General features: G+C 39.1%; 72 protein-coding genes, 1 rRNA gene and 2 other annotated features (1 of these 75 cut by a window edge). Of the genes, 72 read left to right on the forward strand and 1 reads right to left on the reverse strand.

The window, feature by feature from the left end:
• The first annotated feature begins 92 nt into the window (after positions 1-92).
• The 71 genes from rrf (at position 93) to CQ058_RS25525 (ending at position 55,586) form a co-directional block, all read left to right on the forward strand.
• Positions 93-208, forward strand: a 5S ribosomal RNA gene (gene rrf, locus CQ058_RS25175).
• Positions 209-421: 213 nt separating this feature from the next.
• Complete coding sequence (ctsR, locus tag CQ058_RS25180; RefSeq protein WP_002029353.1) at positions 422-883, forward strand: transcriptional regulator CtsR; 462 nt, start codon at positions 422-424, stop codon at positions 881-883.
• Positions 884-1,052: 169 nt separating this feature from the next.
• The gene (gene mcsA / locus CQ058_RS25185; RefSeq protein WP_002009823.1) at positions 1,053-1,601 is read left to right on the forward strand and encodes a protein-arginine kinase activator protein McsA; all 549 of its coding nucleotides are present in this window, start codon (positions 1,053-1,055) and stop codon (positions 1,599-1,601) included.
• A gap of 4 nt (positions 1,602-1,605) precedes the next feature.
• Positions 1,606-2,670 (forward strand): protein-arginine kinase McsB, encoded by a 1,065-nt coding sequence (gene mcsB / locus CQ058_RS25190; RefSeq protein ID WP_002169332.1) that lies wholly within the window; start codon positions 1,606-1,608, stop codon positions 2,668-2,670.
• Between the two features lie 22 nt (positions 2,671-2,692).
• On the forward strand, positions 2,693-5,128 hold the full coding sequence (gene clpC / locus CQ058_RS25195; RefSeq protein WP_002009819.1) for an ATP-dependent protease ATP-binding subunit ClpC: 2,436 nt from the start codon (positions 2,693-2,695) through the stop codon (positions 5,126-5,128).
• A 94-nt stretch (positions 5,129-5,222) separates the two neighbouring features.
• Positions 5,223-6,599: a DNA repair protein RadA gene (radA, locus tag CQ058_RS25200; RefSeq protein WP_002009817.1), complete on the forward strand. Its 1,377-nt coding sequence runs from the start codon at positions 5,223-5,225 to the stop codon at positions 6,597-6,599.
• Positions 6,600-6,602: 3 nt separating this feature from the next.
• Entirely contained in the window at positions 6,603-7,676 is a 1,074-nt protein-coding gene (disA, locus tag CQ058_RS25205; RefSeq protein WP_000392162.1) for a DNA integrity scanning diadenylate cyclase DisA, read from the forward strand.
• A gap of 160 nt (positions 7,677-7,836) precedes the next feature.
• Positions 7,837-8,940 (forward strand): PIN/TRAM domain-containing protein, encoded by a 1,104-nt coding sequence (locus tag CQ058_RS25210; RefSeq protein WP_002063406.1) that lies wholly within the window; start codon positions 7,837-7,839, stop codon positions 8,938-8,940.
• Between the two features lie 16 nt (positions 8,941-8,956).
• A complete protein-coding gene (ispD, locus tag CQ058_RS25215; protein ID WP_002009811.1) occupies positions 8,957-9,637 on the forward strand; it encodes a 2-C-methyl-D-erythritol 4-phosphate cytidylyltransferase in 681 nt (226 codons plus the stop codon).
• 113 nt (positions 9,638-9,750) lie between these two features.
• A complete protein-coding gene (ispF, locus tag CQ058_RS25220; RefSeq protein WP_000488386.1) occupies positions 9,751-10,227 on the forward strand; it encodes a 2-C-methyl-D-erythritol 2,4-cyclodiphosphate synthase in 477 nt (158 codons plus the stop codon).
• Between the two features lie 89 nt (positions 10,228-10,316).
• On the forward strand, positions 10,317-11,774 hold the full coding sequence (gene gltX / locus CQ058_RS25225) for a glutamate--tRNA ligase (RefSeq protein WP_002191704.1): 1,458 nt from the start codon (positions 10,317-10,319) through the stop codon (positions 11,772-11,774).
• A 47-nt stretch (positions 11,775-11,821) separates the two neighbouring features.
• Positions 11,822-12,067: a binding site (T-box leader), on the forward strand.
• Between the two features lie 137 nt (positions 12,068-12,204).
• Complete coding sequence (gene cysE / locus CQ058_RS25230; RefSeq protein ID WP_002091498.1) at positions 12,205-12,870, forward strand: serine O-acetyltransferase; 666 nt, start codon at positions 12,205-12,207, stop codon at positions 12,868-12,870.
• Positions 12,851-14,248: a cysteine--tRNA ligase gene (gene cysS / locus CQ058_RS25235; RefSeq protein ID WP_002091500.1), complete on the forward strand. Its 1,398-nt coding sequence runs from the start codon at positions 12,851-12,853 to the stop codon at positions 14,246-14,248. The genes cysE and cysS overlap by 20 nt, the downstream gene beginning before the upstream one ends.
• A gap of 2 nt (positions 14,249-14,250) precedes the next feature.
• Positions 14,251-14,658, forward strand: a complete 408-nt coding sequence (locus CQ058_RS25240) for a Mini-ribonuclease 3 (RefSeq protein WP_002009804.1) — start codon at positions 14,251-14,253, stop codon at positions 14,656-14,658.
• Positions 14,655-15,398 (forward strand): 23S rRNA (guanosine(2251)-2'-O)-methyltransferase RlmB, encoded by a 744-nt coding sequence (gene rlmB, locus CQ058_RS25245; RefSeq protein WP_002091503.1) that lies wholly within the window; start codon positions 14,655-14,657, stop codon positions 15,396-15,398. Before CQ058_RS25240 ends, rlmB begins: the two co-directional genes overlap by 4 nt.
• A gap of 3 nt (positions 15,399-15,401) precedes the next feature.
• Positions 15,402-15,914: an NYN domain-containing protein gene (locus CQ058_RS25250; protein WP_002009801.1), complete on the forward strand. Its 513-nt coding sequence runs from the start codon at positions 15,402-15,404 to the stop codon at positions 15,912-15,914.
• A 67-nt stretch (positions 15,915-15,981) separates the two neighbouring features.
• Positions 15,982-16,641, forward strand: coding sequence for an RNA polymerase factor sigma-70 (locus CQ058_RS25255; RefSeq protein ID WP_002009799.1), 660 nt, complete (start codon positions 15,982-15,984; stop codon positions 16,639-16,641).
• A gap of 128 nt (positions 16,642-16,769) precedes the next feature.
• Positions 16,770-16,916, forward strand: coding sequence for a 50S ribosomal protein L33 (gene rpmG / locus CQ058_RS25260; RefSeq protein ID WP_012260172.1), 147 nt, complete (start codon positions 16,770-16,772; stop codon positions 16,914-16,916).
• 32 nt (positions 16,917-16,948) lie between these two features.
• Positions 16,949-17,128, forward strand: a complete 180-nt coding sequence (gene secE / locus CQ058_RS25265) for a preprotein translocase subunit SecE (protein ID WP_002009797.1) — start codon at positions 16,949-16,951, stop codon at positions 17,126-17,128.
• 131 nt (positions 17,129-17,259) lie between these two features.
• On the forward strand, positions 17,260-17,793 hold the full coding sequence (gene nusG / locus CQ058_RS25270) for a transcription termination/antitermination protein NusG (protein ID WP_002009795.1): 534 nt from the start codon (positions 17,260-17,262) through the stop codon (positions 17,791-17,793).
• 168 nt (positions 17,794-17,961) lie between these two features.
• Entirely contained in the window at positions 17,962-18,387 is a 426-nt protein-coding gene (gene rplK, locus CQ058_RS25275; protein ID WP_001085872.1) for a 50S ribosomal protein L11, read from the forward strand.
• Positions 18,388-18,567: 180 nt separating this feature from the next.
• Positions 18,568-19,260, forward strand: a complete 693-nt coding sequence (rplA, locus tag CQ058_RS25280) for a 50S ribosomal protein L1 (protein ID WP_002009792.1) — start codon at positions 18,568-18,570, stop codon at positions 19,258-19,260.
• A gap of 49 nt (positions 19,261-19,309) precedes the next feature.
• Positions 19,310-19,455, forward strand: a sequence feature (ribosomal protein L10 leader region).
• Positions 19,456-19,494: 39 nt separating this feature from the next.
• Entirely contained in the window at positions 19,495-19,995 is a 501-nt protein-coding gene (rplJ, locus tag CQ058_RS25285; RefSeq protein WP_002009790.1) for a 50S ribosomal protein L10, read from the forward strand.
• Between the two features lie 67 nt (positions 19,996-20,062).
• The gene (rplL, locus tag CQ058_RS25290; protein ID WP_002009788.1) at positions 20,063-20,422 is read left to right on the forward strand and encodes a 50S ribosomal protein L7/L12; all 360 of its coding nucleotides are present in this window, start codon (positions 20,063-20,065) and stop codon (positions 20,420-20,422) included.
• 76 nt (positions 20,423-20,498) lie between these two features.
• Positions 20,499-21,098, forward strand: coding sequence for a class I SAM-dependent methyltransferase (locus tag CQ058_RS25295; protein ID WP_105590036.1), 600 nt, complete (start codon positions 20,499-20,501; stop codon positions 21,096-21,098).
• Positions 21,099-21,389: 291 nt separating this feature from the next.
• The gene (gene rpoB / locus CQ058_RS25300; RefSeq protein WP_002113316.1) at positions 21,390-24,923 is read left to right on the forward strand and encodes a DNA-directed RNA polymerase subunit beta; all 3,534 of its coding nucleotides are present in this window, start codon (positions 21,390-21,392) and stop codon (positions 24,921-24,923) included.
• A 37-nt stretch (positions 24,924-24,960) separates the two neighbouring features.
• Complete coding sequence (gene rpoC / locus CQ058_RS25305; RefSeq protein WP_002009783.1) at positions 24,961-28,572, forward strand: DNA-directed RNA polymerase subunit beta'; 3,612 nt, start codon at positions 24,961-24,963, stop codon at positions 28,570-28,572.
• A gap of 113 nt (positions 28,573-28,685) precedes the next feature.
• Positions 28,686-28,934 carry a 50S ribosomal protein L7ae-like protein gene (locus CQ058_RS25310; RefSeq protein ID WP_000121833.1) on the forward strand — a complete coding sequence of 83 codons (249 nt, stop codon included), beginning with the start codon at positions 28,686-28,688 and terminating at the stop codon, positions 28,932-28,934.
• A 114-nt stretch (positions 28,935-29,048) separates the two neighbouring features.
• Positions 29,049-29,471 carry a 30S ribosomal protein S12 gene (rpsL, locus tag CQ058_RS25315; protein WP_001142341.1) on the forward strand — a complete coding sequence of 141 codons (423 nt, stop codon included), beginning with the start codon at positions 29,049-29,051 and terminating at the stop codon, positions 29,469-29,471.
• Between the two features lie 29 nt (positions 29,472-29,500).
• Positions 29,501-29,971, forward strand: coding sequence for a 30S ribosomal protein S7 (rpsG, locus tag CQ058_RS25320; RefSeq protein WP_001137492.1), 471 nt, complete (start codon positions 29,501-29,503; stop codon positions 29,969-29,971).
• Positions 29,972-30,177: 206 nt separating this feature from the next.
• Positions 30,178-32,256 carry an elongation factor G gene (fusA, locus tag CQ058_RS25325; RefSeq protein WP_002113318.1) on the forward strand — a complete coding sequence of 693 codons (2,079 nt, stop codon included), beginning with the start codon at positions 30,178-30,180 and terminating at the stop codon, positions 32,254-32,256.
• 117 nt (positions 32,257-32,373) lie between these two features.
• Positions 32,374-33,564 carry an elongation factor Tu gene (gene tuf, locus CQ058_RS25330; protein WP_002009778.1) on the forward strand — a complete coding sequence of 397 codons (1,191 nt, stop codon included), beginning with the start codon at positions 32,374-32,376 and terminating at the stop codon, positions 33,562-33,564.
• A gap of 401 nt (positions 33,565-33,965) precedes the next feature.
• Entirely contained in the window at positions 33,966-34,274 is a 309-nt protein-coding gene (gene rpsJ / locus CQ058_RS25335) for a 30S ribosomal protein S10 (protein WP_001040595.1), read from the forward strand.
• A 34-nt stretch (positions 34,275-34,308) separates the two neighbouring features.
• The gene (gene rplC / locus CQ058_RS25340; protein ID WP_000160209.1) at positions 34,309-34,941 is read left to right on the forward strand and encodes a 50S ribosomal protein L3; all 633 of its coding nucleotides are present in this window, start codon (positions 34,309-34,311) and stop codon (positions 34,939-34,941) included.
• Between the two features lie 25 nt (positions 34,942-34,966).
• Positions 34,967-35,590: a 50S ribosomal protein L4 gene (gene rplD / locus CQ058_RS25345; protein ID WP_001127261.1), complete on the forward strand. Its 624-nt coding sequence runs from the start codon at positions 34,967-34,969 to the stop codon at positions 35,588-35,590.
• Entirely contained in the window at positions 35,590-35,880 is a 291-nt protein-coding gene (gene rplW, locus CQ058_RS25350; RefSeq protein WP_001205557.1) for a 50S ribosomal protein L23, read from the forward strand. Before rplD ends, rplW begins: the two co-directional genes overlap by 1 nt.
• Positions 35,881-35,908: 28 nt before the next feature.
• The gene (gene rplB, locus CQ058_RS25355; protein WP_000511584.1) at positions 35,909-36,739 is read left to right on the forward strand and encodes a 50S ribosomal protein L2; all 831 of its coding nucleotides are present in this window, start codon (positions 35,909-35,911) and stop codon (positions 36,737-36,739) included.
• A 60-nt stretch (positions 36,740-36,799) separates the two neighbouring features.
• Entirely contained in the window at positions 36,800-37,078 is a 279-nt protein-coding gene (gene rpsS / locus CQ058_RS25360) for a 30S ribosomal protein S19 (protein WP_000124452.1), read from the forward strand.
• 17 nt (positions 37,079-37,095) lie between these two features.
• Complete coding sequence (gene rplV / locus CQ058_RS25365) at positions 37,096-37,437, forward strand: 50S ribosomal protein L22 (protein ID WP_002009773.1); 342 nt, start codon at positions 37,096-37,098, stop codon at positions 37,435-37,437.
• 3 nt (positions 37,438-37,440) lie between these two features.
• Positions 37,441-38,100: a 30S ribosomal protein S3 gene (gene rpsC / locus CQ058_RS25370; RefSeq protein ID WP_002009771.1), complete on the forward strand. Its 660-nt coding sequence runs from the start codon at positions 37,441-37,443 to the stop codon at positions 38,098-38,100.
• 1 nt (position 38,101) lies between these two features.
• Positions 38,102-38,536 (forward strand): 50S ribosomal protein L16, encoded by a 435-nt coding sequence (gene rplP, locus CQ058_RS25375; protein ID WP_000928969.1) that lies wholly within the window; start codon positions 38,102-38,104, stop codon positions 38,534-38,536.
• Positions 38,526-38,726 (forward strand): 50S ribosomal protein L29, encoded by a 201-nt coding sequence (rpmC, locus tag CQ058_RS25380; RefSeq protein ID WP_002091523.1) that lies wholly within the window; start codon positions 38,526-38,528, stop codon positions 38,724-38,726. Before rplP ends, rpmC begins: the two co-directional genes overlap by 11 nt.
• Positions 38,727-38,746: 20 nt before the next feature.
• Positions 38,747-39,010, forward strand: a complete 264-nt coding sequence (gene rpsQ / locus CQ058_RS25385) for a 30S ribosomal protein S17 (RefSeq protein ID WP_002091526.1) — start codon at positions 38,747-38,749, stop codon at positions 39,008-39,010.
• Between the two features lie 43 nt (positions 39,011-39,053).
• Positions 39,054-39,422: a 50S ribosomal protein L14 gene (gene rplN / locus CQ058_RS25390; RefSeq protein ID WP_000615912.1), complete on the forward strand. Its 369-nt coding sequence runs from the start codon at positions 39,054-39,056 to the stop codon at positions 39,420-39,422.
• A gap of 38 nt (positions 39,423-39,460) precedes the next feature.
• Positions 39,461-39,772 carry a 50S ribosomal protein L24 gene (gene rplX / locus CQ058_RS25395; protein WP_000558201.1) on the forward strand — a complete coding sequence of 104 codons (312 nt, stop codon included), beginning with the start codon at positions 39,461-39,463 and terminating at the stop codon, positions 39,770-39,772.
• Between the two features lie 26 nt (positions 39,773-39,798).
• The gene (gene rplE, locus CQ058_RS25400; RefSeq protein ID WP_002091528.1) at positions 39,799-40,338 is read left to right on the forward strand and encodes a 50S ribosomal protein L5; all 540 of its coding nucleotides are present in this window, start codon (positions 39,799-39,801) and stop codon (positions 40,336-40,338) included.
• Between the two features lie 33 nt (positions 40,339-40,371).
• Positions 40,372-40,557, forward strand: coding sequence for a 30S ribosomal protein S14 (rpsN, locus tag CQ058_RS25405; protein ID WP_001085700.1), 186 nt, complete (start codon positions 40,372-40,374; stop codon positions 40,555-40,557).
• Between the two features lie 29 nt (positions 40,558-40,586).
• The gene (gene rpsH / locus CQ058_RS25410; protein ID WP_002009764.1) at positions 40,587-40,985 is read left to right on the forward strand and encodes a 30S ribosomal protein S8; all 399 of its coding nucleotides are present in this window, start codon (positions 40,587-40,589) and stop codon (positions 40,983-40,985) included.
• A 32-nt stretch (positions 40,986-41,017) separates the two neighbouring features.
• On the forward strand, positions 41,018-41,557 hold the full coding sequence (rplF, locus tag CQ058_RS25415; RefSeq protein ID WP_002009762.1) for a 50S ribosomal protein L6: 540 nt from the start codon (positions 41,018-41,020) through the stop codon (positions 41,555-41,557).
• Positions 41,558-41,588: 31 nt separating this feature from the next.
• Positions 41,589-41,951 (forward strand): 50S ribosomal protein L18, encoded by a 363-nt coding sequence (gene rplR, locus CQ058_RS25420; RefSeq protein WP_002009761.1) that lies wholly within the window; start codon positions 41,589-41,591, stop codon positions 41,949-41,951.
• A 21-nt stretch (positions 41,952-41,972) separates the two neighbouring features.
• Positions 41,973-42,473: a 30S ribosomal protein S5 gene (gene rpsE / locus CQ058_RS25425; protein ID WP_002009759.1), complete on the forward strand. Its 501-nt coding sequence runs from the start codon at positions 41,973-41,975 to the stop codon at positions 42,471-42,473.
• A gap of 13 nt (positions 42,474-42,486) precedes the next feature.
• On the forward strand, positions 42,487-42,669 hold the full coding sequence (rpmD, locus tag CQ058_RS25430; protein WP_002009757.1) for a 50S ribosomal protein L30: 183 nt from the start codon (positions 42,487-42,489) through the stop codon (positions 42,667-42,669).
• Positions 42,670-42,702: 33 nt separating this feature from the next.
• On the forward strand, positions 42,703-43,143 hold the full coding sequence (rplO, locus tag CQ058_RS25435; protein ID WP_002009754.1) for a 50S ribosomal protein L15: 441 nt from the start codon (positions 42,703-42,705) through the stop codon (positions 43,141-43,143).
• Positions 43,143-44,444, forward strand: a complete 1,302-nt coding sequence (secY, locus tag CQ058_RS25440) for a preprotein translocase subunit SecY (RefSeq protein ID WP_002124688.1) — start codon at positions 43,143-43,145, stop codon at positions 44,442-44,444. The genes rplO and secY overlap by 1 nt, the downstream gene beginning before the upstream one ends.
• A 54-nt stretch (positions 44,445-44,498) precedes the next feature.
• Entirely contained in the window at positions 44,499-45,149 is a 651-nt protein-coding gene (locus CQ058_RS25445) for an adenylate kinase (RefSeq protein ID WP_002124689.1), read from the forward strand.
• A complete protein-coding gene (gene map, locus CQ058_RS25450; RefSeq protein ID WP_000582542.1) occupies positions 45,149-45,895 on the forward strand; it encodes a type I methionyl aminopeptidase in 747 nt (248 codons plus the stop codon). Before CQ058_RS25445 ends, map begins: the two co-directional genes overlap by 1 nt.
• Positions 45,896-45,963: 68 nt before the next feature.
• Positions 45,964-46,182 carry a translation initiation factor IF-1 gene (gene infA, locus CQ058_RS25455; protein ID WP_001029884.1) on the forward strand — a complete coding sequence of 73 codons (219 nt, stop codon included), beginning with the start codon at positions 45,964-45,966 and terminating at the stop codon, positions 46,180-46,182.
• Positions 46,183-46,217: 35 nt separating this feature from the next.
• Positions 46,218-46,331, forward strand: a complete 114-nt coding sequence (gene rpmJ, locus CQ058_RS25460; RefSeq protein ID WP_000868344.1) for a 50S ribosomal protein L36 — start codon at positions 46,218-46,220, stop codon at positions 46,329-46,331.
• A 21-nt stretch (positions 46,332-46,352) separates the two neighbouring features.
• Positions 46,353-46,718 carry a 30S ribosomal protein S13 gene (gene rpsM, locus CQ058_RS25465; protein ID WP_002009746.1) on the forward strand — a complete coding sequence of 122 codons (366 nt, stop codon included), beginning with the start codon at positions 46,353-46,355 and terminating at the stop codon, positions 46,716-46,718.
• Positions 46,719-46,742: 24 nt separating this feature from the next.
• Complete coding sequence (rpsK, locus tag CQ058_RS25470) at positions 46,743-47,132, forward strand: 30S ribosomal protein S11 (protein ID WP_002009745.1); 390 nt, start codon at positions 46,743-46,745, stop codon at positions 47,130-47,132.
• A gap of 180 nt (positions 47,133-47,312) precedes the next feature.
• Positions 47,313-48,257, forward strand: coding sequence for a DNA-directed RNA polymerase subunit alpha (locus tag CQ058_RS25475; RefSeq protein WP_002009743.1), 945 nt, complete (start codon positions 47,313-47,315; stop codon positions 48,255-48,257).
• 35 nt (positions 48,258-48,292) lie between these two features.
• Positions 48,293-48,655: a 50S ribosomal protein L17 gene (rplQ, locus tag CQ058_RS25480; protein WP_000331490.1), complete on the forward strand. Its 363-nt coding sequence runs from the start codon at positions 48,293-48,295 to the stop codon at positions 48,653-48,655.
• Positions 48,656-48,759: 104 nt separating this feature from the next.
• Positions 48,760-49,602 carry an energy-coupling factor ABC transporter ATP-binding protein gene (locus CQ058_RS25485; protein WP_002191708.1) on the forward strand — a complete coding sequence of 281 codons (843 nt, stop codon included), beginning with the start codon at positions 48,760-48,762 and terminating at the stop codon, positions 49,600-49,602.
• Positions 49,578-50,459, forward strand: a complete 882-nt coding sequence (locus tag CQ058_RS25490) for an energy-coupling factor ABC transporter ATP-binding protein (RefSeq protein ID WP_002191709.1) — start codon at positions 49,578-49,580, stop codon at positions 50,457-50,459. The genes CQ058_RS25485 and CQ058_RS25490 overlap by 25 nt, the downstream gene beginning before the upstream one ends.
• The gene (locus CQ058_RS25495) at positions 50,447-51,241 is read left to right on the forward strand and encodes an energy-coupling factor transporter transmembrane component T family protein (RefSeq protein WP_002191710.1); all 795 of its coding nucleotides are present in this window, start codon (positions 50,447-50,449) and stop codon (positions 51,239-51,241) included. Before CQ058_RS25490 ends, CQ058_RS25495 begins: the two co-directional genes overlap by 13 nt.
• Before the next feature lie 14 nt (positions 51,242-51,255).
• Positions 51,256-51,999, forward strand: coding sequence for a tRNA pseudouridine(38-40) synthase TruA (truA, locus tag CQ058_RS25500; protein ID WP_002124694.1), 744 nt, complete (start codon positions 51,256-51,258; stop codon positions 51,997-51,999).
• A 152-nt stretch (positions 52,000-52,151) separates the two neighbouring features.
• The gene (rplM, locus tag CQ058_RS25505; protein ID WP_002029337.1) at positions 52,152-52,589 is read left to right on the forward strand and encodes a 50S ribosomal protein L13; all 438 of its coding nucleotides are present in this window, start codon (positions 52,152-52,154) and stop codon (positions 52,587-52,589) included.
• Positions 52,590-52,610: 21 nt separating this feature from the next.
• Positions 52,611-53,003 (forward strand): 30S ribosomal protein S9, encoded by a 393-nt coding sequence (gene rpsI / locus CQ058_RS25510; RefSeq protein ID WP_002009728.1) that lies wholly within the window; start codon positions 52,611-52,613, stop codon positions 53,001-53,003.
• 162 nt (positions 53,004-53,165) lie between these two features.
• Entirely contained in the window at positions 53,166-53,594 is a 429-nt protein-coding gene (locus CQ058_RS25515; RefSeq protein ID WP_002029335.1) for a DUF2521 family protein, read from the forward strand.
• A gap of 66 nt (positions 53,595-53,660) precedes the next feature.
• The gene (cwlD, locus tag CQ058_RS25520) at positions 53,661-54,374 is read left to right on the forward strand and encodes an N-acetylmuramoyl-L-alanine amidase CwlD (RefSeq protein WP_002009721.1); all 714 of its coding nucleotides are present in this window, start codon (positions 53,661-53,663) and stop codon (positions 54,372-54,374) included.
• A gap of 144 nt (positions 54,375-54,518) precedes the next feature.
• A complete protein-coding gene (locus CQ058_RS25525; RefSeq protein WP_002009718.1) occupies positions 54,519-55,586 on the forward strand; it encodes an Mrp/NBP35 family ATP-binding protein in 1,068 nt (355 codons plus the stop codon).
• A 53-nt stretch (positions 55,587-55,639) separates the two neighbouring features.
• Here CQ058_RS25525 and gerD read toward each other — a convergent pair whose 3' ends face one another.
• On the reverse strand, positions 55,640-56,254 hold the full coding sequence (gerD, locus tag CQ058_RS25530; protein ID WP_002009716.1) for a spore germination lipoprotein GerD: 615 nt from the start codon (positions 56,252-56,254) through the stop codon (positions 55,640-55,642).
• A gap of 139 nt (positions 56,255-56,393) precedes the next feature.
• Between gerD and kbaA the strand changes: the two genes are divergently transcribed.
• Positions 56,394-56,473: the beginning of a KinB signaling pathway activation protein KbaA gene (gene kbaA, locus CQ058_RS25535; protein ID WP_002124701.1), read on the forward strand. 532 nt of this gene lie beyond the right edge of the window; only the first 80 of its 612 coding nucleotides appear in the window; its start codon is at positions 56,394-56,396; its stop codon lies beyond the right edge, outside the window.

Here is a 56,473-nt window from a genome sequence, read left to right on the forward strand (position 1 = left end):
CATGTGGAGCTGACGAATACTAATAGATCGAGGACTTAACCATATAATATGAAGCAAATGTTATCTAGTTTTGAAGGAATATACCTTCATAGTTTGGTGATGATGGCAGAGAGGTCACACCCGTTCCCATACCGAACACGGAAGTTAAGCTCTCTAGCGCCGATGGTAGTTGGGACCTTGTCCCTGTGAGAGTAGGACGTCGCCAAGCAAAATAAAAACACAAGTCTTTTGACTTGTGTTTTTTCGTGTTTCTTTTTACAATTCATAGTAATTTAAAAAATCTTTACTTAAAGAATCGTCCTTTTGATTAAAGACAGGGAAATGTGGCTAGGATAGTGAATAAGCAAAAGAGTTGCAAATTTTTTTAATACGTATATAATTAAAGTCAAAGATAGTCAAAGTCAATAAAGGTGGCGGATAAATGAGAAATATATCTGATATCATTGAGAAATATCTAAAGCAAGTTATTGACTTAAGCAATAATAATGCGATTGAAATCAAGAGGAATGAGGTCGCTGATCGATTCGATTGTGTGCCGTCTCAAATCAACTATGTAATCAATACCCGTTTTACGTTAGAAAGAGGATTTGTAGTAGAAAGTAAACGAGGTGGAGGAGGTTACATTCGCATTATAAAAGTCAAACTGCATGATGATATAGACATTATTGATCAAATGCTTCATATGATTGATCATAGCGTTGCACAAGGAAATGCTGAAAGTATGATTATACGTTTAATAGAAGAAGGAATTATAACAAATCGTGAAGCTAAACTTATGTTAAGCGTACTAGATCGTTCTGTATTATTAATGGATGTTCCTTCTCGAGATGAACTTAGGGCTCGAATATTATGCGCAATGTTAAGAACACTGAAATATAAATAAATATAACTTTTGTTAAGAATGATAGCTAAGATAATGCAGTTTAATATTGTAGGGATTTTGAAAGATGACATGTGCTTTTACTAAATGGATTAAGGAAAGAGAACAATCTAGTAATGTATGAAAAGTATCATGAGATAGATCGTTCCTGTTGTAAAGGTGGGGGATAGCGATGACTTGTCAAAACTGTAATATAAGACCAGCAACTTTACATTATACAAAAGTAATCAACGGAAAAAAGGCGGAAGTTCATCTTTGCGAGCAATGTGCAGAACAAAGTGGCTATACGTCTTTCTTTCAATCACCGCAGTCTAATTTTTCATTCCATGACCTATTAGCCGGATTATTGCATAGTGAACCGGCAATGTTTGAAGAAGGGCAAGATGCATTTTCAAATACAAATATATCAAGATGTCCGAATTGTAAGATGACATATGAACAATTTACAAAAGTGGGACGCTTTGGATGTGCTTCTTGTTACGATACATTTAAGGGGCATTTAAAACCGTTGTTAAAACGTCTTCACGGTGGGCATACGGATCATTGTGGAAAAATTCCTGAACGTATAGAAGGAAATATCTACTTAAAGAAAGAATTAGATGAACTAAAACTCAATCTGAAACAATATGTACAGAAAGAGGAATTTGAGAAAGCGGCTGAAGTACGAGATAAAATTCGAGGTCTTGTAAATCAGCTTAGTGAGCATAGAGAGGGGGAATAGTTCTATGTCACTGGACAGAATCATGAATGAAGCGATTAGTCCATGGATGAAGGGAGATGGCCCTGATTCTGATATTGTTTTAAGTAGTCGAATTCGTTTGGCTCGTAATTTTAAAAAATATCAATTCTCTACTATGCAAAACGAGGAAGAAGCTAAGCAGATTCATGAGTTATTTAAGAAGAAGTTTATAAAAAAACCTGTAGAACCTTTTGGGGAGTTTGAACTATTAAAAATGAATGAATTAAATCCTCTTCAAAGGAGAGTTTTAGTTGAGAAGCATTTAATTAGTCCAAATCTTGCAGGAACAGAATACGGAGCATGCCTACTATCAGAAAGTGAACATATAAGTATCATGCTTAATGAAGAGGATCATGTTAGGATTCAGTGCCTATTTTCAGGTTTACAGTTATCAGAGGCGCTTCAAAGTGCCAATCAAATAGATAATTGGATCGAGGAGCAGGTTGAATATGCTTTTGATGAATCGCTTGGATATATTACGAGTTGCCCCACTAACGTCGGTACAGGATTAAGGGCTTCGGTAATGATTCATTTGCCGGGACTGGTTTTAACGAAAAGAATTAACCGTATTATACAAGTAATTCAAAAATTAGGGTTAGTAGTAAGAGGAATATACGGTGAAGGTAGCGAAGCGTTAGGTAATATATTTCAAGTGTCAAATCAAATGACACTAGGGAAATCAGAAGAAGATATTATTGCAGATTTAAAGAGTGTCATTCAACAAATCATCCATCAAGAAAAAACGGCTAGAGAATTAATTGTACAAAATTCAAGCATTGAGCTTGAAGATAAAGTATATCGTTCTTACGGAATACTAGCTAACAGTCGTTTAATTCAATCTGCAGAAGCAGCCACTTGCTTATCAGATGTACGGCTTGGTATTGACTTAGGATATATACAAGGTATATCGAGAAATATTTTAACTGAGTTAATGGTTCTTACTCAGCCAGGCATTTTGCAACAATATGCAGGAGGACCTTTAGGACCAGAAGAAAGAGATTATCGAAGAGCAACCTTAATCCGTGAGCGATTACGAATTGAACAAAATTAAGCGCAAGTAGGAGGCGATTTCTATGATGTTTGGAAGATTTACAGAACGAGCACAGAAAGTATTAGCTTTATCTCAAGAGGAAGCAATTCGCATTGGGCATAATAATATTGGAACAGAACATATTTTACTTGGGCTTGTACGCGAAGGTGAAGGAATTGCAGCAAAAGCGTTAATTGCTCTTGGATTAAGTCCAGAGAAAGTTCAAAAAGAGGTAGAAGCATTAATTGGACGTGGAACAGAAGCTTCTCAAACAGTACATTACACACCTCGTGCTAAAAAAGTTATTGAGTTGTCTATGGACGAAGCTCGTAAGCTAGGCCATTCCTACGTTGGAACAGAACATATTTTACTTGGTTTAATCCGTGAAGGTGAAGGTGTAGCAGCACGCGTTTTAAATAATTTAGGTGTAAGCCTAAATAAAGCAAGACAACAAGTGTTACAACTCCTTGGAAGTAATGAAGCTAGTTCAGGTCACCAGGGTGGTTCATCAACAAATGCGAATACACCTACACTTGACAGTCTAGCACGTGATTTAACAGTTGTTGCACGTGAAAATCGTTTAGATCCTGTTATTGGACGTAGTAAAGAAATTCAACGTGTAATTGAAGTGTTAAGCCGTAGAACAAAAAACAATCCAGTATTAATTGGAGAACCTGGTGTAGGTAAGACAGCAATTGCGGAAGGATTAGCACAGCAAATTGTAAATAATGAAGTTCCTGAAACTTTAAGAGATAAGCGTGTTATGACATTAGATATGGGTACAGTTGTTGCTGGAACAAAATATCGTGGTGAATTTGAGGATCGTTTAAAGAAAGTGATGGATGAGATTCGCCAAGCTGGTAACATCATTCTATTTATTGATGAGCTTCATACGTTAATTGGTGCAGGAGGGGCGGAAGGTGCAATTGATGCATCGAATATTTTAAAACCATCTTTAGCACGTGGTGAATTACAATGTATTGGTGCAACAACTTTAGACGAATATCGTAAATATATTGAAAAGGATGCGGCATTAGAAAGACGTTTCCAACCAATTCATGTTGATGAACCAAACTTAGAAGAATCAGTTCAAATTTTAAAAGGTTTACGTGATCGTTATGAGGCGCATCACCGCGTATCTATTACAGATGATGCAATCGATGCGGCTGTAAAACTTTCAGATCGTTACATTACAGACCGTTTTTTACCTGATAAAGCAATCGATTTAATTGATGAGGCTGCATCAAAAGTGCGCTTACGTTCTTATACAACACCGCCAAACTTAAAAGAGCTTGAAGTGAAGCTTGAGGAAATTAGAAAAGAAAAAGATGCAGCTGTACAAAGCCAAGAATTTGAAAAAGCTGCTTCCTTACGTGATATGGAACAACGTTTACGTGAAAAGTTAGAAGATACAAAGCGTCAGTGGAAAGAGAAACAAGGACAAGAAAACTCAGAAGTAACAGTAGAAGATATTGCAAATGTCGTTTCCACATGGACACGTATTCCAGTTTCTAAACTTGCACAAACAGAGACAGATAAATTATTAAACTTGGAATCAATTTTACATGATCGTTTAATTGGGCAGGATGAAGCAGTTGTAGCTGTGGCAAAAGCTGTTCGTCGTGCGAGAGCGGGATTAAAAGATCCGAAACGTCCAATTGGCTCATTTATTTTCCTAGGACCTACTGGTGTAGGTAAAACAGAACTAGCAAGGGCATTAGCAGAATCTATGTTCGGTGATGAGGATGCAATGATCCGCATCGATATGTCTGAGTACATGGAAAAGCATTCTACTTCTCGTTTAGTTGGATCTCCTCCAGGATATGTTGGATATGAAGAAGGTGGACAATTAACAGAGAAAGTTCGTCGTAAGCCATATTCAGTTGTCTTATTAGATGAAGTAGAGAAAGCTCATCCTGATGTGTTTAATATTTTACTACAAGTATTAGAAGATGGCCGTTTAACAGATTCTAAAGGACGTACAGTTGATTTCCGTAATACAATTGTTATTATGACGTCTAATGTTGGTGCAGACGCATTAAAACGTAATAAACATCTTGGATTTAACGTACAAGATGAGAGCCGCGATTATTCAGATATGAAAGGTAAAGTAATGGATGAATTGAAAAAAGCATTTCGTCCAGAATTCTTAAACCGTATTGATGAAATTATCGTGTTCCATATGCTTGAGAAAAAACATATTCAAGAAATTGTAACTCTTATGGTGAATCAGTTAGTGAAACGCTTAAAAGAACAAGAGATTGAATTGCACTTAACAGAAGGAGCAATTTCAGCAATTGCTGATAAAGGATTTGATCGAGAGTACGGTGCTCGTCCGCTTCGTAGAGCAATTCAAAAACATGTAGAAGATAGACTATCAGAAGAACTGTTAAAAGGTGCTATTGAGAAAGGACAAAAAGTTATCTTTGATATAGAAGGAGAATCATTTGTCATTCATAGTGCGGAAAAGGTAAAATAAGTATAGACAAACAAAGAGGGCTACGCGATAGCCCTCTTTCTTGTACGAGAAGGATAAACGTTTGTAGATGAAAGTGAAGTGAACTATAAAAGATATGGCTAAAAAGAAAACAAAATTTACATGTCAAGAATGTGGTTATCAGTCGCCAAAATATATGGGGAAATGTCCTGGATGTGGTCAATGGAATACGCTTGTTGAAGAGATGGAACCAGTTGTATCATCAAGACGCCTTAATTATGCCAATGCAATTCAATCAGAAGTAACAAAACCAAGACGCTTAACAGAGGTAGAAACAAAGTCTGAGGCGCGTATTGAAACGAAATTTCAAGAGTTTAACCGTGTACTTGGTGGCGGGATTGTAGATGGATCTTTAGTACTTATTGGTGGAGACCCTGGGATTGGGAAATCAACATTGTTATTACAAATTTCATCGCAATTAGCAGATTCTTCATATGATGTACTATACATATCAGGTGAGGAGTCAGCAAAGCAGATCAAACTGCGTGCAGATCGTTTGCATGTAAAGGGTAGTAATCTATTTGTTGTAGCAGAGACTGATTTACAGAGAATTGCAGCGCACATTGAAGAGATGAATCCAGCTTTTGTTGTTATTGACTCCATTCAGACGATACATTTACCTGAAGTGACGTCAGCCCCAGGGAGTGTAACGCAAGTACGTGAATGTACAGCGGAATTAATGAAACTTGCAAAGACGAAAGGGATTCCTATTTTTATCGTCGGACATGTGACAAAAGAAGGGGCAATTGCAGGACCACGTATGCTAGAACATATGGTTGATGCAGTTCTTTATTTTGAAGGAGATCGTCACCATACATATCGTATTTTGCGAGCTGTGAAGAACCGTTTTGGTTCCACAAATGAAATGGGTATCTTTGAAATGAAGGAACTAGGTCTTGCAGAAGTACTAAATCCTTCTGAAATTTTCCTTGAGGAACGTCCAGTTGGAGTTGCAGGATCCACAGTGGTTGCTTCAATGGAAGGAACAAGACCGGTTTTAGTAGAAATACAAGCATTAATCTCCCCTACTAGTTTTGGAAATCCTCGAAGAATGGCGACGGGAATTGATCATAACCGCGTTTCACTTATTATGGCAGTGCTAGAAAAAAGAACAGGTTTATTGTTGCAAAATCAAGACGCATATTTAAAAGTTGCGGGTGGCTTGAAATTAGATGAACCAGCAATCGATTTAGCTGTCGCCTTAAGTATTGCTTCAAGTTTCAGAGATAAAGCTACTGCACCAGCCGATGCGGTAATAGGAGAAGTAGGCCTAACTGGAGAAATAAGAAGAGTATCAAGAATTGAACAACGTGTACAAGAAGCAGCGAAATTAGGATTTCAACGTGCTATTATTCCTAGAAAAAATTTGGGAGGATGGACAATTCCAGATGGGATTGAGGTAGTAGGTGTTTCTAATTTAGGAGAAGCGCTTCGTTTGACATTAGGAGGCTAGGCTATGGAGGAAAACAAGCAACGTGTCAAAAGTATGATTAATATTCTACAGCTTGTTGCCCCAGGAACACCACTACGCGAAGGGATAGATAACGTACTTCGTGCGCAAACTGGAGGGCTAATTGTTCTTGGGTATAATGAGCAGATTAAAAGTATTGTTGATGGAGGATTTCACATTAATTGTGCATTCTCACCGGCTAGTTTATATGAATTAGCAAAAATGGATGGGGCACTTATTTTAAATGAAACTGGGAGCAAAATTTTAATTGCAAATGCACAATTAGTTCCAGATCCATCCATTGATTCTATTGAAACAGGTATGCGTCACCGAACGGCAGAGCGTGTAGCAAAGCAGACGGCTAGCCTTGTTGTGGCTATTTCACAAAGACGTAACGTAATTACACTATATCAAGGGAACTTACGTTATACACTAAAAGATATAGGGGTAATTTTAACAAAGGCAAACCAAGCTATTCAAACGTTAGAAAAATATAAAGCTGTATGGAATGATGGGATTACGAATTTGGGCATTCTAGAATTTGAAGAGGTCGTTACAATGTCCGAGGTAGTCCACGTTTTACATAGTGTTGAAATGGTACTGCGTATTAAAAATGAAATAGTGAGCTACATTCATGAGTTAGGAACGGAAGGAAGGTTAATTCGTTTACAACTTACAGAATTACTAGCCGACTTAGAAGCAGAGGCAGCGTTATTAATTAAGGATTATTATCAAGAAAAAACGCAGGATCACCATCAAATTTTGAAAAAGTTACAAGATCTTGCAAATACACAGCTTTTAGAGGATAGCGATTTAGTTAAATTGCTCGGCTATCCAGGGCAAATGAGCTTAGAAGAAAGCGTGACACCGAGGGGATACCGAATCGCAAGCAAAATTTCTCGTGTTCCACCACTTATCATTGAAAATTTAATTAATCGATTTAAAACATTGCAAGGTGTTTGTCGTGCAACTATTAATGAATTGGATGATGTGGAAGGAATTGGGGAAGTTAGGGCGAAGAAAATACGAGAGGGCCTAAAAAGAATTCAAGAGCATCTCTATATGAGTAGACACAATTAAGAATATTACATTGATTCCATAATATAACGACACTAGAACATTTTTGTTATATGATATGGTATATTGGTAAATAAAACTATTTACAAAAAAACACGTCCGCTTTTGCATTCGGCGTTTTGATTAGCAAAACAATGGTTAATAATGAGTAGGAGGTGGTTGGATGTTAAAAAGGATCGTACAGCTCTTCTTTTTAGTGATCGGGGGAGCGTTAGGGATTTTTCTAATCCCAAAAGTTATTAATGTATTGGACGTTGGTGCTGTTCCTTTGCTTGAGGGATCGTACGTTCGTGCAATTATTGGTGCAATTATTTTATTTTTAACAACATTTTGGCTTGTGGATTATATTGTTCAACTTATTAAACATATCGAAGAAGCCCTTGTAAAGGCACCGGTAGCGGATGTTTTATTTGGTACATTAGGGTTGATCTCTGGTCTTATTGTTGCATATTTAATTTTGATACCAATTCGTGAATTCACGATTCCAGTCATTAGTACAGTATTACAAGTGTTCTTTACTCTTTTACTTGGTTATTTAGGATTCCAAGTAGGATTTAAAAAGAGAAATGAATTGCTAGGATTATTTACATTACCCCAGCGTGGAGGTAAGAAGAAAAACAATAGCGAGAACGAAGAGGTAGAGGTAGAAAAATCTACAACTCATTGGAAAATTCTCGATACAAGTGTAATTATTGATGGACGTATTGCGGATATTTGCCAAACGAAGTTTTTAGAAGGAACAATTGTGATTCCACAATTCGTATTAGAAGAGCTTCAGCATATTGCCGATTCTTCTGATGCTTTAAAGCGTAATCGTGGTCGCAGAGGATTAGACATTTTAAATCGTATTCAAAAAGAGCTACCAATTCCGGTGGAAATTTATGAAGGCGATTTTGAGGATATCCAAGAGGTGGATAGCAAGCTTGTAAAGTTAGCTAAAATCACTGGTGGAACTGTTGTAACAAATGATTTCAACTTAAACAAAGTTTCTGAATTACAAGGAGTAACAGTATTAAACATTAACGATTTAGCAAATGCAATTAAACCAGTCGTACTCCCTGGCGAAGAATTAAGTGTTTATGTTGTGAAAGATGGTAAAGAACAAAATCAAGGTGTGGCATATTTAGATGATGGCACGATGATTGTAGTAGAAGACGGTAGAGAATATGTCGGTTCGCAACTTAATGTACTAGTTACAAGTGTGTTGCAAACATCGGCTGGTCGTATGATTTTCGCAAAACGTAAATTATTAGAAAAAGCATTATAAGTAGAGGATTATTAATATGTATACGTTAATTATTCCAGCAGCGGGTCAAGGGAAACGGATGGGTGCTGGCAAAAACAAGTTGTTCTTACTTATAAATGGAGTACCTATCATTGTGCATACATTACGTGCTTTTGAAAAAGATAAAGCATGTAAACGTATTATCATGGCAATTAACGAAGAGGAACGCCCTTATTTTGAGGAGTTAATGCAGAAGTACCCGGTTGAAAAGCAGGTGCAATTTATTCAAGGCGGGGCCGAAAGACAAGATAGTGTGTATAATGCGCTTCAGTATGTGAGTGGTGTTGAATATGTTCTCGTACACGATGGTGCGCGCCCGTTCGTAACGAATAAGATGATGCAAGATGTATTAACTGCAGCAGAGAAATATGGTGCTTCCATTTGTGCGGTGCCAGTGAAGGATACCATTAAGAAAGTAGAACAGGGTGTTGTTGTTGAAACGGTAGAACGTTCTCAGCTTAAAGCGGTTCAAACACCGCAAGGATTTTCTGTTCCTCTTTTATTAGAAGCTCATAGAAGTGCAAAGCAAAGTTGTTTTCTTGGTACAGATGACGCAAGTCTCGTAGAACGTGTAGGGAAGAAAGTAGGCGTAGTAGAGGGGAGTTACTATAATATTAAAGTGACGACTCCAGAGGATTTACTAATTGCTGAAAGTTTCCTTCATGTTCAGAAGAAATAGAAGTGATGGTATTATAGTAAAGAAAAGCTCGGCAGTTGCCGGGCTTTTCTTTATAGAGATAGCAATATAATATAGAATTCATAAAGTAGTTTAGATTGAGGAGGATGTAAAGAATGTTTCGAATTGGACAAGGTTTTGATGTACATGAATTTGCGGAAGGTAGACCGTTAATTATCGGTGGAATTACAATTCCTCATGAAAAAGGATTAATCGGTCACTCGGATGCAGATGTATTGTTACATACGATTGCTGACGCATGTCTAGGAGCAATTGCAGCAGGAGATATTGGAAAACATTTTCCCGATACAGATCCTGCCTTTAAAGATGCGGATTCAGCCGTATTGTTACAAAAGGTTTGGGAATTTGTGCGTGAACAAGGTTATGAGCTAGGGAACCTAGATTGTACAATTATTGCCCAAAAGCCAAAAATGGCACCGCATATTGAAAGCATGCGTAAACGCATTAGTGAACTATTAGAAACGTCTATTGATAATATTAATGTAAAGGCAACAACAACAGAAAAATTAGGATTTACAGGTAGAGAAGAAGGGATTGCTTCTCAAGCGGTTGTTTTATTACAGAAAAAATAGTGGTTTTTAATTCGTAAGATGGATAATCACGTTTTTTTGGTGTACAATTATAGAATGTGTTGACATTAAGATTGGAAGGTGTACCAACTATGGAAAAGCAAGTGAGAGTGCGCTATGCGCCAAGTCCAACAGGACACTTACATATCGGAAATGCGCGTACGGCATTATTTAATTATTTATTTGCTCGTCATCAAGATGGTAAGTTTATTATTCGTATTGAAGATACTGATGTGAAACGTAATGTTGCTGGTGGAGAAGAAAGCCAATTAAAATACTTGAAATGGCTCGGTATGGACTGGGATGAAGGTGTTGATGTTGGTGGTGAATTTGGACCATATCGTCAAACAGAGCGTTTAGATATTTATAAAAAATTATATAAAGATTTATTAGAGCGTGATTTAGCTTACAAATGTTATATGACAGAAGAAGAGCTAGAAGCAGAGCGTGAAGGTCAAATCGCTCGTGGTGAAACACCGCGTTATGCAGGAAACCACCGTGATTTAACTGAGGAGCAAATTAAAGGATTTGAGGCTGAAGGCCGTATTCCAAGTATTCGCTTCCGTGTGCCGGCTGATAGCGACTACACGTTTAAAGATCTCGTAAAAGATGAAGTTGCATTCCATTCAAATGATTTTGGTGATTTCGTTATCGTGAAAAAAGATGGAATTCCAACTTATAACTTTGCGGTAGCGGTAGATGATCACTTAATGGAGATTACACACGTACTTCGTGGTGATGATCATATTTCAAACACGCCAAAACAAATGATGATTTATGAAGCTTTCGGTTGGGATATCCCGAAGTTCGGTCATATGACTTTAATTGTAAACGAAAGCCGTAAAAAGCTAAGTAAGCGTGACGAATCTATTATTCAATTTATTGAGCAATATAAAGAGCTTGGATATCTTCCAGAAGCAATCTTTAACTTTATTGCATTACTAGGTTGGTCACCAGTAGGTGAAGAAGAAGTCTTCTCTCAAGATGAGTTTATCAAAATGTTTGATGCAGCTCGTTTATCAAAATCACCTGCATTATTTGATTCCCAAAAACTAAAATGGATGAACAACCAATATATGAAAAAACAAGATTTAGATACGGTTGTTGAACTAAGCTTACCGCATTTAGTGAAAGCGGGTCGCGTAGGTGAAAACTTAAGCGAACAAGAACAAGCGTGGGTTCGTGATGTAATTGCTTTATATCATGACCAAATGAGCTTTGGAGCTGAAATTGTAGAGCTTTCTGAAATGTTCTTTAAAGATCATGTTGATCATGAAGAAGAGGGACAAGAAGTATTGAAAGGTGAACAAGTACCTGAAGTACTTCGTGCATTTGCCGATCAATTAGAAGCTTTAGAAGTAATGGAGCCAGCGGCAGTTAAGGCGGCTATTAAAGCAGTTCAAAAAGAAACAGGGCATAAAGGTAAAAACCTATTTATGCCAATCCGTGTTGCTACTACTGGACAAACACATGGTCCAGAGCTTCCTAACGCTATTGCTCTTCTTGGAAAAGAAAAAGTTTTAAATCGTATTCAAAAAGTAATTGGTTAACATTTTCTAGGTTTAGCAATATAATAAGTATACCTAAAATCTAATAAGGAAAAGCGACGAGAAGGAGAAGTAGAAAATCAGGCTTTTTACAGAGAGAACCACCCTTAGGCTGGAAGTGGTTTATAAGCGGATTTTTGAAATGCCCCTTCGAGTCTTCTGTTGAACAGCGAAGTATTTCGCGGAACGTCTTAGGGCGCAAAGTAAACAGAAGCGGTGTAAACCGTTATCATGGATGAGTTTGAGGCTTCTTTAGCCTAAACAGAGTGGAACCGCGCTTATAAGGCGTCTCTGTCTATATGACAGAGGCGTCTTTTTTTTATACCATGTAAATGGTGTGAGTATAAGTTTTATCCCCTTGTATAAAGATTTAGGGGGAAGTGGGGAGTTAGTTCACTCGAAAAAAGCAGCCCATAAAGGGGAGGGAACATCGATGTTTAAGAGGCTTCGGGAAGATATTGAAGTCGTTTTTGAACAGGATCCAGCGGCAAGAAGTTATTTCGAAGTCATTTTAACTTACTCTGGATTACATGCAGTTTGGGCCCATCGAATTGCACATGCTTTTTATAAAAGGAATTTTTTCTTTATGGCACGTTGGATTTCGCAAGTTAGTCGTTTTTTTACTGGCATTGAGATTCATCCAGGAGCAACTATTGGTCGTCGTTTTTTCATTGATCATGGAATGGGGGTTGTAATTGGAGAAACGTGTGAAATTGGCGAAAACGTAACAATTTATCAAGGTGTCACATTAGGTGGTACAGGTAAAGAAAAAGGAAAGAGGCACCCTACAATTCAGGATAATGTATTAATTGCAACAGGTGCTAAAGTACTAGGTTCTATTACTATTGGAGAGAATTCTAAAATTGGAGCAGGATCTGTCGTGTTAAAGGAAGTTCCTGCGCATTCTACAGTTGTAGGTATACCTGGCCGAGTCGTTATTCAAAATGGAGTAAAGATTGGTCAAGAATTAAATCATTCTGATCTTCCGGATCCGATTTTTGATAAATTAAAGGTTATGGAAGTAGAACTTGATAAATTGAGAAAGCAACTTGAAGTAAAGGTAGGAAGGAAGGATAAAAATGACTATTCACATTTATAATACGTTAACGCGTCAAAAAGAAGAGTTTATGCCATTAGAAGAAAATAAGGTAAAGATGTATGTGTGCGGACCTACAGTGTATAACTACATTCACATTGGGAATGCAAGACCACCTATGGTGTTTGATACAGTACGCCGTTACTTAGAATATAAAGGATATGATGTGCAGTATGTATCTAACTTTACTGACGTGGATGATAAATTAATTAAGGCGGCAAACGAATTAGGTGAAGATGTGCCAACAATTGCAGATCGTTTTGTTGAAGCTTACTTTGAAGATGTAACGGCACTAGGTTGCAAACATGCAACGGTTCATCCACGTGTAACGGAAAATATGGATATCATTATTGAATTTATTCAAGAACTTGTGAATAAAGGGTATGCATATGAATCAGAAGGTGATGTGTACTTTAAAACGAAAGAATTCGAAGGTTACGGTAAATTATCACATCAACCGATTGCAGACTTACGTCACGGTGCACGTATTGAAGTAGGAGAAAAGAAACAAGACCCTCTTGATTTTGCTTTATGGAAAGCTGCGAAAGAAGGAGAAATCTTCTGGGAAAGCCCTTGGGGGAAAGGACGCCCAGGGTGGCATATTGAATGCTCAGCAATGGCGCGTAAATATTTAGGGGATACAATTGATATTCATGCTGGTGGTCAAGATTTAGCATTTCCTCATCATGAAAATGAAATTGCGCAGTCTGAGGCGTTGACTGGAAAAACATTTGCACGTTATTGGATGCATAACGGATATATTAATATTAATAACGAGAAGATGTCTAAGTCGCTTGGAAACTTCATTTTAGTTCACGATATCATTAAACAATATGATCCACAGTTAATCAGGTTCTTTATGCTATCGGTACATTACCGTCACCCAATTAACTTTAGCGAGGATTTATTGCAAAGTACTAATAATGGACTAGAAAGAATTAAAACAGCTTACGGTAACTTAAAGCATCGTATGGAAAGTAGTACGGATTTAACGGACCATAATGAAAAATGGTTAGCTGAAATGGAAAAGTTCCAGGTTGCATTCGAAGAAGCGATGGATGATGATTTCAATACGGCTAATGCGATTACTGAATTATATAACGTAGCAAATCACGCAAATCAATATTTGTTAGAAGAACATACTTCTAAAGTTGTAATTGAAGCGTATGTAAAACAACTTGAAACATTATTTAGTATTTTAGGATTAGAATTAGCACAAGAAGAGTTGCTTGATGAAGAAATTGAAGCACTAATCCAAAAGCGTATTGAAGCTCGTCAAAATCGTGACTTCGCACTATCTGATCAAATTCGCGATGATTTAAAAGGACGTAATATTATTTTAGAAGATACCGCTCAAGGTACAAGATGGAAAAGAGGATAAGAATGATTGATGCAAAGCAATTAAACAGCTTAGCTTTAGCATATATGGGTGATGCGGTATATGAGCAATATATCCGCTATCACCTCCTTCAAAAGGGGACAGTTCGCCCTAATCAATTACATCGCTTAGGGACGGGCTTTGTTTCGGCAAAAGCACAGGCGAAAGTTGTTTATCATTTATTAGAAACGGCATTTTTGACAGAAGAGGAAGAGGCGGTATTAAGAAGAGGGCGTAATGCGAATTCGGGTACTGTTCCAAAAAATACAGATGTACAAACATATCGACACAGTACAGCCTTTGAAGCGCTGATCGGTTATCATCACTTGTTGAATAATCGTGAAAGATTGGACGAGATTGTATATAAGGCGATTGACGTTTTGGAAGAAAAGGAAGGGAGCACATCATCATGAGTAGTGAATATATTATCGGACGTAACCCTGTAATTGAAGCTTTAAGAGCGGGGCGAGATATTAATAAAATTTTGGTAGCGGAAGGTGCTGCCAAAGGACAAGTGCAAATTGTACTAGCATTAGCAAAAGAGAATAAGGTTATTTTGCAACACGCACCAAAGAAGAAATTAGATCAATTGGTTGAGGGTAATCATCAAGGTGTAATTGCTCAAGTAGCTGCATATCAATATGCTGAGTTAGAGGATTTGTTTAAATTAGCAGAAAAACGCAATGAAGATCCGTTCTTCTTAATTTTAGATGAAATTGAAGACCCACATAACTTAGGCTCTATTATGCGTACTGCGGATGCAACAGGGGCTCATGGGGTTATTATTCCAAAAAGAAGAGCGGTGGGGCTTACAGCGTCAGTTGCGAAAGCGTCGACTGGGGCAATTGAATATATTCCTGTTGCACGTGTAACAAATTTATCGCGTACAATTGATGAATTAAAAGAACGTGGACTTTGGATTGCTGGTACAGATGCCAAAGGGAAAACAGATTACCGTAATTTAGATGGTAATATGCCAATCGGACTAGTAATTGGTAGTGAAGGAAAAGGTATGAGTCGTATTATTGGTGAAAAGTGTGATTTCCTAATTACTTTACCGATGGTCGGTAAAGTTACATCCTTAAATGCTTCAGTAGCCGCAAGTTTGTTAATGTATGAGGTATATCGTAAACGTCACGAAATTGGTAAATAAAAAATGAACGATATTTTAATCGTTGACGGTTACAACATTATCGGGGCTTGGGGAGACTTGAAGAAACTGCGGGATGTAGATTTACAGTCATCAAGAGACGCACTTATTGATAAGATGGCGGATTATCAAGGCTATACAGGCACAAAGGTAATGATTGTCTTTGATGCCTATACAGTCTATGGTATTGAAAAAAAGATGAAACAATCACGGGTGGAAGTAATATTCACGAGAAAAAATCAAACTGCAGATGAAAAGATAGAACAACTTGCGATTGAGCTTAGAAATATAAATACACAAATATACGTTGCAACTTCGGATTATACGGAGCAATGGATTATATTTGCGCAAGGTGCACTTCGAAAATCTGCGCGTGAATTAGAGTTAGAAGTGCAAGCGATGGAACAACAAGTAAGAAGGTGTACAAAAGACACGAAAGAAAAGCAACCCGCCATGCGAAAGATATTTAGTGAAGATATTACAGAAAAATTAGAAAAATTAAGAAGAGGAGAGCGTTGAAGCATTGACGCTCTTTATCTTTTTACTGTATAATATTGCTAAATATATAGCGGTCGGAGGGATCAGGGTGGAAGCAGGCTTCGTAAGTGTAGGCGACGTTACATTTCGTGATTTAGAGGATGAGGCAATCGTTGAGTTAGTTCGAAAAGGTAATACTGACGCTCTAGAATATTTAATTCACAAATATAAGAACTTTGTTCGCGCGAAATCAAGATCTTATTTCTTAGTGGGTGCCGATCGAGAAGATATTGTTCAAGAAGGCATGATTGGATTGTTTAAAGCTATTCGTGATTATAAAGGGGACAAGCTGTCTTCGTTCAAAGCATTTGCTGAACTGTGTATCACTCGACAAATTATTACCGCTATTAAAACAGCAACAAGGCAAAAACATATTCCGTTAAATTCGTATGTGTCTTTAGATAAGCCAATTTACGATGAGGAATCTGATCGAACATTATTAGATGTTATTTCGGAATCGAAAGTAACTGATCCAGAAGAGATGATTATAAGTCAGGAAGAATATACAGACATAGAATCTAAAATATCTGAATTATTAAGCGATTTAGAAAGAAAAGTGCTCTCTTTATACTTAGATGGTCGTTCCTATCAAGAAATTTCAGAACAGTTAAACAGGCACGTGAAATCTATTGATAACGCATTGCAGCGTGTAAAAAGGAAATTAGAAAGATATATGGAGATGAGAGAGAGCACAACTTTAAATTCATAGCAAGTGCCGCAGGTGTAAAATAATTCACCTGTTTTCTTTTTGTTAAGAGAGTGAAAGTCATGACATTGACATTGTCTTTTGTTGTATGATACATTTTTAGGGACAATGTTACAAGGTTGGTGTAACTAATGAGGAAAAAAGTTGTACTCTCATGTGAAGAGTGTAAAAATCGAAACTACTCTACGATGAAAGATACGAGCTCAGTAGAGCGACTTGAGATAAAGAAGTTTTGTAAAACATGCAATAAGCATACAGTTCACAAAGAAACAAAATAAATAATTGAAATAATAAACTGGAGGTCCCGTAGATGCGTTTAACGAACTTTTTCGGCGATGTAGGTCGCGAAATGAAAAAAGTAAGTTGGCCTAAAAAAGATGAATTACTCCGATCAACAACGACTGTTATCGCGACAGTTGTGTTCTTTGCGATTTTCTTCGCAGTGGTTGATATGGGCATTTCTTCTTTAATTCGGTTAATTCTTGGTTAATTCTTGAATAAGAAGCACTTATCCATGATATAATGTTATTTATAAGAACTGTGTAAAAGCCCGGTGAACGGGTTTTTTCATTTGCGCAAAAAAATGTACGTCAGGGAGGGAAGGACGCTCGTCCTAAATGAATGGAAAAAAGTTGGTATGTTGTCCATACTTATTCTGGATATGAAAATAAAGTAAAAGCAAACCTAGAGAAACGTGTAGAATCAATGGGTATGCAAGATAAAATTTTCCGTGTTGTTGTCCCGGAAGAAGTAGAAGTAGAAATGAAAAATGGTAAAGAAAAAATAACGAAAAGAAAAGTGTTCCCAGGTTACGTATTAGTAGAACTAATCATGACTGATGATTCTTGGTATGTTGTTCGTAATACGCCAGGTGTAACAGGCTTTGTCGGTTCTTCTGGTTCAGGATCTAAACCATCGCCTCTATTAGAAGAGGAAGTTGTTACCATCATGAAGCATATGGGAATGGACAATGAAGTGGTTGATTTCGAATTTGAACTTCATGAAACAGTGCGTGTAAACGAGGGGCCATTCGCGGATTATACAGGTGCGATTGAAGAAATTGATGTGGAAAAGAAAAAAGTTAGCGTGCTTGTAGACATGTTCGGTCGCGAGACTCCGGTTGAACTTGATTTCCATCAAATTGAAAAATTATAAAATGAAACTTGAAATGAATTGTAAAAAGTGATAATATCTTTTAAGTCAGTACGTCTTCGGTAACGGAGACGTTTTTTGAAAAAGATTTTATCATTATGATAAAATATGAAGTGGGAGGGCAAATCACTGCCCAATTGACCACATCACGGACTTAAGGAGGTGTGTCTCGTGGCTAAAAAGGTAATTAAAATGGTAAAACTTCAGATTCCTGCAGGTAAAGCTAATCCAGCTCCGCCGGTTGGTCCAGCATTAGGACAAGCAGGTGTTAACATCATGGGCTTCTGTAAAGAGTTTAACGCTCGTACAGCTGATCAAGCTGGTCTTATCATCCCTGTTGAAATTACGGTATTTGAGGACCGTTCATTCACTTTCATTACTAAAACTCCTCCTGCTGCTGTTCTTCTTAAGAAAGTAGCTGGTATTGAGTCTGGTTCTGGTGAACCAAACCGTAATAAAGTGGCAACTGTTAAGCGTGATAAAGTACGCGAAATCGCTGAAACTAAAATGCCTGACCTAAACGCTGCTAGCGTAGAAGCTGCAATGCGTATGGTTGAAGGTACTGCGCGCAGTATGGGCATCGTTATCGAAGACTAATTCGATTTGTTTTTTGTAAAAAAGGTTGCGGGTCTGGAATTCCAATTCGCAACCTTTATTATCGTAAATGATCATCATTTTTAAATAAATGGATGGGCGCACATCCTCGGGGGTTCCCGGAATGAAGGCGTAAACGTGGGAGGTTATTCCGCTAAAACCACATTCAAGGAGGAAACAAACATGGCTAAAAGAGGTAAAAAGTACGTTGAAGCTGCGAAGCTTGTTGATCGTGCATCTGCTTACTCTGCAACAGAAGCAGTAGAATTAGTAAAGAAAACAAACACAGCTAAATTTGATGCAACTGTAGAAGCTGCATTCCGTTTAGGTGTTGACCCTAAGAAAGCTGACCAACAAATTCGTGGTGCAGTTGTTCTTCCACACGGTACTGGTAAAGTACAACGTGTATTAGTATTCGCTAAAGGCGAAAAAGCAAAAGAAGCTGAAGCTGCTGGCGCTGAATTCGTAGGCGATGCTGATTACATCGGTAAAATCCAAAAAGGTTGGTTTGATTTCGATGTAGTAGTAGCAACTCCTGACATGATGGGTGAAGTTGGTAAACTTGGTCGTGTATTAGGACCTAAAGGTTTAATGCCAAACCCTAAAACTGGAACAGTTACTTTCGATGTAACTAAAGCTGTTAACGAAATCAAAGCTGGTAAAGTTGAATACCGCGTTGATAAAGCTGGTAACATCCACGTTCCAATCGGTAAAGTATCTTTCGAAGATGCTAAATTAGTAGAAAACTTCAAAACAATTGCTGACACGCTACAAAAAGCTAAGCCAGCTGCTGCAAAAGGTACTTACATGAAGAACGCAACTGTTGCTTCTACAATGGGACCTGGCGTACGCGTAGACGTTTCTACACTTGCGTAAAAATTGGAAGTTGACTTCATAAAGAAGTTTTAATATAATCATTTATGTTGTGAATTTTAATAGTGTACCGTAGACAGTAGGAGTCGATTCGACTTAATTTCCTACCTAGGTGTTAATATACGAAGCGGAATCTTTTTTCTGTGACTATATGCCTCCATGTCTACAAGTTGGGCATGGAGGTTTTTAGTGCACTTTCGGTACATCTTCTATATAATCTACAGGAGGTGTAATAACATGAGCAAAGTAATCGAAACTAAACAACAAGTTGTAACTGAAATCGCTGAAAAACTTCGCGCGAGTAAATCTACAATTGTTGTTGACTACCGTGGTTTAACAGTTTCTGAAGCAACAGAATTACGTAAAAACTTACGTGAAGCTGGCGTTGAGTTCAAAGTTTACAAAAACTCTTTAACTCGTCGTGCTGCAGAGTCTGCTGAAATGGCTGAGTTAAACGAATTCTTAACAGGACCAAACGCAATCGCGTTCAGTAACGAGGATGTAGTTGCTCCTGCGAAAGTATTAAACGACTTCGCTAAAAATCATGAAGCTTTAGAAATTAAAGCGGGCGTAATCGAAGGTAAACTTGTAACACTTGATGAGGTTAAAGCTATCGCTACTCTTCCGTCACGTGAAGGCTTACTTTCTATGCTTCTTAGCGTTCTTCAAGCTCCAATCCGTAACCTTGCACTTGCTACTAAAGCAGTTGCAGATCAAAAGGAAGAGCAAGGCGCTTAATTTTTTAAAAGATAATTACTTGTTATCTATAAAACAATACAAACCTATTTAAGGGAGGATATTTACAATGACTAAAGAACAAATCATTGAAGCAGTTAAATCTATGACTGTATTAGAACTTAACGACTTAGTAAAAGCTATCGAGGAAGAATTCGGCGTAACTGCTGCTGCTCCTGTAGCTGTAGCTGGTGGCGCTGGTGAAGCTGCTGCTGAGCAAACTGAATTTGACGTAGTACTTGCAAGTGCTGGCGCTCAAAAAATCAAAGTTATCAAAGCTGTACGTGAAATCACTGGTCTTGGCTTAAAAGAAGCTAAAGAATTAGTTGACAACACTCCAAAAGCAATCAAAGAAGGCGTTACTAAAGAGGAAGCTGAAGAAATGAAAGCTAAACTTGAAGAAGTTGGCGCTGCTGTAGAAGTTAAGTAATTAACTTTTGGTGCTTTAAAAAAAGCTCGCTCTTATGCGAGCTTTTTTTTTAACTGTAAAGAAAAGAGGTGGCCATATGGCAGACCATTATTTTTCTAACGACCCTTCTAGTAAAAGTGATCGTAAACGATGGGAAGTTACACTTCGTGAATCTCGATTTACTTTTTTATCTGACCATGGGGTGTTCTCGAAAAACGAAGTGGACTTTGGTTCTCGTCTTTTAATTGAAGCGTTTCAAATGCCAGATGTTAAAGGTAATGTGTTAGACGTAGGATGTGGGTACGGTCCAATCGGTTTGTCGTTAGCGAAAGAGTTTCAAAATCGTGAAATTCACATGGTGGATGTGAATGAAAGGGCCTTGGGACTTGCAAAAGAAAATGCCGCTAATAACAGAATTGAAAATATACGTATTTTGCAAAGTAGTGTCTATGAAAATGTAGGTGGCAAGTATGCTGTTATTCTATCTAATCCTCCAATTCGTGCTGGTAAAGATATCGTGCATGAGATTTTAGAAAAGGCTGTGGAGTATTTAGTTTCAGGTGGAGAATTGTGGATTGTTATTCAAAAGAAACAAGGTGCGCCATCTGCGATGAAAAAACTAGAAGAAGTATTTTCTGAAGTTGAAGTTGTAGAAAAGAAAAAAGGATATTATATCATAAAATCAAAAAAGCGTTGACGGTTATTTTTGGCTATGTTAACATTATACAATGCCAATATATGATTTTCTGCGTTGAGAAAGATGTATATTTTTGCTTCTCTTGGAAAAGATAGTAAAATCAGCAGATTATGAAACAGAATGATGGTTTTCTTATAGAAGCCATTTTTCTTTTTTGAGCAGGTAGAAAGACTCAACGTATCTATCTTTAAGAGAAAAAAACTACGCTAATAGCAGTAGTTGTATTTATTTGTGATTTTGCACAATTTTTTTTGTGCATTTATAATACTCATGATTTGAGGGGTGAAGCAGTTGACAGGTCAACTAGTTCAATACGGACGCCACCGCCAACGAAGAAGTTATGCCCGTATTAGTGAAGTATTAGAGTTACCAAATCTTATCGAAATTCAAACCTCTTCTTATCAGTGGTTTCTTGATGAGGGTTTGCGAGAAATGTTCCAAGACATTTCTCCGATCGAAGACTTTACGGGAAATCTATCGCTTGAATTTATCGACTACAGCTTGGGTGAACCTAAATACTCTGTAGAAGAATGCAAAGAGCGTGATGTGACGTATGCAGCACCACTTCGTGTAAAAGTGCGTCTAATCAACAAGGAAACTGGTGAAGTAAAAGAACAAGATGTGTTCATGGGAGATTTCCCACTCATGACAGAGACTGGAACATTCGTAATTAACGGTGCAGAACGTGTTATCGTTTCCCAGTTAGTTCGCTCTCCAAGCGTATACTATAGTGGCAAAGTGGATAAAAACGGAAAACGTGGTTTTACTGCTACTGTAATTCCAAACCGCGGAGCTTGGTTAGAGTATGAAACAGATGCTAAGGATGTTGTATATGTGCGTATTGACCGTACGCGTAAACTTCCTGTAACTGTTTTGTTACGCGCATTAGGGTTTGGCTCTGATCAAGAAATCACCGAGCTTTTAGGTGATAACGAATACTTAAGCAATACGTTAGAAAAAGACAACACAGATAGCACAGAGAAAGCATTGCTTGAAATTTATGAGCGTCTACGCCCTGGTGAACCACCAACAGTAGAAAATGCAAAGAGCTTACTTGTGTCTCGTTTCTTTGATCCGAAGCGCTACGATTTAGCAAATGTAGGTCGCTATAAGATCAACAAAAAGCTACACATTAAAAACAGATTGTTTAACCAACGTTTAGCTGAAACACTGGTGGATCCAGAAACTGGTGAAATTTTAGCGGCAGAAGGAACAGTCTTAGATCGTCGTACACTGGATCGCATTCTACCTTACTTAGAGAAAAACATTGGATTCAAAACAGCGAAACCAATGGGTGGAGTGGTAGCAGGCGATGTTGAGCTGCAATCTATTAAGATTTATGCTCCAGAATCAGAAGGCGAACGATCTATAAACGTAATTGGGAATGCAAATATTACTCGTGATATAAAACACATCACACCAGGTGATATTCTTGCTTCTATTAGCTACTTCTTTAACTTGCTATATAAAGTAGGGGATACAGATGATATTGACCACTTAGGAAATCGTCGTCTGCGTTCTGTAGGAGAGTTACTACAAAACCAATTCCGTATCGGTCTTTCTCGTATGGAACGTGTTGTTCGTGAGAGAATGTCGATTCAAGATACAAATGCAATTACACCACAAGCGTTAATTAACATTCGCCCGGTTATTGCATCTATTAAAGAGTTCTTCGGAAGTTCTCAGTTATCTCAGTTCATGGATCAAACAAACCCATTAGCAGAGTTAACTCACAAACGAAGACTATCTGCATTAGGACCCGGTGGTTTAACGCGTGAGCGCGCAGGCTTTGAAGTACGTGACGTTCACTACTCTCACTATGGTCGTATGTGTCCAATTGAAACGCCAGAGGGACCAAACATCGGTTTGATTAACTCATTATCTTCGTTTGCGAAAGTAAATGAGTTTGGTTTCATTGAAACGCCATACCGTCGTGTTGACCCAGAAACTGGTCTTGTAACAGGGCAGGTTGATTATTTAACAGCAGATGAAGAAGATAACTATGTTGTAGCCCAAGCGAATATGAAATTATCTGAAGTAGGGGAATTCCTTGATGAAGATATCGTAGCTCGTTTCCGTGGTGAAAACATTGTCACAAATAAAGAACGCATCGACTACATGGATGTATCTCCAAAACAAGTAGTGTCGGCAGCGACAGCTTGTATTCCGTTCTTAGAAAACGATGACTCTAACCGCGCACTTATGGGAGCGAATATGCAACGTCAGGCGGTTCCGTTAATAAATCCGGAATCTCCGATTGTAGGTACAGGTATGGAGTACGTATCAGCAAAAGACTCAGGTGCTGCAGTAATCTGTAAACAGCCTGGTGTTGTTGAGCGCGTAGAAGCACGTGAAGTTTGGGTACGTCGCTATGTAGACGTTGACGGTCAAACAGTAAAAGGTGACTTAGATCGCTACAAAATGCAAAAATTCATTCGTTCTAACCAAGGAACTTGCTACAACCAACGTCCAATCGTAAGTGTTGGAGACCAAGTTGTAAAAGGTGAAATCCTTGCGGATGGTCCTTCTATGGAACTAGGTGAACTGGCGCTTGGACGTAACGTGCTTGTTGGCTTTATGACATGGGACGGTTATAACTATGAGGATGCGATCATCATGAGTGAGCGCCTTGTAAAAGATGATGTGTACACTTCTATCCATATTGAAGAATATGAATCAGAAGCTCGTGATACGAAGCTTGGACCAGAAGAAATTACACGTGATATCCCGAATGTTGGAGAAGATGCACTTCGTAATCTTGACGAGCGCGGTATTATTCGCGTCGGTGCTGAAGTAAAAGATGGAGATCTACTTGTTGGTAAAGTAACGCCAAAAGGTGTAACAGAATTAACGGCAGAAGAACGTCTATTACATGCAATCTTCGGTGAAAAAGCACGTGAAGTACGTGATACATCACTACGTGTACCACACGGTGGTGGCGGTATTATCTTAGACGTAAAAGTGTTTAACCGTGAAGATGGCGATGAATTGCCACCAGGCGTGAATCAACTTGTACGTGCATATATCGTTCAAAAGCGTAAAATTTCTGAAGGTGACAAAATGGCCGGTCGTCATGGTAACAAAGGTGTTATCTCCCGTATTTTACCGGAAGAAGATATGCCTTACTTACCAGATGGTACGCCAATCGATATCATGTTAAACCCATTAGGGGTACCATCTCGTATGAATATCGGTCAGGTATTAGAGCTTCATCTTGGTATGGCAGCAAGATACCTTGGTATTCACATTGCAACACCGGTATTCGATGGTGCTCGTGAGGAAGATGTATGGGGCACAATTGAAGAAGCTGGTATGGCAAATGACGCGAAAACAATCCTGTATGACGGACGTACTGGTGAGCCATTCGATAACCGTGTATCTGTTGGTGTCATGTATATGATCAAACTTGCGCACATGGTTGACGATAAACTTCATGCTCGTTCTACTGGACCATACTCACTTGTAACGCAGCAACCTCTTGGAGGTAAAGCTCAGTTCGGTGGACAGCGTTTCGGTGAGATGGAGGTTTGGGCACTTGAAGCTTATGGTGCTGCTTATACTCTTCAAGAAATCTTAACAGTGAAGTCTGATGATGTTATTGGACGTGTTAAGACGTATGAAGCAATTGTTAAAGGTGAAAATGTTCCAGAACCAGGCGTTCCTGAATCATTCAAAGTATTGATTAAAGAACTGCAAAGTTTAGGTATGGACGTTAAAATGATGTCTATCAACGATACAGAAATTGAAATGCGTGATACGGAAGATGATGATGATCATCAATCAGCAGATAAATTGAATGTTGAAGTTGAGACAACTAAGGAATAATTGGGATAACCTGTAGACTAAAAGGGAGGTAGGCCCCTTGATAGATGTAAATAACTTTGAATATATGAAGATTGGACTTGCTTCACCTGACAAGATTCGTTCTTGGTCATACGGTGAAGTTAAGAAACCAGAAACAATTAACTATCGTACGTTAAAGCCTGAAAAAGATGGCTTGTTCTGTGAGCGTATTTTCGGACCACAAAAGGACTGGGAATGTCATTGCGGGAAATATAAACGTGTACGTTATAAAGGTGTAGTTTGTGATCGATGTGGCGTTGAAGTAACGCGTGCAAAAGTTCGTCGTGAACGTATGGGTCATATCGAATTAGCTGCTCCTGTATCTCATATTTGGTATTTCAAAGGTATCCCGAGCCGCATGGGACTTGTCTTAGACATGTCCCCTCGCGCGCTTGAAGAAGTAATTTATTTCGCTTCTTATGTTGTAACAGAAAGTGGAGATACACCACTTGATAAGAAGCAATTACTTTCTGAAAAAGAATACCGTGCATATCGTGATCGATATGGCAGTACATTCCATGCTGCTATGGGTGCAGAAGCGATTAAAAAATTACTGCAAGACATCGATTTAGATAAAGAAGTAGACTTCTTAAAAGAAGAATTAAAAACAGCACAAGGACAACGCCGTACTCGTGCTATTAAACGTCTAGAAGTATTAGAAGCATTCCGTAACTCTGGAAATCACCCATCTTGGATGATCTTAGAGGTTCTTCCAGTTATCCCACCAGAACTACGCCCAATGGTACAGTTAGATGGTGGACGTTTTGCTACTTCTGACTTAAACGACTTATATCGTCGTGTAATTAACCGTAACAACCGTTTAAAACGTCTATTGGACTTAGGTGCACCAAGCATTATCGTTCAAAACGAAAAACGTATGTTACAAGAAGCTGTAGACGCATTAATCGATAATGGTCGCCGTGGCCGTCCAGTTACTGGACCAGGTAACCGTCCATTAAAATCACTATCTCACATGCTTAAAGGTAAACAAGGACGTTTCCGTCAAAACTTATTAGGTAAACGTGTTGACTACTCTGGCCGTTCTGTAATCGTTGTAGGACCGAACTTAAAGATGTACCAATGTGGATTGCCGAAAGAAATGGCACTTGAATTGTTTAAACCTTTCGTTATGAAAGAGTTAGTTGGAAAAGGATTAGCACACAACATTAAGAGTGCTAAACGTAAAATCGAGCGTGTACACCCTGAAGTTTGGGACGTTTTAGAATCTGTGATCAAAGAGCATCCAGTACTTCTAAACCGCGCACCAACACTTCACCGTCTTGGTATCCAGGCGTTTGAACCTACACTAGTAGAAGGTCGTGCAATCCGTCTTCACCCACTTGTATGTACTGCATACAACGCGGACTTTGACGGTGACCAAATGGCGGTTCACGTTCCGTTATCATCAGAGGCACAAGCAGAAGCTCGTATCCTTATGTTAGCGGCACAAAACATCTTGAATCCAAAAGACGGAAAACCAGTTGTTACTCCATCTCAGGATATGGTATTAGGTAACTATTACTTAACACTTGAGCGCGAGGGTGCAATCGGTGAAGGTATGGTCTTCAAAGATGCAAACGAAGCAATACTTGCATACCAAAATGGATATGTACATCTGCACACACGTGTTGCAGTTGCTGCGAGTTCGGTAAATAATGTAACGTTTACTGAAGAGCAAAAGAGTAAGCTTCTATTAACAACAGTTGGTAAATTAATATTTAACGAAATCTTACCAGAGTCGTTCCCTTATATTAATGAACCAACAAACTCAAACCTTGAAAAAGAAACACCAGCGGAATATTTCGTTGAAAAAGGTGCGAACATTAAAGAAATTATTGCTAGTCGCGAAGAAGTGGCACCATTTAGCAAGAAAATCCTTGGTAATATTATTGCGGAAGTATTCAAACGTTTCCAAATTACAGAAACGTCTCGCATGCTTGACCGTATGAAAAACTTAGGATTTAAATACTCTACAAAAGCTGGTATTACAGTTGGGGTATCAGATATTCTTGTATTAGGTGAAAAAGATGAAATTCTCCATGAAGCACAAGCAAAAGTAGATAATGTAATTAAACAATTCCGTCGCGGTTTAATCACGGAAGAAGAACGTTATGATCGCGTTATCTCTATTTGGAGTAATGCAAAAGATGTTATTCAAGGAAAGCTGATGAAATCCTTGAATAAACGCAACCCAATCTTCATGATGAGTGATTCCGGTGCCCGTGGTAACGCATCGAACTTTACTCAGCTTGCTGGTATGCGTGGTCTGATGGCCAATCCATCTGGTCGTATCATTGAGCTTCCGATCAAATCGAGTTTCCGTGAAGGTTTAACAGTACTTGAGTACTTCATCTCTACGCATGGTGCGCGTAAAGGTCTTGCCGATACAGCACTTAAAACTGCCGATTCTGGTTACTTAACACGTCGTCTTGTAGACGTTGCACAAGATGTAATTGTTCGTCAAGATGATTGTGGAACAGATCGCGGTTTACTAATTGGTGCGATTAAAGAGGGTAATGAAGTTATTGAGTCACTATATGATCGTCTTGTTGGACGTTTTGCAAGAAAAACTGTAAAACATCCTGAAACAGGTGAAGTATTAGTTGTTGAAAATCAATTAATTACTGAAGATATTGCTCATATCGTTGAAAAGTCGGGTGTTGAAACTGTAAACATTCGTTCAGCGTTTACGTGTAATACTCGCCATGGTGTGTGTAAGAAGTGTTACGGTCGTAACTTAGCAACTGGTACAGACGTAGAAGTAGGAGAAGCGGTAGGTATTATCGCAGCTCAATCTATCGGTGAGCCAGGTACACAGTTAACGATGCGTACGTTCCATACAGGTGGGGTTGCCGGGGATGATATCACACAAGGTTTACCTCGTATCCAAGAGATCTTCGAAGCTCGTAATCCGAAGGGTCAGGCAGTTATCAGTGAAATTGACGGTGTTATCGCAGCGATCAACGATGTTAAAGATCGCCAAGAAGTAGTTGTACAGGGTGAAGTTGAAGCTCGTACGTATGCTATTCCTTACGGTGCTCGTCTGAAAGTAACTCTAGGACAGCCAATTAGCCACGGTAAAGAGTTAACAGAAGGTTCTATTGATCCGAAGGAATTACTAAAAGTAACGGACATTACAGCAGTTCAAGAATACTTATTACGTGAAGTTCAAAAAGTATACCGTATGCAAGGGGTAGAAATTGGTGACAAACACGTAGAAGTAATGGTACGTCAAATGCTACGTAAAGTTCGTGTAAGTGATGCGGGTGAAACAGATGTATTACCAGGAACATTACTAGATATCCATCAGTTTACTGATGCGAATGCGAAGGTGTTACTGAAAGGTAAACAACCAGCAACGGCTAGACCAGTTCTACTTGGTATTACAAAAGCTTCACTTGAGACAGATTCGTTCTTATCTGCGGCGTCATTCCAAGAAACAACTCGTGTTCTAACAGATGCAGCAATTAAGGGTAAACGCGATGAGCTTCTAGGATTGAAAGAGAATGTTATTATCGGTAAGCTTGTTCCTGCTGGAACAGGTATGAATCGTTATCGCAAAGTGGATCTTGTAAAAACAACACAAGATAACATGAATGTAGAAAACGATGAAGTTTATGTGGAACAGTAAAATTTTCCGTCGTAAATTTTGTATAAAAACAGCTGATCCTAGTTGACATTGTATGAGACAAAATGTTACTATAATCAAGGTTGCTCCTGAATGATGCTTTGGAGGATATTTAAATGTCTTATCAAAAAGTGTCAAATGCTGAAAATGTAGTCGTTGGTCATAAACGAACATTGGAAGCAATCAAAAATGGTATAGTTAAAGAAGTTGTTATTGCGGAAGATGCTGATGTGCGGTTAACCCATGTTATCATTCGTACTGCCTTGCAACATAACATACCCATAACCAAAGTTGAATCAGTTCGTAAGCTTGGAAAAGTTTCGGGGATTCAAGTGGGAGCTTCAGCAATAGGAATAATAAGTTAAAACTGTTTTTGTGAGGAGAGAGCATTTGCTCTTCCTTGCAAAAACTTTGTTTTCAACTAATAATGAACCACCTGGATATGTGGTCATACAAACATGCGAAGGGAGGATAATCAAATGCCTACTATTAACCAATTAGTGAGAAATGGTCGTACTGATAAAGTATGGAAGTCTAAATCACCTGCGTTAAACAAAGGTTTTAATTCTTTAAAGAAAAAATCAACTGATATCTCTGCACCTCAAAAACGTGGTGTGTGTACTCGTGTTGGTACAATGACTCCGAAGAAACCGAACTCAGCGTTACGTAAATACGCTCGTGTACGTTTAACAAACGGTATTGAAGTTACAGCTTACATCCCAGGTATCGGTCATAACCTACAAGAGCATAGCGTAGTATTAATTCGCGGTGGTCGAGTAAAGGATTTACCAGGGGTACGTTACCACATCGTTCGTGGTGCGCTTGATACAGCTGGTGTTGACAAACGTATGCAAGGACGTTCTAAATATGGTACTAAGCGACCAAAACCTGCTAAAAAATAATAAACTTATAATGAAAGGAGGAACTCAATATGCCTCGTAAAGGACCTGTTGCGAAACGTGACGTGTTACCAGATCCAATGTACAATTCTAAACTTGTAACACGCCTAATCAACAAAATGATGGTTGACGGTAAAAAAGGTAAATCTCAAACAATTCTTTATAACGCTTTCGATATCGTTCGTGAACGTTCAGATAAAGAACCAATGGAAGTATTCGAGCAAGCTCTTAAGAACATCATGCCTGTTCTTGAAGTACGCGCTCGTCGTGTTGGTGGTGCTAACTACCAAGTTCCAGTTGAGGTTCGTCCAGAACGCCGTACAACTTTAGGTCTTCGCTGGTTAGTAAACTATGCTCGTCTTCGTGGTGAAAAAACTATGGAAGAGCGTCTAGCTTACGAAATCTTAGATGCAGCTAACAACGCTGGTGCATCTGTTAAGAAACGTGAAGACACTCATAAAATGGCAGAAGCTAACAAAGCATTTGCTCATTACCGTTGGTAGGATTCAACGTAAAATAAATGTAAGCATAAACCGCTTTATTTGTCGCTTATGGAAGTGTGGAGAGGGAGAATGCCTCTCCCTTTCGTTGGGCGCTCGTTTTACATAATGAGGGTACTGGACACTGGCATATGTAACAATATAAAGTGGCTTTTTTGCTACTTAAAATAAAATAATCCAATCCATATATGGAAGGAGCAAGACACCAAATGACTAGAGAGTTCTCTTTAGAAAACACTCGTAATATTGGTATCATGGCTCACATCGATGCTGGTAAAACAACAGCAACTGAGCGTATTCTGTATTACACAGGACGTATTCATAAAATCGGTGAAACTCATGAAGGTGCATCTCAGATGGACTGGATGGAGCAAGAGCAAGAACGTGGTATCACAATTACTTCTGCTGCAACTACAGCACAATGGAAAGGTCACCGTGTAAATATCATTGACACTCCAGGACACGTAGATTTCACAGTAGAAGTAGAACGTTCTTTACGCGTACTTGATGGCGCAGTAGCAGTACTTGATGCACAATCTGGTGTAGAACCACAAACAGAAACTGTTTGGCGTCAGGCTACTACTTATGGTGTACCTCGTATCGTATTCGTTAACAAAATGGATAAGATTGGTGCAGATTTCTTATACTCTGTAGGAACAATCCACGATCGTTTACAAGCAAATGCACATCCAATTCAGTTACCAATCGGTGCTGAAGATGAGTTCAATGGTATCATTGACCTTGTTGAAGAGTGTGCTTACATGTACGCTAACGATTTAGGAACAGACATCGAGCGTGTCGAAATTCCTGAAGAGCATAAAGAATTAGCTGAAGAATACCGTGGAAAACTTATTGAAGCGGTAGCTGAGCTTGATGAAGAAATGATGATGAAGTACCTAGAAGGTGAAGAAATCACTGTAGAAGAGCTTAAAGCTGGTATCCGTAAGGCTACAACTTCTGTAGAATTCTTCCCAGTAATCTGTGGTTCTGCATTCAAAAATAAAGGTGTTCAAATTCTGTTAGACGCAGTTATCGACTACCTACCATCTCCATTAGATGTACCTGCTATTAAAGGTACTCTTCCGGATACAGATGAAGCTATCGAGCGTAAGTCTAGCGATGAAGAACCATTCGCAGCTTTAGCATTCAAAATCATGACTGATCCTTATGTTGGTAAGTTAACGTTCTTCCGTGTGTACTCTGGTGTGTTAAACTCTGGATCATACGTGAAAAACTCAACTAAAGGTAAGCGTGAGCGTGTAGGTCGTATCCTACAAATGCACGCTAACAGCCGTGAAGAGATTTCAACAGTTTACGCTGGTGATATCGCTGCTGCTGTAGGTTTAAAAGATACTACTACTGGTGATACTCTTTGTGACGAGAAGAGCCTTGTTATCCTTGAGTCTATGGAATTCCCAGAACCAGTTATCTCTGTAGCTATCGAACCAAAATCTAAAGCTGACCAAGATAAAATGGGTACAGCATTATCTAAGCTTTCTGAAGAAGATCCAACATTCCGTGCTCACACTGACCAAGAAACTGGCCAAACAATCATCGCTGGTATGGGTGAACTTCACCTTGATATCATCGTTGACCGTATGCGCCGTGAATTCAAAGTGGAAGCAAACGTTGGTGCTCCTCAGGTAGCATACCGTGAGACTTTCCGCGCTGCTGCGAAAGTTGAAGGTAAGTTCGCTCGTCAATCTGGTGGTCGTGGACAATTCGGTCACGTTTGGATTGAGTTTGAACCTAATGAAGAAGGTAAAGGTTTTGAATTCCAAAACAAAATCGTCGGCGGTGTAGTTCCACGTGAATACATCCCAGCTGTTGGAGCGGGTCTTGAAGACTCACTTAAAAATGGTGTACTAGCTGGTTATCCACTAGTTGACATCAAAGCTGCGTTAGTTGACGGATCTTACCATGATGTCGATTCATCTGAGATGGCGTTCAAAATCGCTGCATCTATGGCGCTTAAAGCTGCGGTTTCTAAATGTAGCCCAGTAATTCTTGAGCCAATGATGAAAGTTGAAGTTGTAATTCCTGAAGAGTACATGGGTGACATTATGGGCGACGTAACATCTCGTCGTGGACGTGTAGAAGGTATGGAAGCTCGCGGTAACGCTCAAGTTGTTCGCGCTATGGTTCCACTTTCTGAAATGTTCGGTTATGCAACGGCATTACGTTCTAACACTCAAGGACGCGGAACATTCTCAATGACATTTGATCATTATGAAGAAGTACCGAAGTCTGTTTCTGAAGAAATTATTAAAAAAAATAAAGGTGAATAATTGATTTTTATCGATTGTTCAAGTATAACTACTTATGTAAGCTTAGAAAGTGAGACGCAAGTTTCACTTTCTAGTCTAAATATAAAATAACCCATATAAACTAAGGAGGAATTTAGAATGGCTAAAGCTAAATTCGAACGTTCTAAACCCCATGTTAACATCGGTACAATCGGCCACGTTGACCATGGTAAAACTACATTAACTGCTGCGATCACTACAGTTCTTGCAAAAGCTGGTGGTGCTGAAGCACGCGGATACGATCAAATCGACGCTGCTCCAGAAGAAAGAGAGCGCGGAATCACAATCTCAACTGCACACGTTGAGTACGAAACTGAAACTCGTCACTATGCACACGTTGACTGCCCAGGTCATGCTGACTATGTTAAAAACATGATCACTGGTGCTGCTCAAATGGACGGCGGTATCTTAGTAGTATCTGCTGCTGATGGTCCAATGCCTCAAACACGTGAGCACATCCTTCTTTCTCGTCAAGTAGGTGTTCCTTACATCGTTGTATTCTTAAACAAATGCGACATGGTAGATGACGAAGAATTATTAGAATTAGTAGAAATGGAAGTTCGCGACCTATTATCTGAATACGGATTCCCAGGCGACGATATTCCTGTAATTAAAGGTTCTGCTCTTAAAGCTCTTCAAGGAGAAGCTGAGTGGGAAGAAAAAATCATCGAATTAATGACTGAAGTTGATGCTTACATCCCAACTCCAGAACGTGAAACTGACAAACCATTCTTAATGCCTATCGAGGATGTATTCTCTATCACAGGTCGTGGTACAGTTGCAACTGGTCGTGTTGAGCGTGGAATCGTTAAAGTTGGTGACGTAGTAGAAATCATCGGTCTTGCTGAAGAGAATGCTACTACAACTGTAACTGGTGTAGAAATGTTCCGTAAGCTTCTTGACCAAGCTCAAGCTGGAGACAACATCGGTGCTCTACTTCGTGGGGTTGCTCGTGAAGACATCCAACGTGGACAAGTTCTTGCTAAAACTGGCTCTGTAAAAGCACACGCTAAATTCAAAGCTGAGGTTTTCGTATTATCTAAAGAAGAAGGTGGACGTCATACTCCATTCTTCGCTAACTACCGTCCACAGTTCTACTTCCGTACAACTGACGTAACTGGTATCATCCAATTACCAGAAGGTACTGAAATGGTAATGCCTGGTGACAACATCGAAATGACTATCGAACTTATCGCTCCAATCGCTATCGAAGAGGGAACTAAATTCTCTATTCGTGAAGGTGGACGTACAGTAGGTTACGGTGTAGTTGCTACAATCGTTGCTGAGTAGTCTTTAATTAGATTATTAAAAACTCAAGGGATTCTCCCTTGAGTTTTTTTTATTGCTTATTACTATAGAAGAAAGAGATGTATATTCTATTTTTGGATGAGTTTCTTCTATAGTATATAAAACGAAAACAACACCCAAAAACTGTAAGTTGAATAAGAGTAGATGAAAACTTGATATTCTTTAAAGTGCCATGTATAATAGCAAAAGTAGAGAAAAGCAGATGCGAACAAAAAGATGCTTGCATCTAGACGAATAACATTGTATAATAGACAATGTTGGTCTTTGACTGCGATGAAGTGGAAGGTTGCTGACACACCCGGCCGCTTTGCCATGGCATGGTGTGGGGAAATTTCCATGGAGAAGGTCTATTTTAGAAATAGGCGAACGAAGGAGGGAAAATAATGGCAAAAGAAAAAATTCGTATCCGTTTAAAAGCTTATGATCACCGTATTCTTGATCAATCAGCTGAGAAAATTGTAGAAACAGCTAAGCGTTCTGGGGCAACAGTTTCTGGTCCGATCCCATTACCAACTGAGAAGACTATTTACACAATTCTTCGTGCTGTTCATAAGTACAAAGATTCTCGTGAACAATTCGAAATGCGCACACACAAACGTCTAATCGACATCGTGAGTCCTACTCCGCAAACAGTAGATTCATTAATGCGTTTAGATTTACCATCTGGTGTAGATATCGAAATCAAACTATAATTCATATAACTTAAAAATGTAGGAGGTGTAACTCATGACCAAAGGAATCTTAGGAAGAAAGATCGGTATGACTCAAGTATTTGCTGAGAACGGTGAGTTAATCCCAGTAACGGTAATCGCTGCTAATCCAAACGTTGTTCTTCAAAAGAAAACAACTGAAACTGATGGCTACAACGCAATTCAGTTAGGATTTGAAGATAAACGTGAAAAGTTAACTAACAAACCTGAACAAGGCCACACTGCTAAAGCATCTACAACTCCTAAGCGCTTCATTCGCGAAATCCGCGATGCAGACGTGGACGGATTAGAGGTTGGTCAAGAGGTAAAAGTTGAAGTTTTCGCTGCAGGTGAAATCGTTGACGTAACAGGAATTTCTAAAGGTAAAGGTTTCCAAGGTGTTATTAAACGCCACGGACAATCTCGCGGACCTATGTCTCATGGTTCTCGCTATCACCGTCGTCCAGGTTCAATGGGGCCAGTTGCTCCGAACCGTGTATTCAAAGGCAAAAAACTTGCTGGACGTATGGGTGGAGACCAAGTTACTATCCAAAACTTAGAAATCGTTCAAGTTGACACTGAGCGCAACTTATTACTAGTAAAAGGTAACGTTCCAGGTGCTAAGAAATCTCTTGTAGTTGTTCAAGGCGCTGTGAAGGTTAGCAAATAATTCACAATAGGAAGGAGGAATTCCAATGCCAAAAGTTACTGTATATAACCAAACTGGTTCACAGGTTGGTGAAATCGAATTAGCTGAAGCTATTTTCGGTATCGAACCAAATGAAGCTGTACTATTTGAAGCTGTAATGATGCAACGTGCATCTTTACGTCAAGGTACACACAAAGTAAAAACTCGCTCTGAAGTTCGTGGTGGTGGTCGTAAACCATGGCGTCAAAAAGGAACTGGACGTGCTCGTCAAGGTTCTATCCGCTCTCCTCAATGGCGTGGTGGTGGTACGGTATTCGGACCTACACCAAGAAGCTATGCGTACAAACTTCCTAAGAAAGTTCGTCGTTTAGCAATCAAATCTGCATTAGCTACTAAAGTAGTTGAGAACAACATTGTAGTTCTTGAGGACCTAGTGTTAAATGCACCAAAAACAAAAGACATGGTAGCAGTACTTAAAGGATTAACTGTTGAGAAGAAAGCTCTTATCGTAACTGCTGATGCAAACGAATCTGTAGAGTTATCTGCTCGCAATATCCCTGGAGTAACAGTAATCACTGCTGATGGCGTAAACGTGCTAGATGTGCTTCATCATGATAAGCTAATCATGACAAAAGCGGCAGTGGAAAAAGTAGAGGAGGTGCTTGCATAATGAGAGATCCTCGTGATATCATTAAGCGCCCAGTTATCACTGAACGTTCTATGGAAATGATGGCTGAAAAAAAATACACGTTCGACGTGGACGTTAAATCTAATAAAACAGAGGTTAAAGACGCTATAGAAGCGATCTTTGGTGTTAATGTAGACAAAGTAAATATCATGAACTACAAGCCGAAAGCAAAACGTGTTGGTCGTCACGCTGGTTTTACTAGCCGTCGTCGTAAAGCAATCGTTAAGCTAACTGCTGACAGCAAAGAAATCGAAATCTTCCAAGGCGTTTAATTCTTACTAAAGAAGGAGGGAAATTGAGATGGGAATTAAAAAGTATAATCCAACTACTAACGGTCGTCGTAACATGACTACGAATGATTTCGCTGAAATCACGACTGACAGACCAGAAAAGTCTTTACTTGCTCCTTTAAGCAAAAAGGCTGGTCGTAATAACCAAGGTAAAATTACTGTACGTCATCAAGGTGGCGGACATAAGCGTCAATACCGTATCATCGACTTTAAGCGTAACAAAGATGGAATTCCAGGACGCGTTGCTACGATCGAATACGATCCAAACCGCTCTGCGAATATCGCATTAATTAACTACGTTGACGGTGAAAAACGTTACATTCTTGCTCCTAAAACTTTAGAAGTAGGTATGGAAGTTATGTCTGGCCCTGAAGCTGACATTAAAATCGGTAACGCATTACCATTAATCAACATTCCAGTAGGTACTGTTGTTCATAATATCGAGCTTAAGCCTGGTCGTGGAGGACAATTAGTCCGTTCTGCTGGTACGTCTGCTCAAGTACTTGGTAAAGAAGGAAAATACGTACTTGTACGTTTAACTTCTGGTGAAGTACGTTTAGTATTATCTGCTTGTCGCGCTTCAATCGGTCAAGTTGGTAACGAACAACACGAACTTATCAAAATCGGTAAAGCAGGTCGCTCTCGCTGGTTAGGTAAGCGCCCAACAGTTCGTGGTTCTGTAATGAACCCGGTTGATCACCCACACGGTGGTGGTGAAGGACGCTCTCCAATCGGACGTAAGTCTCCAATGTCTCCATGGGGTAAACCAACTCTTGGATTCAAGACTCGTAAGAAAAACAAAGCGTCTGATAAATTTATCGTTCGTCGTCGTAAAAAATAATGGGATTGTAGTACGGTTCATTTCAAGAACCGTACGCCAATCACGAAGGGAGGCACCAAAATGGCTCGTAGCTTAAAAAAAGGACCATTTGTCGATGATCACTTAATGAACAAAATGGAAAAATTAGTTGCATCTGAGCAAAAACAAGTTGTTAAAACTTGGTCTCGCCGTTCAACAATCTTCCCTCAGTTCATCGGACATACAATTGCTGTATATGATGGTCGTAAACACGTACCTGTGTACATCACTGAGGATATGGTTGGCCATAAGTTAGGTGAATTCGCACCAACTCGTACGTATAAAGGTCACCTTGCTGACGATAAGAAAACTAGAAGATAATGAGAGGAGGCACTTCAATGCAAGCTAAAGCAGTAGTGAGAACAGTTCGTATTGCTCCTCGTAAGGTTCGTTTAGTAGTAGACTTAATCCGAGGTAAGCAAGTGGGTGAAGCGATTGCTATCCTTAACCACACACCAAAAACTGCTTCTCCAGTTGTAGAAAAAGTTTTAAAATCTGCAATCGCAAATGCAGAGCACAATTATGAGATGGATATTAACAACCTAGTTGTTGAAAAAGTCTTCGTTGACGAAGGTCCAACGTTGAAACGTTTCCGTCCACGTGCAATGGGTCGTGCAAGCCAAATTAACAAACGCACAAGCCACATCACAGTTGTGGTATCAGAAAAGAAGGAGGGATAATCGATGGGTCAGAAGGTTAATCCAATTGGTCTTCGTGTCGGTATTATCCGCGACTGGGAATCTCGTTGGTTCGCTGAGAAAGATTATGCTACGTTATTACATGAAGACATCAAAATCCGTGAGTACATTACTGTACGCTTAAAAGATTCTGCTGTTGCTAAAGTAGAAATCGAACGTGCAGCAAATCGTGTAAATGTTACAATTCACACTGCAAAACCTGGTATGGTAATTGGTAAAGGTGGTACTGAAGTTGAAGCACTTCGTAAAGCTCTTAACCAATTAACAGGCAAGCGTGTACACATTAACATTTTAGAAGTTAAGAGAGCTGATCTTAACGCTAAATTAGTGGGCGAAAACATCGCTCGTCAATTAGAAAACCGTGTATCATTCCGTCGTGCACAAAAGCAAGTTATTCAACGTGCTATGCGTGCAGGAGCAAAAGGTATTAAAACACAGGTTTCTGGTCGTCTTGGCGGGGCTGATATCGCTCGTGCAGAATCTTACAGTGAAGGAACTGTTCCACTTCATACACTTCGCGCTGATATTGACTATGCAGCAGTTGAAGCTGATACAACATACGGTAAATTAGGCGTAAAAGTATGGATCTACCGTGGAGAAGTCCTTCCTACAAAAAAGAAAGCTTCTGAGGAAGGAGGAAAATAATATGTTAATGCCAAAACGCGTAAAATATCGTAGAGAGCATCGTGGTAAAATGCGTGGTCGTGCAAAAGGTGGAACTGAAATTGCTTTCGGTGAATTCGGTTTACAAGCACAAGCTGCTTCATGGATTACAAACCGTCAAATCGAAGCTGCTCGTCGTGCAATGACTCGTTACATGAAACGTGGCGGTAAAGTATGGATTAAAATTTTCCCTTCTAAACCTTACACTGCAAAACCTCTAGAAGTACGTATGGGTTCCGGTAAAGGGGCACCAGAAGGCTGGGTAGCAGTAGTAAAACCTGGGAAAATTATGTTTGAAATCGCGGGTGTATCTGAAGAGGTAGCACGCGAAGCATTACGTCTTGCAGCTCACAAACTACCTGTGAAATGTAAGTTCGTAAAACGTGAAGAAAATGGTGGTGAATCTAATGAAAACTAATGATATTCGTGAATTAACCACTGCCGAAATCGAAACAAAAGTTAAAGCTTTAAAGGAAGAATTGTTCAATCTTCGCTTCCAACTTGCTACAGGACAATTAGAGAATCCAACTCGCATCCGTGAAGTGCGTAAAGCGATTGCTCGTATGAAAACTGTAGTTTGTGAAAGAGAGATCGGAATTAATCGATAAATTGAGGGGAGGTTTGCATAGTGAGCGAACGTAACCAACGCAAAGTTTATACTGGTCGTGTTGTGTCTGATAAAATGGACAAAACGATTACAGTTTTAGTTGAAACTTACAAAACTCATTCCTTGTACGGAAAACGTGTTAAGTATTCTAAAAAGTACAAAGCCCATGATGAGCAAAACCAAGCAAAACTTGGCGATATCGTTAAAATCATGGAAACTCGCCCGCTTTCTGCTACTAAGCGTTTCCGTTTAGTTGAAATCGTTGAAGAAGCGGTTGTTATCTAAATAGACGAATCGGAATTTTTAGTCCGAAGGGAGGTTTCATAACATGATCCAACAAGAATCTCGTTTGAAAGTTGCTGACAACTCTGGTGCACGTGAACTTTTAACAATTAAAGTATTAGGCGGCTCTGGTCGTAAATATGCTAATATTGGTGATATTATCGTTGCTACGGTAAAACAAGCAACACCAGGTGGCGTTGTTAAAAAAGGTGACGTTGTTAAGGCAGTAGTGGTACGTACGAAGAGCGGAGCTCGTCGTCCGGACGGTTCTTATATTAAATTTGATGAAAACGCAGCGGTTATCATCAAAGACGATAAGAGCCCACGTGGTACTCGTATCTTCGGACCAGTAGCTCGTGAATTACGTGATAGCAACTTCATGAAGATCGTTTCTTTAGCTCCAGAAGTTCTATAATTTAAGGTATTGCCTTGCTAAGGAGGTGCAGAATTAAGATGCATGTAAAAAAAGGTGATAAAGTTCAGGTAATCACTGGTAAAGACAAAGGAAAACAAGGCGTTATCCTTGTGGCTTTCCCAAAGCAAAACCGTGTTATCGTTGAGGGTGTTAACATCGTTAAAAAACACTCTAAGCCATCTCAATTAAATCCACAAGGTGGAATTATTACGAAAGAAGCACCTATTCACGTTTCTAATGTTATGGTATTAGATCCGAAAACAGGCGAACCTACTCGCGTAGGCTTCAAAGTAGAAGATGGTAAAAAAGTTCGTATTGCAAAAAAATCTGGTGAATTATTAGATAAATAATTTTCTTAAGAAAGGAGGTCACTTCATTGAATCGCCTTAAAGAGAAGTTCCAAAAGGAAATTACTCCTGCTCTAATGAGCAAGTTTAACTATAAATCTGTGATGGAAGTACCGAAAATCGAAAAGATCGTAATCAACACTGGTGTTGGTGACGCGGTATCTAACTCAAAAGCTTTAGACAATGCAGTAGAAGAATTAACGCAAATCGCAGGTCAAAAACCTGTTGTAACTCGCGCTAAAAAATCAATCGCTGGTTTCCGTCTTCGTGAAGGTATGCCAATCGGTGCGAAAGTAACTTTACGCGGACAACAAATGTATGAGTTCTTCGACAAATTAGTATCAGTTTCTTTACCACGTGTACGTGATTTCCGTGGTGTTTCTAAGAAATCATTCGATGGTCGTGGGAACTACACATTAGGTGTTAAAGAGCAACTAATTTTCCCTGAGATTGATTATGATAAAGTAAGTAAAGTCCGCGGTATGGACATCGTAATCGTTACTACAGCGAAAACTGATGAAGAAGCTCGTGAACTTTTAACACAATTCGGTATGCCATTCCAAAAATAATGGAAGCCAACGCTAAGTAGAGGAGGCGAAAACGTGGCTAAAAAATCTATGATCGCGAAACAAAAGCGTACTCCTAAGTTTAAAGTACAAGAGTATACACGTTGCGAACGCTGCGGTCGTCCGCATTCTGTATACCGCAAATTTAAGCTTTGCCGTATTTGTTTCCGTGAACTTGCATATAAAGGTCAAATTCCTGGTGTTAAAAAAGCTAGTTGGTAAAACCCACAAATGGGAAGGAGGTAAAACACATGGTGATGACAGATCCAATTGCAGACATGCTTACTCGCATCCGTAATGCGAACATGGTACGTCATGAGAAATTAGAGGTTCCTGCTTCTAAAATCAAAAAAGAGATCGCTGAACTTTTAAAACGTGAAGGTTTCATTCGTGATGTAGAATACATTGGGGATAACAAACAAGGTATCCTTCGTATTTTCCTGAAATATGGTGCAAACAATGAACGTGTAATCACTGGATTAAAACGTATCAGTAAACCTGGCTTACGCGTTTACGCAAAAGCTGATGAAGTACCACGTGTACTTAACGGATTAGGTATCGCTCTTGTTTCTACATCTAAGGGAGTAATGACAGACAAAGACGCTCGTCAATTACAAACTGGTGGAGAAGTAGTAGCATACGTTTGGTAATATATATTTAAAACGAACGGAGGTGTGACCACATGTCTCGTATTGGTAAAAAGATTCTTGAAATCCCTGCAGGTGTTACTATTACAGTTGCAGAAGACAATACTGTAACAGTAAAAGGCCCTAAAGGTGAATTAACTCGTACTTTCAAAACTGATATGTCTATCAAAATTGAAGAAAATACACTAACAGTTGAGCGTCCATCTGAACAGAAGGAACACCGTGCATTACACGGTACAACTCGTGCTTTAATCGGAAACATGGTTGAAGGTGTAACTACAGGTTTCGTACGCGGACTTGAATTAGTCGGTGTTGGTTACCGTGCTCAAAAACAAGGAGATAAACTTGTTTTAAGCGTAGGTTATTCTCATCCAGTAGAAATGACTCCAGAAGCAGGACTTGAAGTTGAAGTACCTGTACCAACTAAAATCGTAATTAAAGGTATCGACAAGCAACGTGTTGGCGAATTTGCTGCTAACATCCGCGCTGTACGTGCTCCTGAACCATATAAAGGTAAAGGTATTCGTTACGAAGGCGAAGTTGTTCGTCGTAAAGAAGGTAAAACTGCTAAGTAAACCCGTTAGGTGAAAGAAAGGAGTGACAAGAATGATCACTAAAGCTGCTAAAAATGCGACTCGTAAGAAAAGACATGCACGTGTACGTGCTAAACTTACTGGTACTGCAGAACGTCCACGTTTAAACGTGTACCGTTCTAACCAACATATTTACGCTCAAGTTATTGATGATGTAAATGGTGTAACATTAGTAAGTGCATCTACTCTTGATAAAGACCTTGCTCTTAACGGTACTAGCAATACTGAAGCTGCTACGAAAGTTGGAGAATCAGTTGCTAAGCGTGCTGTAGAGAAAGGCGTTAAAGAAGTAGTATTTGATCGCGGTGGTTACTTATACCATGGCCGTGTTAAAGCTCTAGCTGAAGCTGCTCGTGAGGCTGGATTACAATTTTAATGGTCAAAGGAGGGAAAATTGATGCAACGCATTGACCCAAGTAAATTAGAACTTGAAGAACGTGTAGTTACGATAAATCGTGTCGCGAAAGTTGTTAAGGGTGGTCGTCGTTTCCGCTTTGCTGCACTAGTTGTAGTTGGCGATAAAAACGGTCATGTTGGATTCGGTACTGGTAAAGCACAAGAGGTACCAGACGCAATCCGTAAAGCTATCGAAGACGCTAAGAAAAACCTAATCGCTGTACCATTAGTTGGTACAACAATTCCTCACACAATCAACGGTCATTTTGGAGCTGGTGAAGTATTCTTAAAACCTGCTGCTGAGGGTACTGGTGTTATTGCTGGTGGACCTGTTCGTGCGGTACTAGAATTAGCTGGTGTACAAGATATTCTTTCGAAATCTCTTGGTTCTAACACACCAATCAACATGATTCGCGCTACTGTGAACGGATTAAGCGAACTTAAGCGCGCTGAAGATGTTGCAAAATTACGCGGTAAATCTGTAGAAGAGCTACTAGGTTAAGGAGGGAAAACAAATGGCGAAAAAGTTAGAAATTACCCTCACTCGTAGTGTAATTGGTCGTCCACAAGATCAACGTGCGACGGTAGAAGCTTTAGGTCTTAAAAAGTTGAATTCAACTGTAGTTAAGGAAGAAACTCCTGCTATTCTTGGTATGATCAACAAAGTTTCTCACCTTATCTCTGTAAAAGAAGCTTAAGGATAACTCATTAATATAAGGAGGTGCCTGGGAATGAAACTTCATGAATTAAAACCTGCAGAAGGTTCTCGTAAAGTACGTAACCGTGTCGGTCGTGGTATCGGTTCTGGTAACGGTAAAACTGCTGGTAGAGGTCATAAAGGACAAAACGCACGTTCTGGCGGCGGTGTTCGTCTTGGCTTCGAAGGTGGTCAAACTCCACTATTCCGTCGTTTACCAAAACGCGGCTTCACAAACATTAACCGTAAAGAGTTTACTATTGTAAACTTATCAACGTTAAATCGTTTTGAAGATGGTACAGAAGTAACACCTGAATTATTGCTGGAAACTGGCGTTATCAGCAAATTAAACGACGGTGTTAAAATTCTTGCAAGCGGAGCAGTAGAGAAAAAATTAACTGTTAAAGCGCACAAGTTCTCTTCAAGTGCTAAAGAAGCAATTGAAGCAGCTGGCGGATCAGTTGAGGTGATCTAATGTTTCGTACAATCTCCAACTTTATGCGCGTTGCTGAGATAAGACGTAAAATATTATTCACTTTAGCGATGTTAGTCGTATTCAGGATTGGCACGTTTATCCCAGTGCCATTTACAAATGGAGACGTACTGAAAGCACAAGATCAATTAAATGCCTTAGGTATCCTAAATACATTTGGCGGTGGCGCCTTGAAAAACTTCTCCATCTTCGCGATGGGAATCATGCCGTATATTACAGCATCCATCATCGTGCAATTATTGCAGATGGATGTTGTTCCTAAATTTTCGGAATGGTCGAAGCAAGGCGAAATGGGCCGTCGTAAACTAACGCAATTCACGCGTTACTTTACAATTGTTCTTGCGTTTATTCAGGGGTTTGGTATGTCAATCGGTTTTAACGGTATGGTAGGTGGGCAATTAATTTTGAATCCAGGTTGGAGCACTTATTTATACATTGCTACGGTACTGACTGCTGGTACTGCATTTTTAATGTGGTTAGGTGAACAGATTACAGCTAAAGGTGTAGGTAATGGTATTTCCATTCTTATCTTTGGCGGTATTGCCGCAGCGATCCCAAGTGTTATATCTCAAGTGTATCAACAACAGTTTCAAAATATCGGAGATCAATTGTTCATGAGTATCGTTAAAGTTGCATTGATTTTACTAGCTGTGCTAGCGGTTATTGTTGGTGTTATTTTCATTCAACAGGCTGTTAGAAAGATCCCAATTCAATACGCGAAGCGTGTAACAGGAGGGAATGGGAATCATGCTGGAGCACAAAACACTCATTTACCACTTAAGGTAAATAGTGCGGGTGTTATTCCAGTCATTTTTGCTGTTTCATTCTTAATTACGCCTCCAACTATTGCACAGTTCTTCCCGAAACATGATGTGTCGCAGTGGATTATTGCAAACTTTAACTATTCTCACCCAGTGGGAATGATCATATATGTTGCGCTCATTGTAGCCTTCACATATTTCTATGCATTTGTTCAGGTTAATCCAGAGCAAATGTCAGAGAATCTAAACAAGCAAGGTGGATATGTTCCAGGTATTCGTCCGGGTAAGAATACAGAACAATATCTAACAAAAATCTTGTATCGTTTGACCTTTGTGGGATCAATTTTCCTAGCAGCGATTGCAATCTTACCAGTTATCTTTACGAAATTGGGAAATCTTCCTCCATCTGCACAGATTGGTGGAACGAGTATGTTAATCGTTGTCGGCGTTGCTTTAGAAACAATGAAGCAGCTAGAAAGCCAATTGGTAAAACGCCATTACAAAGGGTTTATCAAGCAGTGAGTAAGTGGGAAGAACTGTCTTCCCTACATGCTCATGTACTGAGGGGGAACAAGGATGAACTTGATTTTAATGGGGCTTCCTGGTGCTGGTAAAGGTACACAAGCCGAACAGATTATTGCCAAGTATAACATCCCTCACATCTCAACAGGAGATATGTTCCGTGCAGCTATGAAGGCTGAAACTGAACTTGGTTTACAAGCAAAATCTTTTATTGATAAAGGTGCGCTTGTTCCAGATGAAGTTACAATTGGAATTGTTCGTGAACGTTTAAGCCAAGAAGACTGTATTAAAGGCTTCTTATTAGATGGTTTCCCACGAACTGTTGCACAAGCATCAGCTCTTGAAGAGATTATGAAAGATCTTGGCAAAAAAATCGACTATGTTTTAAACATTAATGTGGATTCAGGGTTGTTATTAACACGCCTTACAGGCCGTCGCATTTGTAAAGAATGCGGTGCGACTTACCACTTAGAATTCAATCCGCCAGCAAAAGCTGATGTGTGCGATAAATGTGGTGGCGAATTATATCAACGCTCTGATGACAATGAAGAAACTGTAGCAAATCGTTTAGATGTAAATATTAAGCAAACAAAACCTTTGCTTGATTTCTACGAGGAGCTTGGCTACTTACAAAGCATTAATGGCGAGCAAGATATCAATAAAGTATTTGCTGATATCGATGTTCTCATCGGAGACTTAGCGTAATGATCATCTGCAAAACTCCTCGCGAGATAGAAATCATGCGAGAAGCTGGCAGGATCGTTGCTTTAACTCATCAAGAGTTGAAACAACATATTACTCCAGGAATTACAACGAAAGAGCTCGATCAAATAGCGGAAAAGACGATTCGAAAATATGGTGCTACGCCATCTTTTAAAGGATACAACGGATTTCCGGGGAGCATTTGTGCTTCTGTAAATGAAGAGCTTGTACACGGGATTCCAGGGAAGCGTAAGCTCGAAGAGGGCGATATCATCAGTATCGATATTGGTGCGAAATACAATGGGTACCATGGTGATTCTGCATGGACGTATCCAGTTGGAAACATTTCTGAATCTGTTCAAAAGCTACTTGATGTCACAGAAAAATCGTTGTATCTTGGTCTAGAACAAGTAAAACCAGGCGAAAGATTATCAAATATCTCGCATGCGGTTCAAACACATGCTGAAGAGAATGGGTTCTCGATCGTTAGGGAGTATGTTGGTCACGGAATCGGGCAAGACTTACATGAGGACCCTCAAATCCCGCACTATGGTCCACCAAATAGAGGCCCTAGATTAAAGCCGGGAATGGTCATCTGTGTTGAGCCGATGGTGAATCAAGGAAGACGATATGTAAAAACACTATCTGATGACTGGACAGTGGTAACGGTAGATGGTAAATGGTGTGCCCATTTTGAGCACACGATTGCTCTTACAGAAGCAGGATACGAAATCCTTACCACTTTATAAGTAGCTGGCTCTCCGGGATTTCAGAGCAGTGTAAAATGTTACTGATTTGAAGAAGGGAGAACTATTGAATGGCTAAAGATGATGTAATTGAAGTCGAAGGTACCGTTCTTGAAACGTTGCCAAATGCTATGTTCAAAGTAGAATTAGAGAATGGGCATGTCGTATTGGCTCACGTTTCTGGTAAAATCCGTATGAATTTCATTCGTATTTTACCAGGAGACAAAGTTACGGTAGAATTATCTCCGTACGATTTAAATCGTGGTCGTATTACGTACCGTTTTAAATAATATAGCACTCCGTAATCTTTAAGGAGGTTCGAGACATGAAAGTAAGACCGTCAGTTAAACCAATCTGCGAAAAATGTAAAGTTATTCGTAGACGTGGAAAAGTAATGGTTATTTGTGAAAACCCTAAACATAAACAAAAACAAGGTTAATCAGAAGGAGGTGCATTCAAAATGGCACGTATCGCAGGTGTAGATATTCCTCGTGACAAGCGCGTTGTTATTTCTTTAACTTACGTATTCGGCATTGGTCGCACAACTGCTGAAAAAATTCTTACAGAAGCTGGTATTTCTTCGGAAACACGAGTTCGTGATTTATCGGAAGATGAATTAGGACGTATCCGTGATATCATCGATCGTATTAAAGTTGAGGGAGACCTTCGTCGTGAAGTATCTCTTAACATTAAACGTCTAATGGAGATCGGTTCTTACCGTGGTCTTCGTCACCGTCGTGGTTTACCAGTTCGTGGTCAAAACTCTAAAAACAATGCTCGTACACGTAAAGGTCCACGTCGTACAGTAGCAAATAAAAAGAAATAATAAGTAAAGGAGGTTGAACTAACAATGGCACGTAAAACAAACACTCGTAAAAAACGTGTGAAAAAGAATATTGAAGCTGGTATAGCTCATATTCGTTCTACTTTCAACAACACAATCGTAACACTTACAGATACTCATGGTAACGCACTTTCTTGGTCTAGTGCTGGTGCACTTGGTTTCCGTGGATCTCGTAAATCTACTCCATTCGCTGCGCAAATGGCTGCTGAAGCTGCTTCTAAAGTTGCAATGGAGCATGGTTTAAAAACTTTAGAGGTTACTGTTAAAGGTCCTGGTGCTGGTCGTGAAGCTGCAATTCGTGCTCTTCAAGCGGCAGGTCTAGAAGTAACAGCAATTAGAGATGTTACTCCAGTTCCTCATAATGGATGTCGTCCACCAAAACGTCGTCGTGTGTAATTTTTCTGTATAGAATTTTCCCTTTTGTCTATAATGGATATGATGCATTATCGAGAAATTTCGTACAGAAACATCGCTTGTTGTGCACAATCGGGAACTGCCTAAGGGGGACTTTCGGTTAAACAGAGGTTCTTCCTTTGTTTAACCGGGGTTTCGACGTTTTGAAGGAGGGTTTAGTTAATGATTGAAATCGAAAAACCGAAAATCGAAACGGTTGAACTTAACGAAGATGCTAAGTATGGCAAATTCGTGATTGAACCGCTTGAGCGTGGATATGGTACTACTTTGGGTAACTCCTTACGTCGTATTCTTTTATCCTCACTCCCTGGTGCCGCTGTAACTGCTATCCAAATTGATGGCGTTTTACACGAATTTTCAACAGTTGAGGGCGTAGTAGAAGACGTTACGACGATGATCTTAAACTTGAAAAAGTTAGCTCTTAAAATCTACTCTGAAGAAGAGAAGACGTTGGAAATCGATGTACAGGGCGAAGGTATTGTCACAGCTGCTGATATTACTCACGATAGTGATGTTGAAATCTTAAATCCAGATTTACACATTGCGACGTTAGCAAAAAATGCGCATTTCCGCATGCGTTTAACTGCAAAGCGTGGCCGTGGGTATACGCCAGCTGATGCAAATAAAAGCGAAGATCAACCAATAGGAGTAATTCCTATTGATTCTATTTATACTCCAGTATCACGTGTGACTTACCAAGTGGAAAAGACACGTGTCGGACAAGTGGCTAATTATGATAAGCTTACGCTTGATGTATGGACGGATGGAAGCATCGGGCCAAAAGAAGCTATCTCTTTAGGTGCCAAAATCTTAACTGAGCATTTAAATATCTTTGTTGGTTTAACTGACGAAGCACAAAATGCTGAGATTATGGTCGAGAAGGAAGAAGATCAAAAAGAAAAAGTTCTTGAGATGACTATCGAAGAACTAGATCTTTCTGTTCGTTCTTATAATTGCCTAAAACGTGCAGGAATTAATACTGTACAAGAGCTTGCGAACAAAACAGAAGAAGATATGATGAAAGTTCGTAACTTAGGTCGTAAATCCTTAGAAGAAGTTAAACATAAACTTGAGGAATTAGGTTTAGGTTTACGTAAAGACGACTGAGGATTTAAACCCATCAACAAAGGAGGGAACTACGAATGGCATACAGAAAATTAGGCCGTACAAGTGCGCAACGTAAAGCTATGTTACGTGATTTAGCTACTGATTTAATTATCAACGAGCGCATCCAAACGACAGAAACTCGTGCAAAAGAACTTCGTTCTGTAGTGGAAAAAATGATCACTTTAGGTAAACGCGGAGATCTTCATGCTCGTCGTCAAGCAGCAGCTTTCATCCGTAATGAGGTTGCTAACGCTGAGACTGGTCAAGATGCACTTCAAAAATTATTCGCTGATGTAGCTCCACGCTATGCTGAGCGCCAAGGCGGATACACTCGTATTGCAAAAATTGGTCCACGTCGCGGAGACGCAGCACCAATGGTAATTATCGAGTTAGTATAATGATGATTAAAAGGGCAGGACAGTTCTTTTCAAGTAACTGGTCATGGCCCTTTTTTTTTAAGTATAAAAATAGGCTAACTTGACGAAAGAAAGGGTGCCTTGTATTGAAAAAAGAGAAACTTCGGACAGAAAATATATCATTTCAATATCCTGGGGCAGCCTCTTATGCATTAAAAGATGTTTCGTTTTCCTTATATGAAGGAGAATGGGTAGCTGTTATTGGACAAAATGGTTCAGGGAAGTCTACACTTGCAAAATTATTGAATGGCTTATTTTTACCGGAATCAGGGGAAATTACTTTAAATGATACAATGATTTTATCAGAGGAAACAGTATGGGATGTTCGAAAGCAAATTGGCATGGTATTTCAAAATCCAGATAATCAATTTGTTGGAACGACAGTACAAGATGACGTTGTATTCGGCCTAGAGAACATCGGAATGCCAAGGGAGCAGATGATAGAAAGACTAGAACAAGCTCTGCAACTTGTCCGTATGGAAGATTTTTTAAATGAAGAACCCCATTCGTTATCTGGTGGACAAAAGCAGCGAGTCGCAATAGCAGGTGTTCTAGCACTTCAACCATCTATTTTAATACTAGATGAAGCAACTTCAATGTTAGACCCTCAGGGGAGACGTGAAGTAGTAGAAACGGTCAGACAACTTGTTGATCAAAAGGGTATTACGGTATTATCGATTACGCACGATTTAGAAGAAGCGGCACAGTCAGACCGTATTATTATTTTGAACAAGGGAGAAATATTAGAGGAAGGTACTCCAGAGCAAATTTTCAAATCCTCTCATATGCTCCAAGAGATTGGATTAGATGTACCTTTTTCGGTGAAAATAGCAGAATTATTAAAAAGAAATGAAATTCACTTGCAAAATACGCATCTTACAATGGAAAGCTTGGTGAACGAACTTTGGAGATTACATTCCAAAAAGTAGAACATCGTTATCAATATAAAACTCCATTTGAAAGACGCGCACTTTATGATGTAGACGTGTCGTTTCCAAGTGGGGGCTATTATGCCATTATCGGTCATACTGGTTCAGGTAAGTCGACGATGATTCAACATTTAAATGGTTTATTGCAGCCGACAAATGGTACGGTTCAAATTGGTGAACATTTAATTTCAGCAGGGAAGAAAGAGAAAAAGCTTAAGCCGCTACGAAAAAAAGTAGGGGTTGTCTTTCAGTTTCCAGAACATCAACTATTTGAAGAAACAGTTGAAAAGGACATTTGTTTTGGACCGACTAATTTTGGTGTATCTGAAGAAGAGGCAAAAAAAAAGGCGAAAGATGCAATCCAGCTTGTTGGATTGGACATAGAGTTATTAGCACGTTCTCCGTTTGAATTAAGCGGTGGGCAAATGAGGCGTGTTGCAATAGCAGGCGTACTTGCGATGGAACCCGAAGTGCTTGTATTAGATGAACCTACAGCAGGGCTTGATCCAAAAGGACAGCACGAGCTCATGGAGATGTTTTACAATTTGCATAAGGAACAGGGGCTTACAGTCATTCTTGTTACCCATAATATGGAGGATGCCGCTAAGTATGCAGATCAAATAGTGGTCATGCATAAAGGAACGGTCTTTTTGCAAGGAAGAGCAGAGGAAGTATTTTCATATGCTGATGAATTAGAACAAATCGGTGTGGATCTTCCAATGTCTTTAAAGTATAAACGTGCAATTGAAGAGAAGTTTGGTATTTCAATTTCGAAGGCTACCTTATCTTTAGAGGATCTTACTCATGAAGTTGTACAGGTGTTACGAAAAGGTGGTCATGAATCATGCAGCAGTTGATTATTGGGAGATATATTCCAGGTCAGTCAATCATTCATCAACTTGATCCTCGTACGAAGCTGTTGATTGTCTTTTTATATGTATTTGTTGTTTTCTTAGCAAATAATGCAATTTCATATGGATTTTTATTTTTATATGCACTCATTGCTTTATTTTTTGCAAAAGTGCCGATTCGTTATGTACTTTCGGGCTTAAAACCAATTCTGTGGATTTTTCTTTTTACATTTTTCCTGCATATTTTTACAAATAAAGAAGGGGAAGTACTATTCCAGCTTGGTTGGTTTTCGATACATGAAAAAGGATTAGAGCAAGGAATATACATTTCTATACGATTCTTCGTTATTATTTTAATGACGACATTATTAACGTTAACGACGACACCTATTGAAATTACAGATGGGTTGGAGACGTTATTAAGGCCGTTCAAGCGTATAAAAGTTCCTGTTCATGAAATCGCATTAATGATGTCAATTTCACTACGTTTTATCCCGACATTAATGGATGAAACGAGTAAAATTATGAAAGCACAAGCGTCACGTGGCATTGATTTCGCCGGGGGACCGATAAAAGATAGGATGAAAGCTATTATCTCACTACTCGTTCCATTATTTATCAGTGCTTTTAAGCGTGCAGAGGACTTAGCGATTGCGATGGAATCTCGTGGATATAAAAGTGGCGAAGGACGTACTAAATTTAGGCAACTACGCTGGAAAATAAGTGATACAGTAACAATTGTAAGCTTACTTTGTTTAGCTTGTATTTTGGCATGGGTGCGGTCGTAATGGAGAATAGAGAAATGGAAAGAATAAAATGTACAGTTGCATATGATGGCATTCATTTTTGTGGTTACCAAATTCAACCACAGCATCGGACTGTTCAACAAGAAATAGAGAAAGCATTGCAGAAGTTGCATAAAGGAGAACTTGTTCGTGTGCAGGCATCAGGCAGAACGGATTCTACCGTTCACGCCAAAGGACAAGTGATACACTTTGATACACCTTTGTCTCTTGAAGAGTGGCAATGGAGTAATGCTTTAAATACAATGTTGCCGGATGATATTATTATCAGGCAGGTAGAGAAGAAAACAGAAGAATTTCATGCACGTTACGGTGTCGAGAAAAAAGAATATCGCTATCGTGTATTATTATCAAAGACTGCGGATGTATTCCGTAGAAATTATGTATATCAATATCCATATCCACTCGAAATAAACTCTATAAGAAAAGCGATTCCTTATTTTATTGGAACGCATGACTTTACTTCTTTTTGTTCGGCAAAAACTGACAAAAAAGATAAAGTACGAACAATTTATGAAATCGAATTAATTGAGCAAGACGATGAATTAATTTTTCGCTTTGTAGGTAATGGATTTTTATATAATATGGTTAGAATTATTGTTGGTACGTTACTTAGCGTAGGTCAAGGAAAGCTTGATCCAGATAGTATTCCAGAGATTTTAGCGAAACAAAATCGCCAGTTTGCTGGAAAGATGGCTCCAGGTCATGGACTTTACTTATGGCAGGTAAACTATAACAACTAATCCTGGTGTAACATTTGCTTGACATTAGAAACTCAAAAGTATATCATAACATATGGTATTGTTTCTAAAACCACGATTAGCCCCGGAAGGAAATCGTGTTTAAGATAAACAATAGATTTTTTCTATGGAAAAGATAACGAGGAGGGAAACACATGCGTACGACTTTTATGGCAAAAGCTAACGAAGTTGAGCGTAAATGGTATGTGGTTGATGCTGAAGGTCAAACTTTAGGTCGCCTATCTACTGAAGTAGCATCCATTTTACGTGGTAAACACAAACCAACATTTACACCACACGTTGACACGGGTGATCATGTAATTATTATTAACGCTGAGAAAATTCATTTAACAGGTAATAAATTAAACGATAAAATTTACTACCGTCACACTAACCACCCAGGTGGACTTAAGCAAAGAACAGCTCTAGAAATGCGTACAAACTACCCTGTACAAATGTTAGAGCTTGCAATTAAAGGCATGCTTCCAAAAGGACGTTTAGGACGTCAAGTGTCTAAGAAATTAAACGTGTATGCTGGAGCAGAGCATCCACACCAAGCACAACAACCAGAAGTTTACGAACTTCGCGGATAATTAATTAAAGGAGGGCTTACTTTGGCACAGGTTCAATACTATGGCACTGGACGTCGTAAGAGTTCAGTAGCGCGCGTACGCCTAGTTCCAGGCGAAGGACGCGTTATTATTAACGGTCGTGATTTTGAAAACTATATCCCATTTGCTGCATTACGTGAAGTAGTGAAACAACCTCTAGTTGCAACAGAAACTTTAGGTAACTACAATGTACTTGTAAACGTAAATGGTGGTGGATACACTGGTCAAGCTGGTGCTATTCGTCACGGTATTTCTCGCGCTTTATTAAAAGCTGATCCAGAATACCGTCTAACATTAAAACGTGCGGGTCTATTAACTCGTGACGCACGTATGAAAGAGCGTAAAAAATACGGTCTTAAAGGCGCACGTCGTGCACCTCAGTTCTCAAAACGTTAATTTTTGCGAACTACAAACCCCAACCATTTTGGTTGGGGTTTTTTTATGTTTAATTCTTCTTTTGTAATTTTTTTAGCTTGGAATATTTTAGTGCTACCGTCCTACGTATGCTTCTTCTTTAGAAGTTTAGACTAATACGTATTAGGGAGGTTTATAAGTACTATGAATGTCATTGTCAGCTTACAAGAAAAACAAAAAGAAAAGCAGTTAAAATACGAGCGGAAGATGCTGCGAGAATTATCATTAAAAACATTGCGTTTAAATATTCGTGATGCCTTTCAGATGCAAGAACTTCATCGTCAGTATGAAGATTATTGCATTGAACTAGGGATAGAATCTTATTTATTAGGAGCGAGATACAGTAAATTTGGTTATCATGGCGAATCATTCTTTGATGTGAAATATAGGGCTTTAGAAGAAGAACAACAATTAACTGAAACGTTATTTCAATTTTTAACGAGTATGACTATACGTGAAATTAAGTTGCAAGACGAGGAATTGCTTTTTGAATCTTGCCAGCAGTTTATCGGCTTGTGGTGGCAGGAAGGCTATGAAAAAGGCGAAAGAAGATATCGATTAAAGCTACACTAAGACAAGCATAAACTTTCCTCTTGTCCCATATAAGTAATTAGAGGGACTAGCTGGAGGAGGAAAGGTATGAAGAGAATTCGAATTATCTCTTTTGCGCTCGCTGCGGTTGTTTTGTTTTTTTTAGTTAAACAAGAATTTCAAATTACAAAATCGTGGCGAGCTTGGAATTTACCCTTATCAGGGAAAGTGATTGTACTAGATGCTGGGCATGGTGGGCCAGACGGAGGGGCTGTTGGTGGAAAGGATATTGTAGAAAAAGACATTACACTTGAGATTACAAAAAAGGTACAAGATTATTTACAAGAACAAGGTGCTTTAGTTATTTTAACGCGTGAAGGAGATTATGATTTAGCTAATAAAGATACAAAGTCATATAGTAGACGTAAAGCAGAGGATTTAAAAAAGCGTGTTGAGATCATTAATAAGCCTGATGTAGACTTTTTTGCGAGTATTCATTTAAATGCCCTAACTAGTAGTGGATCTAAAGGCGCACAAACGTTCTACTATCGTTCTTCGATTGAAAATGAACGGGCTGCGAAATTTATACAAGCTGAATTGAGAACAAGCTTAGAAAATACGAATCGTTCTGCTAAAACAATTCCTCACGTGTATTTATTGAAGTATGCCAAAACACCAGGTGCTTTAATTGAGGCTGGCTTTTTATCGAATGTGAATGAAAGATATATGTTAAATTCGGAGAAATACCAACAAAAAGTAGCTGCTGCAATATATCGTGGTATATTACGTTATTTTACGGAAAAAGGAAATCCTCCAGAATAAGGAGGATTTTTTCGAGTTTCTCTCGTTAACGAAGTTTTCCGAAAATATGTTATACTGGAAATGTAAACGCATTTATTTTAAAAATAAAGAGAGATAAATTTAATTAACAATATGTTATTTTTCATACAGGGGGCTGGGCTAATTATGGTAACAAAAGAGCAGGTAGTGGAAGCATTGGAAGGGATTGTAGATCCGTTTATACATAAAACGTTAAAAGAAACAAATGCAATTAAAGAGGTGACAGTCAAGCCTGAGAAGGAACATGTAAGTGTTAAAATTGCAATTGTAAAGACGGGTACAGCGGAACAAATGCAGTTGCAGTCTGGAATTGTAAAGTTAGTAAAAGAACTTGGAGCAACAACAGTGGGACTTCGTTTTGCAGAATTTACAGAAGAGGAATTAGCTCAGTTTGCACCACCGCAAGAGGAAGAGAAAAGTGAATCCTTATTATCACCGAATTCAAATACAACATTTTTAGCAGTGGCAAGTGGAAAAGGTGGAGTAGGGAAATCAACTGTTTCTGTTAACCTTGCAATTGCTTTAGCTCGTTTAGGCAAAAAGGTTGGTATCATCGACGCGGATATTTACGGTTTTAGTGTACCGGATATGATGGGTATAGAAAAACGTCCAATCGTAAGAGGTGATAAGATAATACCAGTGGAGCGTCTAGGCGTGAAAGTAATCTCAATGGGATTCTTTGTAGAAGATAACGCACCTGTTATTTGGAGAGGACCGATGCTTGGGAAAATGTTAAATCACTTTTTCACAGAAGTAGAGTGGGGTGATTTAGATTACTTAGTATTGGACCTACCACCAGGTACGGGGGATGTTGCTTTAGATGTACATTCGATGTTGCCGGCTTGTAAAGAGATTATTGTAACAACGCCGCATCCAACAGCGGCATTTGTAGCAGCGCGCGCTGGAGCCATGGCTTTACGTACAGAACATAGTATTCTTGGTGTTGTTGAAAATATGGCGTATTTTGAAAGTAAAGCAACTGGTGAAAAAGAGTATGTGTTTGGAAGAGGTGGAGGAGATAAATTGGCTACGGAACTCCAAACGGATATACTTGGCCGAATTCCACTTCAACAACCTGATTGGAATAAAGAGGACTTTGCGCCGTCAGTATATGAAGATACACATACAACGGGTCTCATTTATCGTACGATAGCTGAGACAGTTATTGATAAAACAGCTGTTACACAAAAATAAAGTAGTAATGAGTGGACAATATATACATTGTCCACTCAGTTCTATAATTTTTATTATTGTTCTTTGTTCCCATCTTGAGAACCGCCTTCACCACCTGCGCCTTTCTTATCAGACCCACCTTTTTCGGCTTTTTGTACACCTTTACTAATGATGTCAATCATCTTAGCTTGGAAGAGAGGACTTTCGGCAGTTTCAGTTAGTACTTGCTGTAAATATTGACGATATTCTTTACTCTTCATTGTTTGTAACATAATTTTCTCTACTTCAGGATTTTTCATAATCTCTATAACACCTGATTGGTATTCAGGATCTTTTAGTAAAGTTTTCATTAAGTTCGTTTGTTCTTTTCCCATACTTTTAGCAAATTTCGATGAGAACTCAGGGTCTTTAAAGAGCTTTTCCCAGAATTGTTGCCCTTTTTCAGATACCAGTGCATCTTCAATCGTTTTCTTTACTACTGTTTCATCTAGTATGAGTGCTTGTTTCATTTTTTCATCAGTTAATACATCTTGGATCGCTTTTTTTCCTTGATCGGTTTTTAAAATATCAACAATCATTTTTTTTGTTTGATCATAATCAAGTTCGGATTTTGCTTCTTTTTCTTGTGCACATGCCGCTAGTGCTATAAATAGAAAAGAAGAAATCAAAACGAGCAGCATCCGTTTCATAAGTTGGAGCTCCTTTCAGCAAAGTTCTCTTTTTTTAATATAAATCTCTTTAAGGAATTTATACATTAACATGGCTAGCTTTTTGAAATTGTCATTGTTACAATTTAATTAGAAATATAAGAATAATGGGGGATGTGTTGTGAATAGCCGCAAGTGGGTACGACTATTTTTTACGACGTTGTTTCTTGGTGGGATTAGCACAGTCTTTATTGGTTTTGT

Source organism: Bacillus sp. MYb56 (genome assembly GCF_002976445.1).
GTDB lineage: Bacteria > Bacillota > Bacilli > Bacillales > Bacillaceae_G > Bacillus_A > Bacillus_A mycoides.

Coding starts and splice junctions, on each gene's coding strand:
- ctsR (WP_002029353.1), top strand. CDS start 422: ATGAGAAATATATCTGATATCATTGAGAAATATCTAAAGCAAGTTATT.
- mcsA (WP_002009823.1), top strand. CDS start 1,053: ATGACTTGTCAAAACTGTAATATAAGACCAGCAACTTTACATTATACA.
- mcsB (WP_002169332.1), top strand. CDS start 1,606: ATGTCACTGGACAGAATCATGAATGAAGCGATTAGTCCATGGATGAAG.
- clpC (WP_002009819.1), top strand. CDS start 2,693: ATGATGTTTGGAAGATTTACAGAACGAGCACAGAAAGTATTAGCTTTA.
- radA (WP_002009817.1), top strand. CDS start 5,223: ATGGCTAAAAAGAAAACAAAATTTACATGTCAAGAATGTGGTTATCAG.
- disA (WP_000392162.1), top strand. CDS start 6,603: ATGGAGGAAAACAAGCAACGTGTCAAAAGTATGATTAATATTCTACAG.
- CQ058_RS25210 (WP_002063406.1), top strand. CDS start 7,837: ATGTTAAAAAGGATCGTACAGCTCTTCTTTTTAGTGATCGGGGGAGCG.
- ispD (WP_002009811.1), top strand. CDS start 8,957: ATGTATACGTTAATTATTCCAGCAGCGGGTCAAGGGAAACGGATGGGT.
- ispF (WP_000488386.1), top strand. CDS start 9,751: ATGTTTCGAATTGGACAAGGTTTTGATGTACATGAATTTGCGGAAGGT.
- gltX (WP_002191704.1), top strand. CDS start 10,317: ATGGAAAAGCAAGTGAGAGTGCGCTATGCGCCAAGTCCAACAGGACAC.
- cysE (WP_002091498.1), top strand. CDS start 12,205: ATGTTTAAGAGGCTTCGGGAAGATATTGAAGTCGTTTTTGAACAGGAT.
- cysS (WP_002091500.1), top strand. CDS start 12,851: ATGACTATTCACATTTATAATACGTTAACGCGTCAAAAAGAAGAGTTT.
- CQ058_RS25240 (WP_002009804.1), top strand. CDS start 14,251: ATGATTGATGCAAAGCAATTAAACAGCTTAGCTTTAGCATATATGGGT.
- rlmB (WP_002091503.1), top strand. CDS start 14,655: ATGAGTAGTGAATATATTATCGGACGTAACCCTGTAATTGAAGCTTTA.
- CQ058_RS25250 (WP_002009801.1), top strand. CDS start 15,402: ATGAACGATATTTTAATCGTTGACGGTTACAACATTATCGGGGCTTGG.
- rpmG (WP_012260172.1), top strand. CDS start 16,770: ATGAGGAAAAAAGTTGTACTCTCATGTGAAGAGTGTAAAAATCGAAAC.
- secE (WP_002009797.1), top strand. CDS start 16,949: ATGCGTTTAACGAACTTTTTCGGCGATGTAGGTCGCGAAATGAAAAAA.
- nusG (WP_002009795.1), top strand. CDS start 17,260: ATGGAAAAAAGTTGGTATGTTGTCCATACTTATTCTGGATATGAAAAT.
- rplA (WP_002009792.1), top strand. CDS start 18,568: ATGGCTAAAAGAGGTAAAAAGTACGTTGAAGCTGCGAAGCTTGTTGAT.
- rplJ (WP_002009790.1), top strand. CDS start 19,495: ATGAGCAAAGTAATCGAAACTAAACAACAAGTTGTAACTGAAATCGCT.
- rplL (WP_002009788.1), top strand. CDS start 20,063: ATGACTAAAGAACAAATCATTGAAGCAGTTAAATCTATGACTGTATTA.
- CQ058_RS25295 (WP_105590036.1), top strand. CDS start 20,499: ATGGCAGACCATTATTTTTCTAACGACCCTTCTAGTAAAAGTGATCGT.
- CQ058_RS25310 (WP_000121833.1), top strand. CDS start 28,686: ATGTCTTATCAAAAAGTGTCAAATGCTGAAAATGTAGTCGTTGGTCAT.
- rpsL (WP_001142341.1), top strand. CDS start 29,049: ATGCCTACTATTAACCAATTAGTGAGAAATGGTCGTACTGATAAAGTA.
- rpsG (WP_001137492.1), top strand. CDS start 29,501: ATGCCTCGTAAAGGACCTGTTGCGAAACGTGACGTGTTACCAGATCCA.
- fusA (WP_002113318.1), top strand. CDS start 30,178: ATGACTAGAGAGTTCTCTTTAGAAAACACTCGTAATATTGGTATCATG.
- tuf (WP_002009778.1), top strand. CDS start 32,374: ATGGCTAAAGCTAAATTCGAACGTTCTAAACCCCATGTTAACATCGGT.
- rpsJ (WP_001040595.1), top strand. CDS start 33,966: ATGGCAAAAGAAAAAATTCGTATCCGTTTAAAAGCTTATGATCACCGT.
- rplC (WP_000160209.1), top strand. CDS start 34,309: ATGACCAAAGGAATCTTAGGAAGAAAGATCGGTATGACTCAAGTATTT.
- rplD (WP_001127261.1), top strand. CDS start 34,967: ATGCCAAAAGTTACTGTATATAACCAAACTGGTTCACAGGTTGGTGAA.
- rplW (WP_001205557.1), top strand. CDS start 35,590: ATGAGAGATCCTCGTGATATCATTAAGCGCCCAGTTATCACTGAACGT.
- rplB (WP_000511584.1), top strand. CDS start 35,909: ATGGGAATTAAAAAGTATAATCCAACTACTAACGGTCGTCGTAACATG.
- rpsS (WP_000124452.1), top strand. CDS start 36,800: ATGGCTCGTAGCTTAAAAAAAGGACCATTTGTCGATGATCACTTAATG.
- rplV (WP_002009773.1), top strand. CDS start 37,096: ATGCAAGCTAAAGCAGTAGTGAGAACAGTTCGTATTGCTCCTCGTAAG.
- rpsC (WP_002009771.1), top strand. CDS start 37,441: ATGGGTCAGAAGGTTAATCCAATTGGTCTTCGTGTCGGTATTATCCGC.
- rplP (WP_000928969.1), top strand. CDS start 38,102: ATGTTAATGCCAAAACGCGTAAAATATCGTAGAGAGCATCGTGGTAAA.
- rpmC (WP_002091523.1), top strand. CDS start 38,526: ATGAAAACTAATGATATTCGTGAATTAACCACTGCCGAAATCGAAACA.
- rplN (WP_000615912.1), top strand. CDS start 39,054: ATGATCCAACAAGAATCTCGTTTGAAAGTTGCTGACAACTCTGGTGCA.
- rplX (WP_000558201.1), top strand. CDS start 39,461: ATGCATGTAAAAAAAGGTGATAAAGTTCAGGTAATCACTGGTAAAGAC.
- rpsH (WP_002009764.1), top strand. CDS start 40,587: ATGGTGATGACAGATCCAATTGCAGACATGCTTACTCGCATCCGTAAT.
- rplF (WP_002009762.1), top strand. CDS start 41,018: ATGTCTCGTATTGGTAAAAAGATTCTTGAAATCCCTGCAGGTGTTACT.
- rplR (WP_002009761.1), top strand. CDS start 41,589: ATGATCACTAAAGCTGCTAAAAATGCGACTCGTAAGAAAAGACATGCA.
- rpsE (WP_002009759.1), top strand. CDS start 41,973: ATGCAACGCATTGACCCAAGTAAATTAGAACTTGAAGAACGTGTAGTT.
- rpmD (WP_002009757.1), top strand. CDS start 42,487: ATGGCGAAAAAGTTAGAAATTACCCTCACTCGTAGTGTAATTGGTCGT.
- rplO (WP_002009754.1), top strand. CDS start 42,703: ATGAAACTTCATGAATTAAAACCTGCAGAAGGTTCTCGTAAAGTACGT.
- secY (WP_002124688.1), top strand. CDS start 43,143: ATGTTTCGTACAATCTCCAACTTTATGCGCGTTGCTGAGATAAGACGT.
- CQ058_RS25445 (WP_002124689.1), top strand. CDS start 44,499: ATGAACTTGATTTTAATGGGGCTTCCTGGTGCTGGTAAAGGTACACAA.
- map (WP_000582542.1), top strand. CDS start 45,149: ATGATCATCTGCAAAACTCCTCGCGAGATAGAAATCATGCGAGAAGCT.
- infA (WP_001029884.1), top strand. CDS start 45,964: ATGGCTAAAGATGATGTAATTGAAGTCGAAGGTACCGTTCTTGAAACG.
- rpmJ (WP_000868344.1), top strand. CDS start 46,218: ATGAAAGTAAGACCGTCAGTTAAACCAATCTGCGAAAAATGTAAAGTT.
- rpsM (WP_002009746.1), top strand. CDS start 46,353: ATGGCACGTATCGCAGGTGTAGATATTCCTCGTGACAAGCGCGTTGTT.
- rpsK (WP_002009745.1), top strand. CDS start 46,743: ATGGCACGTAAAACAAACACTCGTAAAAAACGTGTGAAAAAGAATATT.
- CQ058_RS25475 (WP_002009743.1), top strand. CDS start 47,313: ATGATTGAAATCGAAAAACCGAAAATCGAAACGGTTGAACTTAACGAA.
- rplQ (WP_000331490.1), top strand. CDS start 48,293: ATGGCATACAGAAAATTAGGCCGTACAAGTGCGCAACGTAAAGCTATG.
- CQ058_RS25495 (WP_002191710.1), top strand. CDS start 50,447: ATGCAGCAGTTGATTATTGGGAGATATATTCCAGGTCAGTCAATCATT.
- truA (WP_002124694.1), top strand. CDS start 51,256: ATGGAAAGAATAAAATGTACAGTTGCATATGATGGCATTCATTTTTGT.
- rplM (WP_002029337.1), top strand. CDS start 52,152: ATGCGTACGACTTTTATGGCAAAAGCTAACGAAGTTGAGCGTAAATGG.
- CQ058_RS25515 (WP_002029335.1), top strand. CDS start 53,166: ATGAATGTCATTGTCAGCTTACAAGAAAAACAAAAAGAAAAGCAGTTA.
- cwlD (WP_002009721.1), top strand. CDS start 53,661: ATGAAGAGAATTCGAATTATCTCTTTTGCGCTCGCTGCGGTTGTTTTG.
- CQ058_RS25525 (WP_002009718.1), top strand. CDS start 54,519: ATGGTAACAAAAGAGCAGGTAGTGGAAGCATTGGAAGGGATTGTAGAT.
- gerD (WP_002009716.1), bottom strand. CDS start 56,254: ATGAAACGGATGCTGCTCGTTTTGATTTCTTCTTTTCTATTTATAGCA.